This is a genomic window from Mesorhizobium sp. M0045, from assembly GCF_040323385.1.
In the GTDB taxonomy this organism is placed as follows: Bacteria; Pseudomonadota; Alphaproteobacteria; order Rhizobiales; family Rhizobiaceae; genus Mesorhizobium.
Window position 1 is genome coordinate 1 of record NZ_JAMYUY010000001.1, and the last position, 56,309, is coordinate 56,309.

A 56,309-nucleotide genomic window follows, 5' to 3' on the forward strand; every position below is an offset into this window, starting at 1 on the left:
GCTGCGGCGCCGTCACAACCGAAAGGATGACGTTCTGCTCATGCAGCACCTTGTAGTGCTTGAGGCTGTGCATCAGTGCCGTCGGCGCGCTCAGCGGATCGCTGGTCAGGAACACCGCGGTGCCCGACACCAGATGCGGCTTCTTCTTCAGCAGATTGCCGGCGAGGAAATCGAGCGGGATCTCGTTCCGGCGGGTCTTGTCGAACAAATAGCGGCTACCGCGGATCCAGGTCCACATAGTCATCACGATAACTGCGGCGATGGCAAGCGATGCCCAGCCACCTTCAAACACCTTGACTATGTTGGCAGCAAAGAAGCCGGTATCGACGAAGGCGAACACGGCCATCAAGGCGATCGCGACGCCAAGCGGCCATTTCCAGATGCGCGTCATCACAACAAAAAGCAGCACATTCGTCACCAGCATGTTGCCGGTCACCGAAATACCGTAGGCCGAGGCCAGGCGGCTGGATTCGCCGAAGCCGACCACCAGCAACATCACGACCAGCGCCAGCATCAGGTTGATGCGCGGCAGATAGATCTGGCCCGACTGTTTTTCCGACGTGTGCTGGATGACGAAACGCGGCAGCATGTTGAGCTGCACCGCCTGCCTGGTCAGCGAGAAAGCGCCGGAGATCACCGCCTGGCTGGCGATGACGGTCGCCGCCGTCGCCAGCACGACCATCGGAATAAGCGTCCAGCCCTGGTTCATCTCAAAGAAGGGATGGCCGACAACGCCGCCATTTGCCAGCACGAAGGCGCCTTGCCCGACATAGTTGAGCAATAGACAAGGGAACACGATTGCCAGCCAGGCGAGGACGATCGGCTTGCGGCCGAAATGGCCGAGATCGGCATAGAGCGCCTCGGCGCCGGTGACGGCGAGGAAGACCGCACCAACCGTGACGAAGGCGACGTCGGGCGAGTTGACCAGGAATGACACGATGTAATGCGGGCTGATCGCCAGCAGGATTTCCGGATCGGCGATGATGTGGTTAATGCCGGAAAGGCCGATGGCCAGGAACCATAGCGCCGTGACTGGCCCGAACACCAATCCTACGCCGCCGGTGCCGAACCGCTGTACCGCAAACAGGATCGCCAGGATGGCCAGTGTCAGCGGCACCACATAGGGCTGAAATGTCGGCGTGACGACATTCATGCCTTCGACCGCTGATAGGACCGAGATCGCCGGCGTAATGACCGCGTCGCCGAAAAAAAGCGCCGCGCCGACGATGCCGATGCCGAGGATCACCGCCGAGCGCGTCGGAAAACTGTTGCGCGCCAGCGCCATCAGCGACAGCACCCCGCCTTCGCCTCGATTGTCGGCACGGAGCACGAACATGATGTATTTGATGGTGACGGTGATCGTCAGCGACCAGATGATCAGCGAGAGTACGCCCAGGATGTCGCCACGGTTGGCGACATTGCCACCGGCTGATGCATGCAACGCCTCTCGGAATGCATAGATCGGGCTGGTCCCGATATCGCCGTAAACCACGCCGAGCGCGCCCAGCATCAGCACCTTGGTGCTGTGCTGCTCGACCTCAGAATGGCTGGATTGTTCGACAGGTTCTGCCTCGTTACCAGCATTGGTAAGGGCCATGGACGACACTCCGATAAGCGCGCGGTGCTCTACGCTTGCTGCGCTGCAATATCAAGTGCCGTCACGTAATGGCTCCGTCCCGATATTGCGAGTCCTCCACGACTTGGCAGACTCGGTCCCATCGGCAGACTACCTGGAATGTCGCAACGGACACGTTTTAAATAGCCACCTGCGTCCCGATCTCGACGACGCGTCCGGTCGGGATCTGGAAATATTCCGTTGCATCGGCCGCCGAGCGCGCCAGCCCGATGAACAGCTTGTCCTGCCAGACCGGCATGCCGGAATTGGGCGACGCCTTGAGCGAGCGCCGCGACAGGAAGAAGGAGGTCGTCATGATGTCGAACTTCCAGCCCTGCTTGCGGCAGATCGCCAGCGCACGCGGGATGTTGGGCTGCTCCATGTAGCCGAAGGTCAGCGTCACCCGCATGAACAGCTCGTTGACGGTCTCCATCTTCACCCGCTCGCTGTCGGGCACGACCGGCTGCGGCGCCGTCACAACCGAAAGGATGACGTTCTGCTCATGCAGCACCTTGTAGTGCTTGAGGCTGTGCATCAGTGCCGTCGGTGCGCTCAACGGATCGCTGGTCAGGAACACCGCGGTGCCCGACACCAGATGTGGCTTCTTCTTCAGCAGATTGCCGGCAAGGAAATCCAGCGGGATCTCGTTCCGGCGGGTCTTGTCGAACAAATAGCGGGTGCCGCGGATCCATGTGGACATGATCAGCCCCATGCCGCAGGCGACCGTGATCGACACCCACCCACCTTCGAGGATCTTGACGACGTTTGCGAGGAAAAATCCGGTATCGATCGTGCCGAACAGCAGTGTGAGCGCGGCCGCCAGTGCAAGCTGCCATTTCCACCGGAACCGCATCACCACGAACAGCAGGATGGTCGTCATAAGCATTTCGCCAGTCACCGAAATGCCATAGGCGGAAGCTAGCGAACTCGAACTGCCAAAGCCGACCACCAGCAACATCACGCCCAGCGCGACCACCAGATTGACCCGCGGCATGTAGATCTGGCCGGACTGCATCTCGGAAGTATGCTGCACCTCGATACGTGGCAGCAGATTGAGCTGCACCGCCTGACGGGTCAGTGAGAAAGCGCCGGAGATCACCGCCTGACTGGCGATCACCGTCGCTGCCGTGGCCAGCCCAACCATGGGCATTAGCGCCCAATCCGGCAGCATCTGGAAGAATGGATTGGTGGGTTTGCCGCCGTTGGCAAGAACGAACGCCCCTTGTCCGAAATAGTTGAGGAGCAAACAAGGAAACACGACAGCAAACCATGCCAGCACGATCGGCCTGCGCCCGAAATGGCCGAGATCGACATAGAGGGCTTCGGCCCCGGTGACCGCCAGGAACACTGCCCCGACCGTGACGAAAGCGCCGGTGGGCGTATTGGCCAGATAAGCGATCGCGTAATAGGGATTGACCGCCAGCAGGACCGACGGATCGTCAAGCAGATGGTAGACCCCGGCGGCGCCGATGGCCAGGAACCACGCTGCCGTCACCGGCCCGAACACGGCCGCCACCCTGCCGGTGCCGAACCGTTGCACGGCAAAGAGCATTGCCAGGATGACAAGAGTGATCGGAACGACAAAGGTTTCGAGCGTCGGAGCCATCACTTCCAGGCCCTCGACAGCCGAAAGCACGGAGATGGCGGGCGTTATTATCGCGTCGCCGAAAAAAAGCGCCGCGCCGCAAAGTCCGATCCCCAGAATGAACGGGGCTCCCTTTGGATAAGCACTACGCGCAAGCGACATCAGTGACAGCGTGCCGCCCTCGCCCTTGTTGTCGGCTCGGAGCACGAAAGCGACGTATTTTATCGTGACGATGATCGTCAGCGCCCAGACGATAAGCGACAGCACGCCGAGGACGTCGTTGCGCGCTACCGGTCCCGACGACGCGTGCAGCGCTTCCCGAAATGCGTAAATTGGGCTGGTGCCGATATCGCCGTAAACCACGCCCAACGCGCCCAGCATCAGCACCTTGGTGCTGTGCTGCTCGACGGTGGAGTGGCTGGATTGCTCGATGGGTTCTGCCTCGCTACCAGCGTTGGCAAGGGCCATGGACGACACTCCCATAGACGTTCGGTGCTCTATGCCGCGGGGATGGAAAGGGCGCGCTGCCATGCCGGGGACGCAGGGCTATCGGCTCGCCTCTCTCTACCAGCCACAAGCCTTCAGAAACCGCCTGACCGTTCCAGCCATGCCATACTCCAACGCGTCGGCTGTCAACCCATGCCCGATCGACACTTCGGCCAATGCCGGGATGCGCCTGGCCAGTGCCGGCAAATTGCTCACCACAAGGTCGTGCCCGGCATTGACCTGGAGCCCTGCGGCTAGTGCGGCATCCGCCGTCTTTCCCAATTTCTCCAATTCCTTCGCCGCTTTTGCCGAATCGGAATGATAGCTGCCGTATGGACCCGTATAGAGTTCGATCCGGTCGGCGCCGGTGTCGCGAGCGGCTTTCGCGCCATCGGGGTCAGGATCGGAAAACAGCGACACGCGAAAGCCTCCCTTCTTCAGGCGCTTGACAACCGGTGTCAGGAACGCCGCCTCGGCGGCGAAGTTCCAGCCATGATCGGAAGTCGCTTGCGCCGGGTCGTCAGGCACCAGCGTCACCTGCTCGGGCTGATGCCTTTCGACAAGCGCCAGGAACTCCTCGGTCGGATAGCCCTCGATGTTGAATTCCGCATTCGGGAACTCGTCGTCGATCAGCGCCCTGATCTGCGGCAGATCGGAATGCCTGGTGTGCCGCTCGTCGGGTCGCGGGTGCACCGTCAGCCCATGCGCGCCGGCGGCAAGGGCAATGCGTCCGAGCCCGGTCACGCTTGGCCACGGCAGGTCCCGCCGGTTGCGCAGCATGGCGATGGCGTTGAGGTTGACGGAAAGCTTTGCAGGCATTTGCACGGTTCCAGACTGATCTCGGCGCGCATCTATACCGCCTTTAAGGGGAATAGACAGAGGGTTTCAGGTGTTCCAAGGTGAACTAAGAAAATCGAGCGCAAGGAGTTGCCTGTTGAATTTTCTCGATGCCGTGCCGGCGGTCCGCCGCATCGATACCGATCGCGAAGACCTCCTCGCCATCGATGTCGTCGGCCATGTCGCAGCGGCCGACGCCGAAAACCTGTTCGGATTGCTGGAAGCGGCCTACGCGCTGCACTCGAAAATCGACGTGCTGGTGCGCCTGATCGATCATGAGGGTGTCGACTGGACCGATGTGTCGGACGAGACGATCGAACAGGGCATAGCTCATGCAGTGGAGCATATCAGCCGCTGCGCCGCGGTCGGTGAGCCGAACTGGATAGCCGAGGCAAGAGCCTTTCTGCCTACCTCTGTGCCTATCGAACTCCGGCATTTCGAGGCCAAGGACGAGGCCGCCGCTTGGGAATGGCTTGGCGCCAACCCGATCGCCCAGCGCTGATGCGGCCTATCGGACGATCGTCAGCCGTTCGGCCGCGCGCGTGATAGCGGTGTAGAGCCAACGCTGCCGGGTTTCCTTGAACGCCCAGCTTTCGTCGAAAAGCACGATCTCGTTCCACTGCGACCCCTGCGCCTTGTGCACGGTCAGCGCGTAGCCATAGTCGAAATCGTCGAAACGCTTCTTCTGCTGCCAGGGAATGTCGGCGTCCGGATCTTCGAACGCCGCCTTGAGCAGCTTGATCTTGGCGACGCCGCGATCCGGGTCGTCTTCCTCCGGCGAAACCAGAAGATTGATGCCGGGCTTGACCGTCTCGCGCGACGAGGTCATCACCTTCCACAGCGAGCCGTTGAGCAGTCCCTTGGCCGGATCGTTGCGCAGGCAGACCAGCTTGTCGCCGGCTTGCGGATAATCGGCGTTGAACCCCTTCAGCTCGCGCAGCCGCTGGTTATAGCGGCGGCGCGTGCGGTTGGTACCGACCAGCACCTGGTCCGCCTTCAGCACCAGTTCCTGGGTGACGTCTTCCTTGCCGATCACTTGCGCCGCGCCATAGTCGCCGCGCATGAACTCGCGGCCCTCGCGCACGTCGAGCGCCAGCCTGATGATCGGGTTGTCGCGCGCCTGGCGGTGGATTTCGGTGAGCAGAATGTCCGGCTCGTGGTCGGTGAAGAAGCCGCCGCCGGAGATCGGCGGCAACTGGCCGGGATCGCCAAGCACCAGGATCGGCGTGCCGAAGCTCATCAGGTCACGGCCAAGCTGCTCGTCGACCATCGAGCATTCGTCGATGACGACGAGCTTGGCTCGCGAGATCGGGCTCTGCCGGTTGAGCGAAAAGGTCGGCGACATCGAGGTTTTGCCGGTCACCTCGTCCGCTACCGATTCCTCGCCTTTCGGCCGGTAGATCAGCGAATGGATGGTACGGGCATTGACCGCGCCCTTGGAACGCAGCACCTGCGCCGCCTTGCCGGTAAACGCGGCGAACTGCACCTGGCCGTCGACATGCTCGGCGAAATAGCGCGCCAGCGTCGTCTTGCCGGTGCCGGCATAGCCGAACAGCCGGAACAGCTGCGGCTTGCCGGCTTTCAGCCAGCCGGCCACTGCCTTCAGCGCCTCGTCCTGTTGAGGAGAGAATTCCATCAGCGCGACAGACCGGATTCGCGAGGGAAAGACAAGGTGAGTGCCATCACCATCAAATTTCACCGCCGGCAACTGCGCCGCTGCGACAGGATTATCAGTGACGAACAGGAACGTAAAGAGAACAAACCAGGCGACCGCAGCTTACCGAACCCGCCGTGGATCGTTCTCCAGCAGGATCGGCTTGCCATGCGGCGTTGCGTGCGCGGCGCGTTCCCAGGCAGCGGCAATGGTGTCGACGTCTTTCTTGCCGGCAATGCCTTTGGCCGACAGCAGCTTTTCCAGCGCCGCCAGCCAGTGCTCGTAGTAATCGCGACCGTCGCGCGCGGCGCCCGGCCGCTTCACCTCTGCCGACAAAGCATCCGCCCATTCGCTCCACGAAAACAACCCGTTATCGTGCAGTGCTACCGTCATGGCAAAGGCCTCTGCTTGCCACGGCTCGGCAAACACAGGCGCCTCGACACCGGCTGGCGGCATAGCGGCGATTGAGCTCGTCTCACGCCGGCTCAAGGTAGTTCTCCCAGGCATCGATCGAAACGACAAGTGTCGGGTCGGCGCCCTCGCCCCAGATTTCGCTGCCGGTGAAGGCCACCGTATAGACCCATTGCGGGTTTTCACCCTGGCCGTGCGCGTTTGTGTCGGGAAAAACAAAGCCGCCGCGCACAGCCTCGACGACACCTTGCTTGCCGCGTGCATAGCGCGGGAGCCTGGTGTGGCCCGTCGGATGGAAATTCTTCGTACGCACAGTGTCGCCCGCCTTGAACCGCGCCGGCATAGCGACCGGCCGGTCGCAAGGCCCGCCCTTGGCCAGCACCGCCGGAACATCTTTAGCCTTCAGCACCCGTTTGGGTGTCGCTGCCAGGTCGACTGCGTCGCCCGTGGCCAGGTCGCGGTCGCCGACGAAACCATGGCGTTTGAGCAGCACCTCCAGCGCCTTGATCCATATCTGGTAGTAGCTGGAGGCATAATAATCCGCTGGATGCAGCGATTCCCGCGCGTGCCGGCTCTCGTCGATGTTCCAAGCGCCCATGGCGCCGGCGCACAACGTCACGCCCAGCGCCCGCCTTTCCCAATCGGCATGGAAATAGGGTTCGTCCGGTTCTGGCGCGACCGGCCCGAAACCCATCTGGCCGCCGAGATCCTGCGGCCCGTTCATGCCGGCTCCCGCGCCAACGCGGTGCCGATCATGGCATCGCGCGTCACAAGATCGGCGAGCCGTCCCTCATCCCAGCCCTCGGTGCCCCTTGGCTGCATAGGCACCACCAGATAGCGAAGCTCGGCGGTCGAATCCCACACCCGGATTGTTGTCGTCGCCGGCAAGATCAGCCCGAATTCCTCGAGCACGCCGCGCGGATCGATCACTGCGCGCGAACGGTACGGCGGCGCCTTGTACCAGACCGGCGGCAGGCCGAGCACCGACCACGGATAGCAGGAGCATAGCGTGCAGACGACCAGGTTGTGCGTGTCGGCCGTGTTGAAGACCGCCTGCATGTGCTCGCCTTGCCGGCCGGTGTAGCCTAGCGATTCGATTGCCGCCGTCGCGTCACGCTTCAGCCATGCGGCAAAGGCGGGATCAACCCAGGCTTTCGCCACCACCTTTGCGCCGTTGCGCGGCCCGATCTTGGTCTCGTAGGTGTCCACTATGACATCGATCGCCGCCGGATCGATCAGGCCTTTGCGGGTGAGAATCGTCTCCAGCGCGCGCACGCGCGCCGCAAAAGGATCAAGCTCGTTCTCGTGGTGGTGATTATGCGGCATGGCGTCAAATTACGATCGCGGACCCCCGGCCGCAAGCACCACGGCTTGGGCCAGCGCTATTCGGCTGCCGCCTTTTGCGGCACTGGTTCTTCCTCCTCGTCGAACAGTGACGGCTGGTCGACCGCTTCGACCGGCCTCGGCTCGCCTCGGCGCCGCGCCCACAGCCTGACCAGCCAGCCGGAAAAATGCTCCATGTAGACGTAGATGACGGGCGTGACGAACAGCGTCAGTGCCTGCGAGGCGACCAGACCGCCGACCACCGCCACGCCGAGAGGCTGGCGCAGTTCCGCACTGGCGCCGGTGCCGAGCGCGATCGGGATGGTACCCATCAGCGCGGCAAGCGTGGTCATCATGATCGGCCGGAAGCGCATCAGGCAGGCCTTGTGGATGGATTCGACAGGCGACATCCCCTCGCGCCTTAGCTCGAGCGCCACGTCGATCATCATGATGCCGTTCTTCTTGACGATGCCGATCAGCATCAGGATGCCGATCACCGCGATCACCGACAAATCCATCCCCGCCAGCCGCAGTGCCACCAGCGCGCCAAGCACCGCCGAGGGAAGCCCGGTCAGGATGGTAAGCGGATGGATGAAGCTCTCATAGAGCATGCCGAGAACGATATAGATGGTGAGGATCGCGCCGCCGATCAGCAGTCCCTGGTTGGAAAGCGAATCCTGGAAGGTCTTCGCCGTGCCCGAGAACGTGGTCGAGATCGTCGGCGGCATGCCGATCCTTTCCTTCAGCGCATTGATGTGGCTCACGCTGTCGCCGAGGGCTACGCCCTGCGGCAGATTGTAGGAGATGGTCACAGCCGGAAGCTGGCCGAGTTGGTTGACGGTCAGCGCACCAGCGGTCCGATCGACGCGGGCGAACGCGCCGAGCGGCACCAGGCTGCCGCTCGCCGTTCTCACCTTGATGGCCAGCATCCGCTCGGGCGACCACTCGATCTTCGGATCGAGTTCCATGATCACGTCGTAGCTGTCGGCCGAGCCGAAGATGGTCGACACCTGCTGGGTGCCGAAACCGCCATAAAGGCTGGAACGCAGCGTGTCGGTATCGACGCCGAGCGTCGCCGCCTTGTCGCGGTCGATCACCAGCGTCGCCTGAAGCGCATTGTTCTGCAGGTCATTTGTGACGTCGGTGAAGGCGGCATGGTCGGCAGCCATCGCGTCCGTCAGCTTCTGCGCCCAGACGTTCGTCAGGCGGGTATCCAGGCCCTGCACGGCAAGCTGGTAGGCACTCGCCGAAGAACGCGCGCCGAGCCGCAGGTTCTGCACCGGCTGCATGTAGGTTTCGATGCCGGGCACGTTGGCAAGTTGGCGCCGCAGATCCGAAAGCACCTTGTCGATGTTCGGTCGCTGGTCCTTGTCTTTCAGCTGCACAAACAGCTGGCCCTGGTTGAGCGCATTGCTTCCACTGCCCGCCGACCAGCCGACATGCGCGACGTAGGGCGAATGGGTGAAGACATCCGCCACTTGCCCCTGCAGCTTCACCATGGCGTCAAACGAAATATCCTGGCGCGCAATGGTCGTCACTGAGACCTGGCCGATATCCTCCTGCGGGAAAAAGCCCTTCGGCGAGATCTGGATCAGCCACACCGACAGCCCGGCGGTCACGAGGAAGACAAGGAAGACAAGGAAATTGTGGTGCAGGCAGAATGTCAGCAGCCTGTCATAGCCCCGTATGAAGACGTTTTGTCTGTGGTCCCCGCCATGCGCTGCTTTCTGCTCGGCTTTCGATAATGACAGCAGCCGCGAGCACAGCATCGGTGTCAGCGTCAGCGAGACGAACATCGACGCCAGGATGGCGACCGTCACCACCACCGCAAATTCGTTGAAGATGCGCCCGATCACGCCGCCCATCAAAAGCACTGGAATGAACACGGCGACCAGCGAGATCGAGATCGAGATGATGGTGAAGCCGATCTCGCGCGCCCCCTTGAGCGACGCCTCGAGGGCCGAGAGCCCGTCCTCCTCCATATGGCGGAAAATATTTTCCAGCATGACGATGGCATCGTCGACGACAAGGCCGACCGCCAGCGTCAGCCCCATCAATGAGACGTTGTCGATGGAAAAGCCGAACAGGTACATCACACCCAGCGTGGCAATGAGCGAAATTGGCACCGCCACGGCGGGGATGACCGTCGCCGTCACCCGGCGCAGGAACAGGAAGATCACCATCACTACCAGCGCGATGGTGAGCAGCAGCGTGAACTGCACGTCATCCACCGCCTCGCGGATCGACGTCGAGCGGTCGTTGAGCAACTGGATGCTCGCCGCCGCCGGCATCTGACCCTCGAAGGAAGGCAGCATCGCCTTGACGCGGTCGACGACATCGACGGTATTGGCGTCCGGCTGACGCTGCACCGCCATGATGATGGCGCGGGTGCCGTCGTACCAGCTTGCCGTCGTCGTGGTCTCGACCGAATCGATGACGCGGGTCACCTCGCCGAGCCGCACCGGATGGCCGTTCTTGGTTGCGATGATGATGTTGGAGAATCCCGCCGCGTTGGTCAGCTGCGTGTTCGCGGTGATCGTCAGCTGCTGTTTGTTGTTCTTGAGCACGCCGAGCGGCGTGTTGCTGTTGGCCGAGGCAATGGCCGCCTGCAGCTGGTCGATCGAGATGCCGCGAGCGGCGAGCGCCGTCGGATCGATCTGGACGCGTACGGCATATTTTTGCTGGCCGTAAATCGAAACCTGCGCAACGCCATCGATCGTCGACAGCGATGGCGAAATCACATTCTCGGCAAAGGCATCGAGATCGGTCAGCGGAATGGTGTCGCTGACCAGCGACATCAGCAGGATCGGCGCGTCGGCTGGATTGACCTTGCGATAGCTCGGCGGGCTGGTCATCTCCGGCGGCAATTGTCGCTGCGTGCGTGCGATCGCCGCCTGCACGTCGGCGGCGGCGTCGTCTATGTCGCGGTTGAGCACGAACTGAATGGCGATCGAGGTCGAGCCGAGCGAGTTGGTCGTCGAAATCGAATCGATGCCGGCGATGGTGGCAAACTGCTTGATCAGCGGCGTTGCCACCGAGGTCGCCATGGTTTCCGGCGAGGCCCCGGGCAGCGAGGCCGAGACGTTGACCACCGGAAATTCCGCGCTTGGCAGTGCCGCTACCGGCAGGAATTTGTAAGCAAATAGCCCGCCCAGAACCAGAGCGAACGACATGAGCAGCGTTGCGACCGGCCTGCGGATGCAGAATTCGGAAATCATGGCTGTGTTCCGCCCGTCCGGTCAGCCTCGGCGACCTTCGGAGCCGCCTGGTCGCCGGTGCCGGTCGAAGCCTTGCCTTCGCGCACCGCCGCACCGTTCTTCAGCTTGGTCTGGCCTTCGACGACGACACGCTCGCCGCTTTTCAATCCTTGGCTGATCGCGGTGTTGGCGCCTTCTGTCAGCGCGACCTGCACCGGCCGCATTTCAACGGTGTTGTCCGGCTTGATCACATAGACGAACGGTCCCTTCTGGCTGGGCTGGACGGCAACCGTCGGAACCGACGTCATTTGCGGCATAATGCCGGCATCGAGCACGACATTGACATATTGGCCCGGCCACAGCGAAAGATCGGGGTTGGGCACGCTGGCCCGCGTTGCGATCGTGCCGGACGCGGTATCGACGGAGGAATCGACGAAATCCAGCGTTCCCCTGCCGATCGGCTTCGGGTCGCCATCCTTGGTCAGCGTCACCGCGCCTTGCTGCGGCGCGGCCAGCGCTTTGTGCAGTAACGCAAGATCGCTTTCGGGGAGATTGAAATTCACCTGCAACGGGTCGACCTGCGTGATCGTCACCAGCGGGGTCGACGTGCTGCTGCCGTTGCTGGTGGTGACGAGATCACCGACGGCGACGCTGACCGCGCCAAGCCTGCCGGAGATCGGCGCCCTGATCGTGGCGAAGCCAAGTTGGATTTGGTCCGCATCGATCGTTGCCTTGTCGGCGTCGACGGTGCCCGCTGCGGATTTCTGCGCCGCGACAGCCTGATCGTAGGTCTGCTGTGTGCCGGCCTGCCTGGCGACAAGATTTTTGGCCCGCTGAAGATCGGCCGTGGCGCTGGCAAGCAGCGCCTGATCTTTTGCGAGCGTCGCCTGATCACGTGCCAATTGCGCCTTCAACGAGCGATCGTCCAGCGAGAACAGAAGGTCGCCTGCCTTCACCATCTGTCCGTCCTTGACCGCGATTGCGACGATCTGGCTCGAGACCCGTGCGTTGATGCTGACCACGGCAGGAGAGGACACGAAGCCGATGGCATAGCGCCGGACCGGGAAATCGGCCGTCGAGGCGGTGGCGGCAACCACCGAAGTCGAACGCGCGGCGCTTGCCGCTGCAGCGGGTTTGTCCGCCGCCGCCGTCTGCTTCGCCGACAGCAGATGCTGAAGATCGCTCATTGCGCTGGGCGAAAGATAGAGCCACGCCGCGGCAACGCAGGCTGCAGCGATCACCGCAAATACGATCTTTCCGCGCATCGACAAAAGGCCTCTCGATCCGACACGCCGCTATCCGGTGGCCGTAGTCTAGCTCAACTCGCAGCCGATTGCCGCGCTTTTGCCAGATAATAGGGGATGCCGAAGGCGAAAAAGGGCCAAAACCCGTCATTACGAAGATTTAATGTGCAGTGCACAATAAAACGGCAGCTAACGCAGCATCGGCCACAGCGTCGCCGCCAGTGTCACGCCCATGGCGATGTTGAACCATTTGAGCCGCACCGCATCTGCCAGAAAACCGCGCAGCGCCATGCCGAAACCGGCCCAGGTCGAAATGCTCGGCAGCATGACGACGGCGAACGCAGCCGCGATCAGCACCACGGACACAAACGGGCGTTCCGGGTTGGTATAGACGGCCATGGCCGTAATCGCCATCACCCAGGCCTTGGGATTGACCCACTGGAAAGCCGCAGCCTCGATGAAGCGCATCGGCTGGCCCTTCGCCTCGCCTTCGCCGCCGAGCGAGCGCGACATGGCGATCTTCCAGGCGAGATAAAGCAGGTAGAGGCCGCCGGCGATCTTCAACCCGGTATGCAGCACCGGAAAGGCTGTCAACACGGCGCCAAGCCCGAAGCCTACGGCAAGCAACAGCACGAGGAAGCCGAAGCCGATGCCGAGCATGTGTGGCACGGTCTTGACCAAGCCGAAATTCACACCCGAGGCCAGAAGCATGAAATTGTTCGGACCCGGCGTGATCGAGGTCACAAAGGCATAGACCAGCAGAGCAAGGAATGCATCGAAGGTCATGCCGTTTCCCTAAATCAATGCGATCGGTGGCAAAGCGACGAGAGAGAGCCAAGCTGGATGACTACATCCCTTGCGGGCCGCGGTTCATCGCCGCCACCCCGGTGCGGCAGATCTCGACGAGCCCGAGCGGTTTCATGATGGCGATGAACTGATCGAGCTTGGACCCCTTGCCGGTGATCTCGAAGATGAAATGCTCGGTGTTGGCATCGATGACGCTGGCGCGGAATGCATCGGCGAGCCGGAGCGCCTCGACGCGGGCTTCGCCGGTGCCGGCGACCTTGACCAGCGCGAGTTCCCGCTCCAGTGGCCGCTCCTGTCCAAATTCCTGCGACCGCACGGTGAGATCGACGACGCGGTGCACCGGCACGATGCGCTCGAGTTGGTGCTTGATCTGCTCCAGCACGTGCGGCGTGCCGCGCGTCACGATGGTGATGCGCGACAGGTGCTTTTCGTGCTCGGTTTCCGAGACCGTCAGGCTCTCGATGTTGTAGCCACGTCCGGAAAACAGGCCGATGACCCGGGCAAGCACGCCCGGCTCATTGTCGACCAGGACCGAAAGCGTGTGGTTCTCTGGTTTTTCCGTCTCCTTGGCGATGAAATAGGCCGAGCCGGTCGGTTGCAACTGTGCGTTCATGGGGGTGACTTTTCTATCCTCGATGTTTGGTTGTCCAACAGGGACTGAGATACTTTTGCGGCGTTTGCCTACGGCGGCTTTCCATAATTGTTCCAAGAGCAAGCTTCCTAAGCAGAGGCTCCCGTTAGCTTTTGAAGGCGACTGAAGACGCAATATGTTCGACCACATCCCGCAATTCTTGCATTTGCGCTTCATTGCCCATCACAACCAAACGCAAAAAGAGGCCGTCTTTTCCAATGCTAAAGCGCTGGGAGAACTGCTTGACGCTCCCATCCAAGGTGACTGTGCCCTCAAGCAAAATACCCTCCACTCCGGCAAACTTTATTGGCCGGGTTGACCGGATCTCCGCAGCCCTGAAGCTTGACGTAGTCCTAAGCTGGGTTTCAGCCATTTTCTCCAGGCTGTCGGGTGCCACTGGCCCTGCTTGATGAATCACAAGCAAGATCGGTTGCAGATTGCCGGAGTTCAAATCGTTTGGACCAACGGTGAGCAGCACTCCCGCGCCTGCCGGTGTCCCTATGAACCGAAAGGGTTCGACCACCTTGAGTTCAAATGGCAAGACCGAAAGCTGCTCCTCTTCCGATGCCGCAATTCCGGTCTTCACCGAAGCAAAGACAGCCTTGACGATTGAAGGTTCAAGGGAATTTGGTTCCATGACTTGCAGGGTCACTAAGGATGTTTTGTTTCCGCCATACAGAGCCATCCACTTATCAAAATGGCCGTCCAAAGTACTCTGCGTGCCATGTATAAGCGGGACGGATCCCCCTGTATTTATCTTCAGCCACTCGAGAGTATTCGCTTTGATGCCCCCGCTGGAGAATTTTTCATTTATTTTGCCGACATCTGAAAAAAGCGATGACATTTGACCGAACGCCTCTTTGGGTAATTCGGTAACTGCGATCGTTCCCTTTATGTCGTTATTCACAAAACCGGCAAAATCTCCTGCGGGCTCGAAACCTTTCGGGGGAGCTAACGATACAGTCGTTCCTCGCACCCTAAGGACATCCTGGGCTATCGCCTTATTATTGACGGCAAGAACGATCGCAAATGCGCACAGCACACCAAATGTGTTGTGCAACATTAACCAAAATGCCCTTGCTGACTTCGTCATTGTTGTGAACCTGCTTTCAGCAGTTGCGGGCTACACCAGTTCCCTGCCCTTGGCGTCGATCGCGTTGGCCACAGCTTCGTCGGTCGCCTCGTCAGGCAACAGCATCTCGTTATGCGCCTTGCCGGACGGAATCATCGGGAAGCAGTTGGCGAGCGTCGCCACGCGACAGTCGAAGAGGACGGGCTTCTTGACCGCGATCATCTCCTTGATGGCGTCATCGAGCTCGTCCGGCTTGTCGCAGCGAATGCCGTGGCCGCCATAGGCTTCGGCGAGCTTGACGAAATCCGGCATCGCCTCGGTGTAGGAGTGCGACAGCCGGTTGCCGTGCAGCAGCTGCTGCCATTGCCGCACCATGCCCATATACTGGTTGTTGAGGATGAAGATCTTGATCGGCGCCTCGTGCTGCACCGCCGCGCTCATCTCCTGCATCGTCATCTGCACCGAGGCGTCGCCGGCGATATCAATGACCAGCGCATCCGGGTGCGCGATCTGCACGCCGAGTGCCGCCGGCAGGCCGTAGCCCATCGTGCCCAGTCCGCCGGAGGTCATCCAGCGGTTCGGTTTCTCGAAATGATAGTGCTGCGCCGCCCACATCTGGTGCTGGCCGACCTCGGTGGTGATGTAGGTGTCGAGGTCCTTGGTCAGCGCATAGAGCCGCTGGACGGCATATTGCGGCATGATCACCTCGTGGTTCATCTTGTAGGCGAGCGAATCGCGGGCGCGCCATTTGGCAATCTGCTCCCACCACGGGTGAAGCGCTTTCTTGTCGGTCTTGGCGGTTGCCCGCCACAGCCGCACCAGATCCTCCAGCACACGCCCGACATCGCCGATGATCGGCACGTCGGTGTGGACGTTCTTGTTGATCGACGACGGGTCGATGTCGATGTGGATCTTCTTCGAATTCGGCGAAAACGCCGTCAGCCGCCCGGTGATGCGGTCGTCGAAGCGCGCGCCGATGCAGAGCATGACGTCGCAATCGTGCATCGCCATGTTCGCCTCATACGTGCCGTGCATGCCGAGCATGCCCATCCAGTTCTTGCCCGACGCCGGATAGGCGCCGAGGCCCATCAGCGTGGAGGTGATGGGAAAGCCGGTCAGGTCGACCAGCTCGCGCAGCAGATGGCTCGCCTCCGGGCCGGAATTGATGACGCCGCCGCCCGAATAGATGATCGGCTTCCTGGCGCCGGCCATCAGCTCGACCGCCGCCTTGATCTTTTCCAGGTCGCCCTGGACCTTCGGCTGGTAGCTGGTGCGCGGCGCCGTCTGCGGCGGGACATAGGTACCCTTGGCGAACTGAACGTCCTTCGGAATGTCGACGACGACCGGACCGGGGCGCCCTGTCGTTGCCACATGGAAGGCCTCGTGGATCGTTGCCGCGAGCTCGTTGACGTCCTTTACCAGCCAGTTGTGCTTGGTGCAGGGTCGCGTGATGCCGACCGTGTCGCACTCCTGGAACGCATCCGAGCCGATCAGCGAAGTCGGCACCTGGCCGGTCAGGCAGACCAGCGGGATCGAGTCCATCAGCGCGTCCTGCAATGGCGTCACCGCATTGGTGGCGCCCGGCCCCGAGGTCACCAGCATGACGCCGGCCTTGCCGGTCGAGCGCGCATAGCCTTCCGCCGCATGGCCCGCGCCCTGCTCGTGGCGGACGAGGATGTGCTCGACCTCGTCCTGCTGGAAGATTTCATCGTAGATTGGCAGAACCGCGCCGCCCGGATAGCCGAAAACATGCTTGACGCCATTGTCCTTCAGCGCCTGCACCACCATTTCGGCGCCAGTCATTTCAGTTCTTGGCATTTCAGTTCTTGGCATGTCGCGCCGCTCATTCTGTCCACTGCTCATCGGTCTGGTCCCGTACTGTTCGCCATCAGGCGATTGCTCGTCGTTTAGTCGTGTTTCGGGCAATAAAAAAGGCCCCCGAGGGAGCCTGTGTCTTGCGCATGGGAGGTCATCGCCCGGCGGTTACACCGCCTCGCCCACGCGCTTTCCTACGAGAATGAGTGCCTTTTTCATGGTGGCGGACAATAGAATTGCTTTGACGCCGCTGTCAACGGCGAATGTGCACGGGTCGGATCAGGGCTGAACCAATGCGTTTCCAGTAGATGAGGGTGGCTGTGAGCCCGCCATGCGGCTTCAGCGCATAATCCGGTATTTCGCCGGCCAGCGTGAAGCCGAGCTTTTCATAGAGGCCGGAAGCCCCCTCCTCTTTTGCCGTGTCGAGGACCAACAGCGTGCGGCCTTTCTCCACGGCAACGACTTCCGCCGCCTCCATCAGGCGGGTTGCTATGCCCTTGCCGCGGCAATCGAGGCGGGTCATCAGCTTGGCGATCTCGGCCCGGTGCGGCTGGTTGGGAGGGCAGTCGAGCAGCAAGGTGACAGTGCCGACCAGAGCCTCGCCGTTCCAGGCCCCAAGCACCGCCCTGTCGCCTTTGGCGGCCGCCTGAAGGGACTTGCTCCAGAAGGCCGCGGCCATCTCCGGCGCCAGCGGATGCATGAAGCTGACCGAGCCGCCGGCAGCGACTGTCCCGATCAGCAGATCCGCCAGCATTTTTTGCGTTCCGTCAGTATTGCTGAGTGGCCTGATTTCGATCGAACTCATGTGGTTTCCCCTTCGCCGCCCGTCAGTCGAAATGACTGGTCCGCTTCCGCCTCCTGGCCCGGCGGATTTCCGCGATGCGATCGGCGTCTTCCTCTTGCAGATGTCGCCCGCGTTCCAGCAGTTCGAGCGTGTATTCCTCATAGGTCAGGCCTAGCCGCTCGGCTTTGTCCAGCCGCATCAGCATGATCTCGCGGCTCGGCGCTTTCCATGCCTGGGCATGGGCGGTCCGCCAGGCAAGAAAGACATAGGGATCGCCCTTGCCCCAGGGCGGACCGTCATAGTCGTCGAGCGGCGGCCCACCATTGTCGGAGCGTTTCGGACGGCGTGCCTTCACCTCAGCGCCTGGCCAACGCAACCAGATAGTCGGCGGCGTCCGGCCCCGGAGCGTGGAAGACGCAATCTGATGGCGCGCCGAGCGCCAGGCAGTCGCCGGTTTCGAGCTTGTGAACGATGTCGCCCTCGGTGAATTCGAGGCGCCCGGAGATCAGCCATATCTGTTGCCTGATGAAGGCATAGGACGCCGCCGGGAAACTTACCTTGGCGCCGGCCGGCAACTGGACCCGGATCAGTTCGAGCGGCATGTCGGAGACCGGCGAAAGATGCCGCCGCACATAACCCGTAGCCGGATCGCGCCACAGCGGCTGGTCACGTTCGCGAAGCAGGCCACCGCCCTGCAATTCCGCCCTTGCGATCAATGTGGACAGCGTCATGCCGAAGGCGGCCGCGATGCGCACGAGGAGTGCCGCCGTCGGGCTGGTCATGCCGCGCTCGATCGTGCTCAGCATGGCTTTCGAGACATCGGACCGCTCCGCCAATTCAGCCAGGGACCAGCTGCGAGCCACCCTTTCGGTGTGTATCCTTCTGCCGATAGTCGAGGATATATCGTTCGCTATATCATCCATTAATCCAATATATCGAAATTTTTTTGCGAGGCAACGACCGTTTCGTCCAGTTTTCGCAAACTCCTTAATGTCCGCTAAACCATCCGGCCTCATCCCACCTTAACCCCGTTCGCCTAGGCTCATCGCTTGGGAAAAGGGGACCGGCCTGTCCATGCTCGTTGAACGCGAAGCCTCCATTGGGGAACCGACTTTGCTGGAGCGCCGCAGGGCGGAGCAGAACGACAAGCGCATTCTGGGCAATGTCGTGCAATGCGACGGCGCGCGCGCCACCATCAGCGCCTATGCCGACGACATCGAAGGCACGGTCACCGGCCTGTGGAGCGTCGGCAAGATGATCTCGATCAATCTCGGCACATCACGAACCGTCGGCCTTGTCTATGAAATCGGCAAGTCGGATCGTGCCTGGAGCAGCGAGGGCCAGAATCCGATCGAGGTCAGCATCGAATTGATCGGCGAGGTGCGCGACGGTGCCGAACCCGGCGCGAAGCCGATCTTCGACCGTGGCATCACAACCTACCCGCATATCGGCGCCATTGCCCATCGTATCCGCAGCCGCGACCTGCAGGCCGTCTACGATCTTGCCGGTCGTCATTCGATCACCATCGGCACGCTGTCGCAGGACGAGGCCATCGACGCCAATATCGCCATCGACGATACGCTGGCGCGCCATTTCGCCATTGTCGGCACCACTGGGGTCGGCAAATCGACCGCCGTGTCGCTGCTCTTGCGCAAGTCGATCGCCGCCCGGCCCGACCTGCGCGTGCTCATCCTCGATCCCCACAACGAGTTCGCCGCATCGTTGCCCGAACATTGCGTCAGGGTCGATTCGACGACGCTCGACCTGCCCTTCTGGATGTTCAAGCTCGAGGAATTTGCCGAGGTGCTGTTTCGCGGCCGCGAGACGGTCCCGGAAGAGGTCGACGCCTTGCGCGATCTCATCCCCGCGGCCAAGAACCTCTACCGCAATCCGAACTCCGGCAATTACCTACGGCGCAGCACCGACGCGCTGACCGCCGACGCGCCGGTGCCCTATCGCATTGCCGACCTCATCAAGCTGGTCGATGAGCGCATGGGATTGCTGGAAAGCAAGAACGATCGCCCGACCCTCAGGTCACTGAAGGCACGTATCGAATTGGCGGCATCCGATCCGCGCTACCGTTTCATGTTCAACTCGCGCCTGATCGAGGACACCATCCACGAGACGATCGGCAACATTTTCCGCGTGCCGCATCACGGCCGCCCGGTGACCTGCTTCGAAATGGCCGGCATGCCATCCGAGGTGGTCAATTCCGTTTGCTCGGTGCTGGCGCGGCTGGCCTTCGACCTGGCATTGTGGAGCGAAGGCCGCTTGCGGCTGCTCTTCCTGTGCGAGGAAGCGCATCGCTACATGCCGGCCGATCCGCGCCTCGGTTTCGCGCCGACGCGGCACGCGCTGTCGCGCATCGCCAAGGAAGGCCGCAAATATGGCTGTTATCTGGGCGTCGTCACCCAGCGCCCGGGCGAACTCGACCCGACCATCCTGTCGCAGTGCTCGACGTTCTTTGCCATGCGGCTCGCCAACGAGCAGGACCAGGCGATCATCCGCTCGGCAATCGCCGATTCCTCGGCCTCGACGCTGGCGTTCCTGTCTTCCATGGGCCAGCGAGAGGCCATCGCCTTCGGAGAAGGCGTGGCGACGACGATGCGGATGAAGTTCGAAAAACTCTCCGAGGATTTGATCCCACGCACCGCCAAACGCGAGAATGCCTTGCCGTCCGAAACCGGCGACGAGGTCGACCTAGTGGCGATCGTCGAACGGCTGCGCAACATGCCGAAATCACAGCAGGCAATGCCTTTCGCGGAAGTCGTCGATCCGGGCCGGCAGGCCGGCGATTCGGACTATCGCAAGCCGTCGGCCGCACGCACCCAGCGGAACGACGATTTCGACTTGCGATACGGCCTCAAGCCGGCGACCTTCGGGCTGCGTCCGCCAGAATGATCGAGCCGAGCGACTTTTAGGCAGCGCTCGCAGATATCACAGCTGAGCTTCGATGGCTGTCTTGTCTATAATTGACCACACCTGGCCGATTTTCCCTCTCTGAAACTCATAGAATACGTTCTCGGCAAACGAAATTCTTTTCCCGCTCACATCGAGCCCAAGGAACGTTCCCCTTGGCGCGCAGTCGAAGCTTAGCCGGCTCGCTACATAAGGCGGATCGGCAACCAATAGCTGAATGTCGAAGTAAAGGTCCGGAATTTCGTCGAAGTCTCTCACCAACATTTCGAGATAGCCGGACAATCCGAGCTTGCGACCGTTGTGGGTCACTTCATCATGGACAAACCGTCCCAGATTTGGCCAATCCTGCTTGTTTAGACATGCAATATAGCCCCGATAACGATCGGAGAGGTCGGATTTAGTCACGGCAACACCTCTATTTCCGGCAAGCCCCGCAAAGACAGCATCTCAGCTTGACTGGGTGACGTCGGTCTGCGTGCACCGGAAACCCAGAAAACGATACCAGACGGCCAGCATCACGAATTCAATGACGAATTCAGGCGCAGACGCGGTTGCGCCCTTGCCTCTTCGCCTCATAGAGCTGGCGATCGGCGCGGCGATAGAACTCCTCGGCGGTTTCCTTGCGATCCCAGACAGCAAGCCCGACGCTGGTGGTGATTTTCAGTCGGACATTGCCTGTCAGCACCGACATGTTGGCGATCGCCTTGCGGATGCGCTCGGCGAATTTGGATAGCAGCTCGGCATCCATATTGGGCGTGACCACCGCGAACTCCTCGCCGCCGAGGCGCGCCACCACGTCGTGATAGCGTGTCATGTCCTTGAGACAGTTTGCGACCGCCCGCAACACCTCGTCGCCGACATCGTGGCCGTGGCTGTCGTTGACCTGCTTGAAATGGTCGAGGTCGAGGATCATCAGCCCGACTGGTTTCTCGATGCGGCGGAACTCTTCGAGATATTCCTTCAGCGCATCATCGAAGTAGCGCCGGTTCTGCATGCCGGTGAGGCTGTCGGTGAGCGCCGCATGCTCCAGCGTCTCTGAACGCGCGCTGAGCGAAACGGTCATGGCACGCAGCTTGCCTTCTTCCGTCGCCTGCTTTCGGATCAGCGGGTAGATGAAGAAAATGCCGAAGAACAGCGCAGTCGCCAGCAGCACGCCGGTCGCAAACAGCAGCTTGTTGAGATAGATGATTTCATCGAGTTCCGAAGGCGTATTGCTAATGTCGGCGGCCAGGGTTTGCAGGAGCCCATAGGCGTAAAGCGTCACCAGGCCGGCGGCCAGGATCACAAAAATAAAGACAAAAAAGGCTGATTCCGCCTTGTGGAAACGCATCTGCTCCCCGTTGGAAAGTTCCTATCGATCTTATGGCATGCGGGAACTTACGGACAGTTAACCTGGACAACTTCAACGCGAAATGGCCCCTCGGTGTCGACTTTTCAGGTTGCGCTCGAAGGAGGGGGTGAGGGCATCGAGTCGATCCCCTCACCCGGACGCAATCTCTGCCATTCCGGGCCCAATTGGTGCCTGAACCAGGTCGTCTGCCGTTTGGCATATTGCCGCGTCGCGATCTTCGCGCGCTCGATGGCCTCGGGAAAACTGATGGCGCCGGCCAGCGCGGCCTGGAGCTCGCGAACACCGATCGCCTTCATCGCCGGCAGGTCGGGATCGAGGCCGAGCGCCGAAAGCTGCTTCACCTCGTCCAGTGCCCCCTTGTCCAGCATGCGGTCGAAGCGGACATCGATCCGCTCCACCAGCGCCGCTCGCTCCGGCTCGATGACGAAAAAGCGCGCGCTGCTCCTGTCGATCAACGGCCGGCCACGCGCGGCCTGCCATTCCAGGATGGAACGGCCCGATGCGTCGAGCACCTCCAGCGCCCGCACGATGCGCTGACCATCCGTCGGCTTCAGCATCATGCCGGCCGCAGAATCCTCGCGCAACAGGATGCGGTGCAATCTCACTGCGCCCTGTTCCTGGAGTTCGTAGCGCCAGCGATCGCGGATCGACTTCGGAATGTCGGGCATCTCCGACATCCCTTCCGTGAGCGCCCGGAAATAAAGCCCGGTACCGCCGACGAAAATCACTGGCCGCTCCGAGAGCATGCCGTCGTCGATCAGCTTCGTGACATCACGCAACCAGGCGCCGGTGGAATAGGCAGTGGACGGATCGACGTGTCCATAAAGAAAGTGAGGGACGCGGGCGAGTTCGGCAGGACCAGGCCGCGCCGTCAGCACGTCGAGCACCGAATAGCCTTGCATGGAATCGGTGTTGACGATGACACCGCCATTGCGCTCGGCGAGGTCGAGTGCGAGCGCCGACTTGCCGCTGGCGGTCGGCCCGGCTATCAGGATCGCGTTCTTCACGCGGCCTTCGCCCGCCTGTCCGCTGGAATTTTCGATGCCGCTGATCGCCACGCTTCTATCCCATCCCGCCGGCCGCGCATTGACGTCGACGCTAGCGAATATGGCCTCGCGGTCGGTCGGCGCAAGCGCTGTTCGCTGGCTGGCCGAAGGCATCGCCTGCGAGCTCGACTTGCCGGAGACCGCTGACGCTTCCGAAATAACGGCGCGCCTGCATGCCGCGCTTGCTTCCGAACCGATCGACGTGGCCGTCCAGCCAGCTGAGAACAGGCGCAAGAAGATCCTGATCGCCGACATGGATTCGACGATGATCGACCAGGAATGCATCGACGAGCTTGCCGACGAGATCGGCGTCAAGGATCGTGTCGCCGCCATCACCGCGCGATCGATGAACGGCGAGATTGCATTCGAGCCGGCCTTGCGCGAGCGCGTGGCGCTGCTCAAGGGTCTCGATGCCGCAATCATCGACCGCATCATCGACAATCGCCTGACGCTTGCCTCCGGCGGCCGCACGCTCGTCCAGACGATGGCGGCCAGCGGCGCCTGGACGGCGCTGATCTCCGGTGGTTTCGACATCTTCACCACCCGCATCGCAGCATTGCTCGGCTTTCACGAAAATCGCGCCAACCGCCTGATCGAGCAGGATCGCCGCTTCACCGGCTTGGTCGCCGAACCGATCCTCGGCCGCGCCGCCAAGGCCGAAGCCCTTATCGAGATTTCCGCCCGCCTCGGCCTGACACCTGCCGATGCCATTGCCGTCGGCGATGGCGCCAACGATCTCGACATGATCCGTCTTGCCGGCATCGGCGTCGCCTTGCATGCCAAGCCGGCCGTAGCAGCCGAGGCAAAGATCCGCATCGACCACGGCGACCTCACCGCCTTGCTTTATCTGCAGGGTTATCGCCGGGAGGAATTTGTCGAATGACGCCGATCCGCACCGAGCGCCTGATCCTGCGCAACTGGGAAGATCGTGACCGCGAGCTCTTCCATCGCATCAATTCCGACGAGTTGGTCATGGAGTTCTTTCCGTTTCGCCGCGACCGCGCCCAGGCTGACGCCAAGATGGAGGAGTTGCGCGCGGCTATCGATCGCGACGGCTTCGGCTTCGCGGCCGCTGAGATCGCAGCCACAGGTGAATGCATCGGCTTCGTCGGCATAACCCGAACCGATCATTTGCCATTCCTGCCGCCCGGCACGATCGAGATCGGCTGGCGGCTGGCACCCGAATTCTGGGGCCGCTTCTATGTCACCGAAGCAGCCGAAGCCTGGCTCACCTATGGCTTTGAAAGACTTGGCCTCGACGAAATCGTGTCCTTCGCAGTCAAGGATAACAGCCGGTCCATTGCCGTCATGGAGCGCCTGGGCATGATCCCCGACCCCGCCTCCGACTTCGACCATCCAGGTGTTCCGGACAACCACACCTCACTCAGGCGACATGTCTTCTACAGGCTGTCACGCACAGACTGGCAGGCAAGAAAAAGAGCGGCCCGCTAGCCGCCCTTTTCCTTTCAACATCAGAGTGTTGCAGGCTCTTCCGGACTCAATCCATCCGGATTGTCACAAACCTCAGCTCGCCGGTCTTCGACGCCAGCATCAAAAGCGCGTTCTTGCGCCCCTGCTCCTTCAGCGCACCGATCCGGTCCATGACGTCCTTGGGCGTTGCGACCGATTCCTGCGCGATCTCGGTGATCACCTCGCCCGGCTGGATGCCGCGTTCGGCCGCCGCCGAATCCTTGGAGACGTCGGTCACGACGACGCCGGAGACGTCGGCGGCGATGCCGAACTTCGTGCGCGTCTCGTCATTGAGCTCGCCGATCGTCATGCCGAGCACGGAAGCCGTCGAAACCGCAGGCGCCTTGTCGGCGTCGTCCTGGTCGGTGTTGCCGTTTTCACCGCCGCTGGCAAGCTTCTCGCCATCCTCGAGCCGGCCGAGCGTCACCTTGACGGTCTGCTCGACACCCTTGCGCACGATGATCACGTCGACGGCCTTGCCGACCGGGCTCTCCGCCACGACGCGAGGCAGGTCGCGCATTTCATGGATGTCCTTGCCGTCGAACTTGATGATGACGTCGCCGGCCTGGATGGTGCCGTTGTCGACCGGCCCGCCCTTGATGACGCCGGCGACCAGCGCGCCCTTGGCGGTCGCCATGCCCAGGCTCTCGGCAATGTCGTCGGTCACCGGCTGGATGCGCACGCCAAGCCAGCCGCGCCGCGTCTCGCCGAACTGGCGAAGCTGGTCGACGACGCCCGAGGCAAGCTGCGACGGGATCGAGAAGCCGATGCCGATCGAGCCGCCCGACGGCGAGATGATTGCCGTGTTGATGCCGATGACCTCGCCGCTGCTGTTGAACAGCGGTCCACCTGAATTGCCGCGGTTGATCGCGGCATCGGTCTGGATGAAATCATCATAGGGACCGGAATTAATGTCGCGATTGCGCGCCGAGACGATGCCGACCGTCACCGTGCCGCCGAGACCGAACGGATTGCCAATCGCCATTACCCAGTCGCCGACACGCATCTTGTTGGAATCGCCAAACTTCACAGCCGTCAGCTTGTGCCCTTTCGGATCGACCTTCAGCACCGCGACGTCGGTCTTGGTGTCGGTGCCAACCAGCGTCGCCTTGAGCGTCACCCCATCGGAGAAATTCACCTCGATGTCGTCGGCATCGGCAATGACGTGGTTGTTGGTCACCACGATGCCCTGCTCGGCGTCGACCACGAAGCCGGAGCCCAGCGATTGCACCTTTTGCCCGCCGCCGCCCTTGTCGCCGCCACGGTTCTTGAAGAAATCGTCGAAGAAGTCCTGGAAAGGCGAGCCTTCCGGCAGCTGCGGCATCGGCACTGCGCCCGGCCCCTCAGTGCCTTTAACAGTCTGCGACGTCGAGATGTTGACCACGGCGCCAAGCAGGCCGGCGGCGAGATCGGCAACCGAGGGCGGCCCGTCGGCTGCCATCGTCGGCGCCACGAACGAGGGAACGGCAACGGCGCCGACCAGAAGCGCAGCGGCCCCGGCGATGAACGTCCGCCTCGCTGCACGCAGAAGGGTGGTGGATGTCATCGAAAGGCCTCCGGGTGTTCTGAAAAAACCGCTTCGGCAAAAATGCCGGTCCGCGTCATGTTGGCAAGAAATAAGGCACGTTTGCGGCTATGGCTACGGCCAGAGGATAAATCCTCCGTTACGCCGGCGCCCCTGCACCGGCCCTACTGGCCGGTGCCTGGCTGTGCCGCCGGTGCGGCGGGAGCGGCAGGCGGTGGTGCCGCCGGTGCCGCAGGCGTTTCCTTGCTGTTCGGGTCGCGGAAAAAGCGGAAGAACTCGGAATTCGGCGACAGCACCATCGTCGTTCCGGTACTGTTCAGCGCCGTGCCATAGGCATTCATCGACCGATAGAAATCGAAGAAGGCCGGATCGCGCTGATAGGCACCGGCAAACGTGGCGCTGCGTTGGGCTTCACCTTCACCACGCAGGATTTCAGACTCTTTTTGCGCTTCGGCGACGATTTCCACCACTTCGCGGTCGGCGCGAGCCCTGATCCGCTGCGCTGCCTCGTTGCCGCGCGCTCTCAGCCGCTCGGCTTCGGCGAGACGTTCGGCCTTCATGCGGTCGAAGGTCTGCTGCGAAACTTCGGCCGTGAGATCGGTGCGGCGGATGCGGACATCCTCGATCTGCAGGCCAAGCGAGGTGGCATCCGGCCTCAGCTGATCGCGCACCTCGCGCATCATCACGGCGCGCTCTTCCGAGAGCGCCGCCTCGAAGTCTCGCAGGCCATAGACGCGGCGCAAGGCGGCGTCGAGACGCGTCCTCAGCCGGGCCTCGGCCAGTTCGATCTGGCCGGAGACCGCGGCGCGGAACACACGCGGGTCCGAGATACGATAGGCGATAAAGGCATCGACCTCATAGAACTTGCCGCCCGAAACCTGGACGCGGATGTTGTCGAGGTCGAAGCGCAGCACCCTGTTTTCGATCAGCTGCACGGTGTCGGCATCGAAGAAAGAGAATGGCGCCTTGAAATAGATGCCCGGCTGGTTCTTGACGTCGACGATTTCGCCGAACCTGAGCACCAGCGCCTGCTGGCGCGCATTGACGACGAAGACCGACGAATAGAGCAGGAACAGGATGACCGCGGCGATGACCGCAATGACGGGAAGACGGTTGGCCATCACTGGTTTCCTCCGGTGGCCGGTGCCGGCGCCTTCTGCTGCAATGCCGGCAGCGGCAGGTAGGGAACCACCCCTTGCCCGTTGCCCTGCTCGACGATGACCTTGCTCGAATCCTTCAGCACCCTCTCCATCGTCTCCAGGTAGAGCCGCTTGCGCGTCACTTCCGGCGCCTTTGCATATTCGTCATAGACCGAGATGAAGCGCTGCGCCTCGCCTTCGGCCTCCTGCACGACCCGGTTCTTGTAGGCGGCCGCGTCTTCCCGGATCTGTGCGGCCGCACCGCGCGCCTGGCCGAGCTTCTGATTGGAATACTGATTGGCCTGCTCGACGAACTTGTCCTCGTCCTGTTCGGCCCGCTGCACCTCGTCGAACGCGTCTGCCACCTCGCGCGGCGGCGCGGCGTCCTCGATCGAAATTGCGTTGACGTTGAGGCCGGCCTTGTAGCCGTCCAGCGTCGTCTGGATGATCTCACGCACCGACGCCGCAATGCCTTGCCGGTCGTCGCGGAAAATGTCCTGCGCCGGGCGCCGGCCGACCGCTTCGCGCATCGCGCTTTCGGCGACCTGCTGCAGCATGCCGTCCGGGTCGGACACGTCGAACAGATAGGCCTTAGGGTCGGAGACCTGATAGGCCACAGAGAACTGCACGTTGACGATGTTCTGGTCGCCGGAAAGCATCAGGCCATTGCCGCTGGAACTGCCGCCGCCGATGCTGACAAGCTGCTCGGCGATGTTGGCGGTCTCGACCGTTTCAATGGGCCACCAATGGAAATGCAGGCCAGGCTGCGAGAGCTCCGCCTTCGGCTTGCCAAACCTGAGCTCGACCGCAACTTCGTCGGGCTGCACGGTGTAGACCGCCTTGAACGCCCATAGCACCACCAGAGCCGCGGCAATCAGCCCGAACACGGCCGGGCTCGCGCCACCGCCGCCCGGCAGCGCGCGCCGCAACCTGTCCTGCCCGCGCCGGATGATGTCCTCGAGATCGGGAGGCGAGCCTTGTGGGCCGCTGGGTCCCTTGGGTCCCTGACCCCAAGGCCCCTGATTGTTGCCGCCGCCCCACGGGCCGCCGCCGCCGCTCTTGTCGTTCCAGGGCATGAATGTCCTTTCGCTTGGAATTCCCTCAAGCGCCGGCTCACCGGCGCAAAATCCAATATTATTCTTCTATAGGGATGCAACGGCACGCTTTCAACGCGATCGGCTGCCGCCACTGTCCGCCTTTTGGGTCCATTTAGACCTGTCGCGACCCTTTGTCGTCTTCAATGCACGTCGCGGCGCCGCTCGTAAACCGAATAGCGTGTCGCATGGCTGTCCTTTTCGCCAGCCGCCACGTCTTGCGAGCGGACGATCCGCCACAGCGCCGGATCGATCGGCGGGAAATGGGCATCGCCGTCGACCGCGGCCAGAACATGGGTCACGTGCAGCCGATCAGCCAACGGCAGCGCCTGAGCGTAGATCTCCCCGCCGCCGATGACGCAGATCTCGTCGGCGCCGGCCATGCAGCGCCCGCGCACCGTCGCCAGCGCGATCGCGTCCTCGATCGAGTGCGCGACTTCGACGCCCTCGGCGCGCCATGCCCTGTCTCGTGTCACCACGATGTTGAGCCTGCCCGGCAATGGCCGGCCGATGCCTTCATAGGTCTTGCGACCCATGACGATGGGCTTGCCCATCGTATCGGCCTTGAACCGCTTGAGATCGGTGGAAAGCCGCCACGGCAACCCACCCTCGCGCCCGATCACGCCGTTCTCGGCGATGGCGACATAAATCGCGAGATCCATCAGCCGCCGTTCCCGCCATCGGATGGCTCCAGCAGCAATATGTCGATGTCGTGCTCGGGGTAGAAGTTCTGCGCCTTCATCTCGAACGTGGTCGGTCCGATCTTCCTGACGTTTTCGCCGCAAAACGAGACCAGGTTCTTCGGATCGCCCTTGTCGACGGTCAGCTTGAACGTACCGATGTTCCCCGAGGCCCAGTTGCCGCCCGTGGTCAGGATATAGGCGATGCGGTTCTCGAAATATTTGGGGTAGCCGTCGGGATCGTCCTTGGCTGCCTTGCGCACGGCATTCTCGAAGGCATCGTCCATGCAGTAGCGTGTCTTGTAGGCGGCATACTGGCCCTGGAACTGGCCGTCATAGAAGAAGCTGACCGAGGAGGTGCCGCCGACGCTCGGCTTGTAGCGATGCGAGACATGGACCGCCCTGTTGGCCGGAAAGGTCGAGCGCCACCAATAGGTCGAGCGCAATTGCCAGAACGGCGTATAGACGGTCTTCATGCCCGAACCGTCGTCGGCGGTGTCCTCGATGATGATGCCGCGATTGACCCAGTCGTCGGTGACCGCTTGCGGCAGCTTTGCCAGCGCTGCCTTGGCCGCATCGCCGAACGGATAGAACGGTACGCCCTGCGCCTTCAGGTCAGCGCCGATGTCGATGCCGAGCGCGAACACCTTCTGCTCGAGCTGCGGCTTTGCCGGCACCCCGTCGATCGTCACTTCGAAGCCGAGGAAATTGTCGCTCTGCGCCTCCGGAATTGCCGGTATTTCTTCGGGGTCGCCTTCGATGTCGGGCATCGGAAAGGCGACGATCGCATTGACATCCTTGTCGGTGTTGTTGCGGAAGACGTAGTCGACCGTCACCTTTTCCGGCGAGATGTAGAGATCCTCGCTTTCCATCGCCACCGCATCGCTGCGCGAAAGGATCAGCCCACCAGTGTCGAGTTCGGCGACCGAATCATTGGCGAGCGCAGGCGTAGCCGAGAGCGCCAAGGCTGCGGTCAGGACGTAACGGAACATGGAGACTCCCCGGCGAGAATGCCAACATGACTCTAGCTGTTCAATGTGGCGTTTCAAAGCCTTTCGGCAAATGCGCCGGCGCCTGCCGGCATGTCGTGTCGGTCTAGACACACCGGTTCCGATCGGGCAGGAGTTGGCCCATGCGCAAGCTTCTCGTCATCGGCATCGGCGCCGGCAATCCGGAGCACATGACGGTCCAGGCCATCAACGGCCTCAATCGGGCCGACGTGCTGTTCATTCCCGACAAGGGCGCCAAGAAGAGCGATCTCGCCGAATTGCGCCGCCAGATCTGCGACCGCTTCGTCACTAATCCGAACTCGCGCCGTGTCGAATTCGAGGTGCCGGTGCGCGCCGAACCGGCGCCTTCCTACCGCTCGACCGTCGACGACTGGCACGAAGCGATCGCCGTGATCTACGAAGGCCTGATCCGCGACGAACTCCCCGAAGATGGCTGCGGCGCCTTCCTGATCTGGGGCGATCCATCGCTCTACGACAGCGCGCTGCGCATCCTGGATCGCGTGCGCCTCAGAGGCAATATCGCGTTCGAGCTGGAGGTCATCCCTGGCATCACCGCCATCCAGGCACTCGCCGCCAGCCACAAAATGGCATTGAACCGAATCGGCGACGCCGTTTTGATCACCACCGGCCGCCGGCTCACCGAGGAAGGTCTGCCCGAAAACGCCGGCAGCACCATCGTCATGCTGGACGGCAAATGCGCCTTCAACACGCTGGACGACAAGGACGTCACCGTCCACTGGGGCGCCTACCTCGGCACCCCCGACGAGATCGTCATCTCGGGCCGGATTGGCGACGTCGGCGACAAGATCGTGAGCACCCGTGAGGAGGCCCGCCGGAAAAAAGGCTGGATCATGGACACCTATCTGCTGCGCAAGCCGGGCGAGCCGGAGGATTAGCAGGGATCGAGCGCGGCATGAATTCCGCCGAGTTCACGCAGCGTCGATCTCGGCCTGCAGCGCCTCCATATGCGCCGCCGCTGCTGAAGACGCAGCCCGCTCGATCGCGCGGAAGCGGCTGACCACAGCAAGCCCGACCGACGTCAACTGAGCGCCACCGCCTTTTTTGCCGCCCGTTTGTGCCGCAACCAGCGGCTTGCCGAACACCCGGTTCATGTCTTCGACCAGATCCCAGGCGTGCTTGTAGGACATCTCCATGCCGCGCGCCGCGGCCGAAATCGAGCCGAAGGCGGCGATCTGTTCCAGAAGCTCGATCTTGCCCGGCCCGATGCGGCCATCTGGATCGAGATTTATCCGCAAACTCAGCGACGGCATTTGCTCCTCCGCGGTCACGCTACTCTACAAGTTCTGCAGCGATACCGCTATTCCCAAACGATATAGCGAATCATCGGCCGATCACCCATCCGCCTCGGCCGGCAAGCCGGTCCCGGTATTCGCCCGGTCGAAGCTCACTGTCTTGACCACGGCGAAGACCTGTCGACCAAGCCGGAGCCCCAGCGTCTGCCGCGACTTTTCGGTGATGCGGGCAAGCACGGTTGCGCCATTGCAGTCGAGACCAATCTCGACCGTAGGCCCTTCGCCCGGCTCTATCGCCACGATCGTGCCCGGCAATATGTTGAGCGCGCTGAGGCCAACCGGCTGCTCGGTGGCGATCATCACGTCGCGGGCTCGGATGCGGACGCGCACCGGCGCACCGACCGGCGTTGCCAGAAGCGGCACCCGGATCTCGCCCGCCAATGAGCCTAGCACCGTCATGCCAAAGGCTTCGTCGTGGCGCAGAACCGCGGTATCCAGCACGGCACCGCCCTCGCCGCGCTCTTCGGCCGGCAATAGATCCAGACGCTGCATGATCGCTCCGGTCGGACCGGAAGCAGCGACCTTGCCTTGCATCAGCACCACGACGTCACTCGCCAACCGCGCCACTTCGGCGATCGAGTGGCTGACATAGACGATCGGAATTTTCGTCTCGTCGCGTAGCCGCTCGATATAAGGCAAGATCTCGGCCTTGCGCGCCTCGTCGAGCGACGCCAGCGGCTCGTCCATCAGCAGCAATTTCGGACTGGCAAGCAGCGCCCGGCCGATTGCCACGCGCTGCTTCTCGCCACCGGAGAGTTTTGCCGGCCGCCGGTCGAGCAGATGACCGATGCCGAGCAGTTCGACCACGCCATCGATATCCGCGTAGCGCTCGGCAGCCGGCGTGAACCAACGGCCATAGCGCAGATTGCTCGCCACGCTCATATGCGGAAACAGCCGCGCATCCTGGAACACCATGCCGATCCGCCGTTTGTGTTTCGGCACGAACAGGCCGGCGTCGCTATCGACCAGCACGCGGCCCTCGGCCGCGATACGGCCTTTGTCGGGGCGGATCAGCCCGGCAATCAAATTGATGAGCGTCGTCTTTCCGGAGCCGGAAGGCCCGAACAGCGCAGTCAGCCGCCCGGCGCTCTCGAAGCGGGCATTGACGGCGAAACCGCCAAGCCGGTGGCTGATGTCGACCTGAACCGTCATTCGATGTCCATCCGCCGGCCGACACGCCGCGCCAGCACTTCCGAGGCCACGAGTGCCGCCATCGATATGACGATCGAGATCAGCGTCAGCCTGAGCGCGCCGGCGTCGCCGCCGGGAACCTGCGTGAAAGTATAGATCGCCGACGGCAGCGTCTGCGTCTCGTTCGGGATGTTGGAGACGAAGGTGATCGTCGCGCCGAATTCGCCCATCGCCTTGGCGAAGGAGAGGATCGCACCGGCGATCAGGCCGGGCAGGATAAGCGGCAGGGTGATCGTGCCGAATACCCATAGCGGATTGGCGCCAAGCGTGCCGGCGGCCGCCTCGATTTTGCGGTCGACGGCCTCAATAGACAGCCGGATCGCCCGCACCATCAGCGGAAAACCCATTACCCCGCAGGCGAGCGCGGCGCCCGTCCAGCGAAAGGAAAAAACGATGCCGAAATGCTCGGCCAGGAAAGCCCCGGCCGGACCGCGCTTGCCGAAAGTCAAAAGCAGCAAATAGCCAGTCACCACCGGCGGCAGGATCAGCGGCAGATGCACCAGACCATTGAGCAGCGTCTTGCCCCAGAACTGGCCGCGGGCGAGCACAAGGGCGATTGCTACGCCCGGCGGCAGGCTGGCGATCATCGCCACGGTCGCCGCCTTGATCGACAGCCGGACCGCGTTCCATTCGTCGGGAGTAAGATCCAGCAGCCAGTTCATACGTCAGCGCGTTGCCCTAATTGCTCGGCGCGAGCACGGTAAAACCTTGCCCCTTGAAGAGTTCGCCAGCCTTGGCGGATTGCAGGCATTTTAGGAATGCCGGGGTATCCTTCCCCTTCGAATCCGCAAGCTGGGCGACTGGATAGATGATCGGCGGATGGGTACCCGCGGGGAAAGTGCCGACCACTTTCACGCCAGGCTCCGCATGCGCATCCGTGGCGTAGACGATGCCGAGTGCTGCCTCGCCGGTCGATACCAGCTTTAGAGCGGCGCGGACATTCTCGGCCTGCGCCACCTTGCCTTCGACGGAAGACCAGACACCGAGCGATTCGAGGGCTGCCTTGCCGTATTTGCCGGCCGGCACCGCCTTGACATCGCCCATGGCAAGTTTGCCGTCACCGACGAGCCCGGCAAGAGCGAACCCCTTTTCAATCCTGGTCTCGACCTTGGAATCCCGCGGCGCGACCAGCACGATCTGGTTACCGAGCAGTTTCACTTCGGTTTCGGGCTTGGTCAGCTTCCTGTCGGAAAGATATTTCATCCAGTCGAGATCGGCCGAGACGAACACGTCTGCCGGCGCGCCGCTTTCGATCTGCCTGGCCAGCGCCGAGCTCGCCGCGTAGGAAATGGTTGCCACCTCGCCGACGTCGGCCTCGCAGGCCTTGTTGACGGCGTCGAGCCCTTCCTTGAGGCTCGCCGCAGCAAACACGACCACCTTGTCATCGGCATAGGCCGCCGGCACCACGACCATCAGCATGGCGGCGAGACCGACTTTGGCAATCGTCGTCGAACCCTTGCGCGTCAGCATGAAACTCTCCTCGTCCCGGATCGCCCGAAGCCGCTATCGATATATCCATGTGAACATAACAATGAAAGGCTCTTTACCGGCGACGGTCTTCTGGGCTGAGGTTTTCCTGGCCTGCGATAATCTTCGTTGGATACAGCGGTATCGAGGCCGAAGGAAATATTGCATAAAAACAGCGACCAGGGATTGCGTCAGGTCGACGTCGGCCGATCAAGTTGAATGCTGACAACGCCCAAGAGCGGAGCCGCAGTAGGCAATTTCGATATGGACGGTCAGCTATGGTGCTAGACCGCGATCGGTGCCTTGATCGTCGCGTCGGCGAAATAGTTGTCGAGCCGGAAATCCTCGAAGCGGAAAGCAAAGAGATCCTTCACCTCGGGGTTTATCCATAGCGTCGGCAACGCCTTGGGTGTGCGCCGCAATTGCTCGCGCGCCTGCTCGAAATGGTTCGAGTAAAGATGCGCATCGCCGAGCGTGTGGATGAAATCGCCGGGTTTCAATCCGGTCACCTGCGCCACCATCAGCGTCAGCAACGCATAGGAAGCGATGTTGAACGGCACACCGAGAAAAATATCACCCGAACGCTGATAGAGCTGGCAGGAAAGCTTGCCTTCCGAAACATAGAACTGGAACAGGCAGTGGCAGGGCGGCAACGCCATGGCCTCCACCTCGGCCGGGTTCCACGCCGAAACGATCAGCCGCCGCGAATTAGGATTTTTGCGTATCTCCTTCAGAAGATTCGCAATCTGGTCGATGGAGCCGCCATGGCCGTCCGGCCACGACCGCCACTGTTTGCCATAGACCGGGCCAAGATCGCCGTTCTCGTCGGCCCACTCATCCCAGATCGAGACGCCGTGATCGTTGAGATATTTGATGTTGGTGTCGCCGGCCAGGAACCACAAAAGCTCGTGGACAATCGACTTCAGGTGCAGCTTCTTGGTGGTGGTGACCGGAAAGCCGCGGGCCAGGTCGAAGCGCATCTGGTAGCCGAATACCGAGCGCGTTCCGGTGCCGGTACGGTCGCCGCGATCAGCGCCGTTTTCCAGCACATGCTTCAGAAGGTCGAGATACTGGCGCATCGGCTCCGGTCCGATTCGGGTTGTCAGCCATCATAGCCGAATGACCGTCGGCCGAACACAGCAAAGCGAGACGATTCCAGCAGAAGGCTCACCAGCATCAGCGGCGAGGTTGCTCAGAGCGAGCCGAGCATGCCCAGATCCCTGGCGACAAGGTAGTAGAACGTCACCCGGCTCTTGCTGTTGTCGGCCGCCATCGCCTTGCAGGCCTTTTCGATAGCCGCATCTGCCTTGGCGCCGTCGGTGACGCCGAGCTTGCCGGCGACCCAGCTGTTCCTGACGCGCTTCAGTTCCTCCGGGTCGGTGCAGGACACCAGCGAGGAATCGCGGTTCCTGAGCGCGATGCCCAGATGTTTGACGATCTTGGCGACCGCGTCGGCATCCGCCGCCGCATCATATTTCTTTACGTCTGCAAGATAATCGGCCATCGAATTTCCCCTCGTCGGCGCCACGGGATCCGGTTGATGAGGATTGTGGCGCGCTGCCGCAAGTATGCGCTAGGTCTCCTCACCGCCACAAAGCTTCGGTTGAGACCGGCTGCAAGTCAACCCTTCATGATCCACTTTGGTACGGACGAAAGTGGCATTCCGGCCTTTCATTTTCCACCGCCAGTCCCTATATTCGCTTCGTCGGCTCGACCGACTATGGCGATAAACAGGCGATGAAATAAGCCGTTCGGACCCGGGGGCGGTACCCGGCGCCTCCACCAAAAACCGCTGCTCAGGAGCGGCTTTTGCTGGGGGCGAAATAGGATCGACGAAGGTGTAAAGATCGTACTTTTGCCCGGCATTGTACCACCGTTATCGGGCTAAACTTATAGTTGCCAACGACAACTATGCGGAAGCACGTCTCGCCGCGTAAGCGGTGCGATAGCTTCAATTCAAGCCCTAGTGGTTCGCACTTCTAGGCGGGGTTCGGAGGTACCTGGCAACAGAAACCTCCATTTCTCCCTTTTTTGATATGCGCAGCTGCAGCTTGGCCGGCGGCTTTTTTCGTGCGCCCTGACAGACCCAAGGCGCCGCGGCCTTTATACCAATCCCTGGCTGACCGCATCGATCGCACCGGCGAATGTTTCATCAACGTCTCGGGCTGAGCGTCTCAGGCTGAGGCGAAAGCCCAAGGGCTTCCCATGATCGGAACCTCCGATGGCAGCATTCGTATCTTCCCGTTTCCCTTCTCTCATGCCTTTGCGGGACAAGGCCTCAGTTTCTCGCCGCGTGTGGTCATGCCCGGCGAGCTACCTGATGGAGACAAGATGAACCAGGAAACCACACCAAAACACGAACGCATCCTGATCGTTGGCGGCAGCTCCGGCATGGGGCTTTCGCTGGCCGAACAGGGGCTTGCCGCCGGCGCTAAGGTTACGATCGTCGGCCGCTCCCAGGACCGGTTGTCGGCCGCACGGCGGCGCTTGCCTCACCCGGAAAGGCTGAGGACGATCGCAGCCGACGTCACAAGTGAGGACGAGGTCCGACGCCTGTTCCAGGATGTCGGTACGCTCGACCACATCGTCTCGACCGCCGCCGACGTCACCGGCGTCTATGTAGCGCTTCCCGACATGGACATCTCGTTGGCGCGGAAAGTGATGGATTCCAAGGTCGTCGGACCGCTTCTTCTTGCCAAACATGGCGCGCCTCGTCTGACGCCCAGGGGATCGATCACGCTGACCTCGGGCATCGCCGCCTATCGTCCGGCGGCGAAAGGCTCGGTGGTGGCAGCCGTTAATGGGGCCCTCGGCTCACTCGCCTACGCTCTTGCCGTCGAACTGGCGCCGATCCGCATCAACGTCGTCTCGCCGGGCTGGGTCGACACGCCGATTTGGGATGCCGTCGCCGGCAGCGGAAAGACGGCTGCGCTGGACGGCATGGCAAAGCGCCTGCTCGTCGGCCGGATCGGGCAGGCAGCCGACATTGCCCAGGCCATCACGTCCCTGATGCATAACGGCTTCATCACCGGAACGGTGCTTCATGTCGATGGTGGCCAGCGGCTGGTCTAGCCATGGCCAAATTTCGCGAACCATTGCGAGGAACAGCCGCAGCACCGGCGCTTGAATGCGCCGGTGGCGCCATACCATGGTGACCGGCGTCACCGGGCTGCTTCCGACCCAAGGCAACACGACGATATTGGCGTCGGCCGCGGAAGCCACGAGACGCGGAACCAGCGCGCATCCAAGACCGGCTGCAACAAGGCCCCGTATCGCACCCATGCTGGCGAACTCGCCGACGAGTTTTGGACAGTCAGGCAATGTTGCGGCAAACGTTTCGTCGAACATCCGCCTATAGACGCAACCGGGCTGGGTGACGAGGAAGGCCTCGTCAGCCAGGTCGTCGGACCTTATGGCAGAATATCCGGCCAACCGGTGATTTGCCGGCATTATGACGACGAGCTCTTCCTCGGCTATCTGTTCGCTTCGCAGCTCCGGCGCCGCCGCCGGGACGGCTCCGAAATGGAACGATACGTCCAGCGCGCCGCTTGTCACGCCGGCACGCAACCCACTGCTATCGTTCGCCCTGAGGTCCAGTTCCACATCGGGATGACGCCGATGGAATTCCCCCAGCAAAGCCGGCAAGCGTGTCGAGCAAAGCGTCTCCAGGCCGCCGACCGTCAGACGACCGGCAACCGTACCGCTCGCGTCGGCGACAGCGGAACGGGCTTCGTCCGCAAGGTCGAGGAGATCGTTTGCGTAGTCCAGCAGGCGCTGTCCTGCCGCCGTCAGCTTCAAGCCACGCCGTGACCTGTCGAACAGCGACGTGCCCAGATCGGCTTCCAGCGCCTGGATCTGTTCGGTCACGCTCGATTGGGCAAGATGAACCCGCTCGGAGGCGCGCGTGATGTTCAAGGTGGTGGCGACCGCCACGAAGGTCTTGAGATGTCGAAGCTGCATGTCTTGACCCGTCATATAGGCATAGGCTGCTTTGAACCGGGACCGCAAATGTGAAAAAGCCGGGAACATCGCCCGGCCTTTTTGTCTCGACAGGTGAAGCTTACTCCGCTGGCGCTTCCGCAACGTCCCGGCTGCGGCCGAGCGTTATCTTGGCCAGTGTGAAGGAGATCGCCGCGCACAGCGTGATGCCCGCCACCATCGGCAGCGGCGTGCCGTCGAAAAACACGCCGGCGACGCCCATGGCGACCGCGCCGATGGCGAAGTGCAGCGTGCCCATCAGCGCCGAAGCGGTGCCGGCGATCTCGCCATGCTCTTCCATGGCCAGCACCGACGTTGTCGGGATGACCAGGCCGAGAAAGCCGTAGCCTATGAACAGCAGCGCCGCCATTACGTCGAGCCGGTCGACACCCGATGCCATCACCGCAAACAGCACCACCATCGTCGTCGCATAGCCGGTCACCGCGACGCGCACCACGCGCTGCAGCCCGAACCGCTCCGACAGCAACCCGGTCAGCTGCGACATGCCGATGAAGGCAACCGCATTGATCGAGAAGAACACGCTGTAAACCGAAGGCGACAGGCCATAATGGTCGATCAGGATGAAGGACGAGCTCGACAGATAGACGAAGAAGCTCGCAATGCCGAAGCCGGCGATGGCCGTCAGGCCAAGGAAGTTGCGGTCGCCCATCAGGAAGCGGTAGCCGGAAAGTGCCGTCCCGAAGGACGAACCGGCGCGCTCTTCGACCGGCCGCGTCTCCTTGAGAGAGGTCGCCAGCAGGATGGTCGCGAGCACGGCCGCGCCCGTCACCGTCCAGAACACGGCGCGCCAGCCGAAGTTCTCGATGATCTGGCTACCGGTCAGCGGCGCCAGGATCGGCGACACCGAAAACACCAGCATCAGCAGCGACATCAACTTGGCGGCCTCGGTGCCGGTATGCAGGTCGCGAACGATCGCGCGCGGCACTGCCATGCCGGCGCTGGCGCCGAGCCCTTGCAGGAAACGGAAGGCGATCAGCCATTCGATCGAGGGAGCCAGCGCCGAGCCGACGCCGCCGACCATGAACAGCGCCAGGCCGCCGTAGAGCGGCAGCTTGCGGCCGACCATGTCGGAGATCGGTCCGACGACGATCTGGCCGAAGCCCATGGAAAGAAAGAAGATCAGCAGGCTCATCTGCACCGCGGCAGTGCCGGCATGCAGATCCTCGCCTATTGACGGCAGGGCCGGAAGATACATGTCGATGGCAAACGGGCCGATCGCGGACAATAGGCCGAGCACGACCGCAATGCGGAGGAATTTGGCGTTCATGATAGCAGGCTCTTTCGAATTCTGGTTGCCGCCGAGGACCGGCGCGTAACCCTAGGACGTTCCATCCCATGGAGTTCCGACTCTTCTGCGGAACGAAACTCCCTTCGTGCAGTCCACAAATTTAGACAGGCTTGTCTAATTCGTCAACCACCTCTATATAGTTTTGCATGAAGGCCAACGTTTCTCCTGACATTTTCCCGCCACGGGGCCATGAGGCCAAGCGGATGTCGATTGTCGATGCCGCCACCTCGGTCTTCTGCCGCGAAAGCTTCGCCGGTGCCAATATCGACATGATTGCCGCCGAGGCCGGCGTCTCCCGCCAGACCATCTACAATCATCACGGCGACAAGGAAAAACTCTTCGTTGCCATCGTCCGCGACCTCACCGAACGTTGCAACGCCGGCATCTTTGCCACGATTTCCACTTTTCCCGATCAGCCGAAGAATCTCGAGGCCGACCTCATCGCTTTTGCTGTGCGGATGAATCACAACTGCATCTGCAACCGCGACGGCAAATTCCTGCGCAAGCTGATCCAGACCGAGGGCGGGCGCTATCCCGAGTTGTTCGCCGAATGGCGCGAAGAAGGACCGGGCAGGACATGGCCGGCGATCGCCGCCCGCTTCGCCCGCCTCGCTCATGCCGGCTTCCTTGATATCGATGATCCCGACGTCGCAGCGCGCCAGTTCATGGCGCTTGCCAATGCCGAGTTGCAGACGACGTTCATGCTCGGCGGCACACCGACCGAGGACGAGGTGGTGCAGTCGGCGACAAATGGCGTGCGCACCTTCCTGCGCGCCTTCGGCAAGCGGCAGCCTGTGGCTGGTAAACACGGCGCGCTCGCCAGCGCTTGACGATCAAAGCCGTTTGACGATCAAATCGTCGCCGATGGGCTTCGCTTCCGCACGCAGGCGATCTATATCCGGTTTACGCCGCGCTCAAGCTTGATTACAGCTATCAGGACGATTCAACGGAACCCGACAGCCACATGGCCGACGACCACATCCGCTACGACATTCTGGCCCAGGAGGCGTTGCGCGGCGTCATGCGCAAAGTCCTGGCCGAGGTCGCGCGCACCGGTCTCCCGGGCAACCATCACTTCTTCATCACCTTTCTCACCGGCGCGCCGGGTGTGCGCGTATCGTCGCGGCTGCGCGAGCGCTATCCCGAACAGATGACCATCGTCATCCAGTTCCAGTATTGGGACCTGAAGGTGAGCGACACCGGCTTCGAAGTCGGGTTGTCGTTTTCCGACGTGCCGGAGAAACTGGAAATCCCGTTCTCGGCAGTGCGCGGCTTTTACGATCCATCCGTCAACTTCGAGCTCGAATTCGACGTCAAGACCGATACCCCGGCGGAACAGGAGACAAAGGCCAAGCCTGCTCCCGAGCCGCTGGCCATCGTCGCCGAGAAAAAGCCTGAGACGAAGAAGAAAAACTCTGAGGTGGAAAAGAAGCCTGCCGCGGCCGACGCCGGTGCCAAGGGCGCCGACGTGGTGTCGCTCGACGCCTTCCGCAAGAAATGACTCGGTGGGCGGCGTGACATGGCCGAGATCGTCAATCTCCGTCAGGCACGCAAGCAGAAGGCGCGAACCGAGAAGGAGCGCCTGGCCGAGCAGAACCGGGCGCTGCATGGCCGTTCCAAAACCAGCCGGGATCGCGACCGTCTGGTCGCCGGCAAGGCCGATAAATTCGTCGCCGGCCATCGCCGCGAAAAATCGGGCGATTCGGACAAATCCGATGCTTGAATGTGAATAGGATCGTCGCGTGAGCCCGGTCGAAAAGCGCTCGGTCACGATTCGCGGCCACCGCACCAGCTATTCGCTCGAAAAGCCTTTTTACGACGACCTGATCGCCATTGCGGCCGTGCGAAAACTGACGCTCGCCGCGCTTGTCGCCGAAATCGACGAGAGCCGTCCGCGCGATGCGAACCTCTCCTCGGCGCTCAGGCTCTATGTGCTGGATTGGGCCAAGCGCGGCAAGTTTTAGCCTTCAGGCAACGCTATCCTGTTTCCTGCGCCGGATACGGAAGCCAAGCAAAGCCGAGCGGTCGCGTTCTTCGGCCTGTTTCTTCGATCTGACGCGCATCAGGTCCTTCCAGCCGACATAGCCCACCAGCCGGGCATTTTCTCGCGTGACGACCGGCAAATGGGACACGTTCGCCATCAGCAGCTTGTCGGAGAGGCCCTCGAGATACTCATCCGGATAGGCCAGCGTGACCTTGCTGCCGGCCAGCAGTTCGCCAAGCGTTGTCGTGCGGTGCTTGCCGGCGCGTCTCCAGTGCAGGATCGCCGGCGGGTCGATGACGCCGAGCACGTGGCCCTCTTCATCGACGACCGGAAAGCTCGGATGCCGTGTCTCGGGCGCCGTCAGGAACGCTGCCGCGCCGTGTAGCGTCATTGTCGCCGGCACACTCTCGACCTCGCTGGTCATCACCTCGCGCACCCTGGTCAGGGCGAACGGATCGACACGGTATTCGCGAACCATGTGATGCCCTCGCCGTGCGATTTTTTCGGTGAGGATCGAACACTTCATCAACAGCACGGTCACCGCATGCGCAGTGGCAGTTGCCGCGATCAGCGGCACCAGGACATGGGTGTTGCCGGTCAGTTCGACCGCAAAAAAGGTGGCGGTCAGCGGCGCACGCATGGTGCCGCCCATCGTCGCCGCTAGCGCCAGCAGCGCCCAGAAGCCCGGATCGGCGGCCGGCAGGAAGCCGGCGAGGACCGCGCCCATGAATTCAGCCAGATCCAGGCGCAGGAAGCCGGCCTGACACCACGCCAGCATCAGGCCCTGCTTGCAATCAAAGGGTTTCCCGGCGGAGGGCCGGTGACTATTGGCGACCTCGCGGAGCGCCTGCGCATCCGCCATCACAGCGCAGTGGAATTGGTCAACCGTCTTTGCGAAGCCGGGCTCGTCGCGAGGGACCACGACGAGGAGGACCACCGCCGCGTGCTGCTGCGGCTGACCGAGCGCGCCGACGACAGTCTCGCCGATCTGTCAGCCGCTCATCTCGACGAACTCGGGCGGATCGAGCCGATGCTGAAGCGCTTGCTTGCTGGACGCGACATATAAGGGATGCGCCGTCACCCGCCATTCAGCGATTTTAGCAGATCGTCGATCGACGAGGGATCGAACTTGAGCTTTGGCGGGGGCTGCACTGGCGATGGCACGTTATTTGTGGCCGGTGGCGCCCGTTCCGCTCGCTCCGCCGCGGCCTTGCGTTCGGCGTCGAGCCTTGCCTTCTCTTCCGAGGCGATCCGCAACGCCTCTTCCGCCCTCTGGCGTTGCTGTTCTTCGGCCTGCGCTGCTTCCTCGGCAGCCTGTTGCGCCGCCTTGGCTTTGGCTTCGGCATCCGCTTTGGCCTTTGCAGCCGCCTCGGCTTTCGCCCTCGCCTCGGCTTCGGCCTTCGCCGCTGCATCCGCCTTCGCCTTGGCTTCGGCCTGCGCCCTGGCCTCCGCTTCGGCTTGGGCCTGCGCCTCAGCTTCGGCCTTTGCCCTGGCGTCCGCTTCAGCCTTCGCCTTGGCTTCAGCCTGCGCCCTCGCCTCCGCTTCGGCTTGGGCCTGAGCCTCGGCTTCGGCCTTTGCCCTGGCGTCGGCCTCAGCCTTCAGCCGCGCCGCTTCCTCCTCCCGCTTGCGCCGTTCCGCCGCCGCTCTTTCACGCTCGGTTTGCAGGGCAGCGTAGTAGCGCACCTCACGCCGCAGCCTTTGTTTCTCGAGCAGTGCGGCTTGCATGGCTTCGACTCGCTGCTGCTCCTTTTCCAGCGCACGCTGGGTCAGGAACTGGGCCAGCGGCTCGCTGTCGAACTGCCGTTTGGTGGCGCCGAACGGACCGTCGACGCTGAAATTCAAAATCGGTTCGGAGCCGACCAGCGCCTCATCGCCGGGTCGATAGGCGATCTCGCCCTTGGCATCGACGGTGCTGGTGTTCAGATCGGCGGTGATGTCGGCGGACAGCGTCGCGCCCGGGCTTTCCAATTTGACCGGCGGCGCCCTCAGCGTGCCGCCGGCGATGGTGAAGGCAATATCGGTGTCCTGCGCCGGAAAACTGCCCGCCGCGGCGATCTGCGGCACAAAACCGGCAGTCTTCGACGCGTCGATATCGCGCCCGATCGCGTCGGCCTTGGCAATAAATGCGCCAAAGGCATCGGGATTAAAGCCGGCAATAGTCATACCCTTCAGCGTCGCCGTGCCGGAACCGGACAGCGCCGCGACCATCGCGTCGACCGATTTGCCGCTGGTCGAAAGCGCCGTCGAGAAATCGCCGCTTCCGCTGATGCCGGCCTCCGGCAGCACAGCTGTCAAATCGGAGCCGGCGAGTTTCATCTGACCGGAGAAAAGCCCGGTGCCGTCATTGTTCTTGAGCTCGAACAGGCCACTCAACTCGCCCCCGAGGAATTTTGCCTTGAGGTCGGAAACACGGATGCCCTCCTGGTCGAGCTGCAGCGAAAGCGCAGCGTCATAGGCGGTGGCAAGCGGGCCGGCGGTAAGCGACGCCGCCGTCAGATCGAGATCGGCGGTAAATGGCAGACTGGATTTTTGGCTGAACGGTGCCGTCGGCCAGGTCCTGTCATTGACAAGGAAAGCGTGGTCGCCGAACAGCATCACCGCCATCGGATCGAGGTCCAGCTCGTCCAGCGACAGCGCGCCGGCAAGATGCGGCAGCCCCTCTTTGATGTCGATATTTACGTCACCGGAAACCGCCGCTTCGTTGACGGCGCCGCTGAGCCCGCTCAGCACCAGGAGACCATTGCCGTAGTCGGCATCGGCAGCAAGCGACGTCGACATGCCGGTCTCCATGCCGGGCAGGCCGACGCCGGTCGTCATCAGCCATGGCGAGATGTCGGCCGTTTCAAGGCTGACCTTGCCCTTGGCGGCCGCGCCCTGAGGCGTGTCGGCAATTGTCCCGTCGAAACCAGCTTTGAAGTCATTGCCGGCCAGGCTGAATCGTGTCGCCAGGCCGCCGCCAAGCGTGCCTTTGGCCGAGACGTCGGTGGTCGCCTCGCCGAGCATGCCGAGCGGCAGCGCCGGCAGACCGTAAAGCGCCAGAAGCGCGGTGGCGTCGGCGTTCCTTGCGTTGAAGGTCAGCGTCACCGGCGCTTCGAGAGGCCGGTCGAGCGCCCCTTTGCCGGACAACGACGCCGAAAAGGCCGAGCCACCGGCCTTGCCCTGTGCGCTCATGGCCAGTCCGGTCGTACCATCGCCATTGTCTGCGGCACTCGTGACCGCGTCGATACGCGCATCCTGGAACAGCTCGGGATAGGCAGCAGCGCGCTCCGCCAGCCACTTCAGAACCGCATTGTCTGGATAATGCTGGACGGCGACGTCGATCAGCGGCTTGAGGTCGACGGCGACCACCGAGGCGTCGAGCTTGCCGGTCGGGCTCGCCGGGAAATCCTTGATCCGGCCGGTGGCGCTGATCGAGGCGCCGGCAAGTCCGCCGACCGACAGGCGGTCGATCTCAAGCAGCCCCTCACGCAATCTAAGTGAAGTATCGACGCTATCGGCGGTCAAGCCGCCGGCGCTGACCGGCCCGGCCTTGATCTGGAAATCGAGGTCGCGATCGGAAAAGCGGTTGGCGCCCTTGTCGCTGACGAAGATCGAGGCGAAGGCAGCGAGCCCATCGACGTCGAGTTCGCCACCTTCGAGTTGCATCAGCACCGATGGACGGGTTTCGTCGGGCTGGTTGGAATCGATGCGGCCGGAGAACTTCGCCTTGCCGAGGATGAGTTCGAGATCGCTGAAGGCCTGGTGTTTTTCGCTCAAATCCACCTTGGCCTTGAAGCCGGCGGCCGGCAAACGGCGGATCGCCTCGTCGACGTCCTTCGACAGCCAGGCGGCAAAGCCGGAGGGCTGCGCCACCGCCAGAAGCAGCGATCCGGTGAAACCGAAATGGTCCTCGACGCTGACCATGCCATTGGCTTCCAGCTTGGCGCGACCGGGCAGCGTGGCGGCCAGCGATTTTACCGCCCAGCCGCCTTCGGCCGGCTCGGCGGACAGATGCACGTCGCGAACCGTGGTGTCGCCTGCGACCACCGCCGGCAGTTTCACCTCGACCGTGCCCGGTATGGTCGGCTTCGGCAGATCGAGCAGCGCCTGCTCGAGCGCCGCCACCCGTTCGGACAGCGTCAATCCGGCCCCGGCCGCCGCCCCTACGGCCTCGTCGAACTGCACCTGCGCGCCATTGGCCTCGATAGAGAAATGCGGCTTCAGCCCAAGGTCGACCGCAGCCTTGCCGTCGGCGTTGTAGGGATTGTCGAGCGGCCCGGTCTCGAAGCGGAATTCGTCGACGCCGAGCTTCTGGTGGTCGAGCGAAAACTTGCCGTTCAGCCTGAAGCCCGGGTCCGGTTTGCCGGCGCTGACCTTCAGCGCCTCGCCGCCGGTGCCGCGCGGCCGCGCCGCGGTCCGGTCTGCGCCCGATATCTTGAACTGGCCCGAATAGACGGCGGCGCCCTCGACGAGGCCCACATTGCCGTCGGTCTCGATGACCAGCGGATAGGCATCCGGATCGGCCTTGAGCCTGAGCCGCATTTGCCCGTCCGGTTCGGCCTTGCCGGTCGAAGCGGCGATCGTGGTCCGCAACCCGTCCAGCAACAGTGAGCCGTCCAGCCGCCAGGGGCCGGCCAGCGACTTGGCTGAGATCGTTGAGTTGATCTCGGAAATAAGATGGCTGCGCCCGCCGGCGGCGTGGCTGAGCGCGATCTGTCCTTCCGTCACCGTCAGCTTCTCGATGGAAATCTGACCGGGATCGAAGGGCGAGGATGGCCGTATCGTCCAGTCGACCGTGCCGTCGGCGGCGATGTCGATCGTCGCCTTCGGCCGCACCAGCCGCATGTCGAAGATCAGCACCTCGCCGCGCAGGAATGGCGCGAGTTCTGCATCCATCGAAAAGGTTTCGACGGTCATTGCCGGCTGTCCGTTGGGGCCACCGGCAACGGCGACATTCGAGAAGGTCACCGAGGGAAACGGCAGCAGCCTCGCCGTCGCATCGCCTTGCACGGTCACCTTGCGGCCGAGGACGGCACTCGCCTCGCGCTCGAAATCGGCACGGTAACCCGTCCAGTCGACAAAGTACGGCACCACCAGCGCCGCACACAGCACCAGCACAAGAAGCCCACCGAAGATCACGAACAGGCGTGCGAGCATCAGCTCCTGGATAGTTTTGGTTGAAAGTCAGTGGCACTCTACCCGCATCAGCGTGTCGATAAAGAGGCAAATGGGGGCACGGCAGCGGCCTGAAGATCAGTCCTTTCCAGGCAATATCTTGCCGGGGTTCATTATATTCAGCGGGTCGAGCGCCTGCTTGATCGTGCGCATGATGTCGACGCCATGGCCGAGTTCATGCCGCAGGAAGCCGATCTTGCCTTGCCCTATGCCATGCTCGCCGGTGCAGGTGCCGTCCATGGCGATGGCGCGCATGTTGAGCCGCGCCACGAATTTTTCCGCCAGCGCGATCTCCTTCGGATCGTCCGCGTCCATCAGCACCAGCACATGGAAATTGCCGTCGCCGGCATGGCCGACGATCGGCGCGATCAGGCCCATCTCGGTGATATCCGCCTCGGTCTCGGTGACACATTCGGCAAAGCGCGAGATCGGCACGCAGACATCGGTCGAGAGGCCCTTGGCACCCGGCCGCAGCGTCAGCGACGACCAGTAGGCATCGTGCCTGGCCTTCCACAATTTCGTCCGCTCTTCGGCGACGCTGGTCCACAGGAACGGGCCGCCGCCATTTTCCTCGGCGATCATGCCGAAGGTTTCGGCCTGCTCGGCGACGCCGGCATCGCTGCCGTGGAACTCGACGAACAGGCACGGACTCTCGGGATAATCAAGCTTCGAATAGGTCTTCATCGCCCGCATCTGCAGCGCGTTGACCAATTCGATGCGCGCCACCGGAATGCCCATCTGGATGGTCGCGATCACCGCATTGCACGCGGCCTCGACACTGGGGAACGGGCAGACGCCGCCCGAAATCGCCTGCGGAATGCCCTGCAGCTTCAACGTCAGCTGGGTGATGATGCCGAGCGTGCCTTCCGAGCCGATCAGCAGCCGTGTCAGATCGTAGCCGGCCGAGCTTTTCTTGGCGCGCTTGCCGGTCGTCACTGCCTCGCCGTCGGCCATCACCGCAGTCAGCGACAGCACGTTTTCGCGCATCGTGCCGTAGCGCACGGCGTTGGTGCCCGACGCCCGCGTCGCCGCCATGCCGCCGAGCGAAGCGTTGGCACCCGGGTCGATCGGAAAGAACAGGCCGGTGTCGCGCAGATGCCGGTTGAGGTCCTCGCGCGTCACGCCGGGCTCGACGGTGCAATCGAGGTCCTGCGGATTGACTGCAATGATGCGGCTCATGCGTGACGTATCGAGCGAGATGCCGCCGCCCGGCGCATTGGTGTGGCCTTCCAGCGAAGAGCCTACGCCGAAGGCGATCACCGGCACGCGATGGGCCGCGCAGGCGCGCACGATCTCCTGCACCTCCTGCGTGGTCTCGGCAAAGGCGACGCCGTCCGGCGCCTGCGTCGGAATATAGGTCGTGGTGTGCGCGTGCTGGGCGCGGATCGCCTGGCCGGTCTGGAATCGCTCGCCGAGCCGCTGTTTGAGGATGCCGAGCACGGCGGCGATGCCTTCTTCGTTGCGCTCGACCGGATTGAGGTCGCTTAGAGCCATCGATTCCTCCGCGAATGGACCAGCGTCCACCCTTGTTCTGCATCTACGGATGCGTAGTCTCACCAACCACGCTCTGTCCAGTCCACGCTCATCCCGGCATGACGAGAAGGAAGTTTCCGATGCCCATCCCCGCCCCTTTCGTCTCTCGCGCCATGGACATCGAGGAGGCCTGGATCGACTACAACGGCCATCTCAACATGGCCTATTACAACGTGCTGTTCGACCGGTGCTCCGACGAAGCCTTCGAGGTGATGGGGATGGGGCCGGACTATGTAAGGGAACGGCGGCTGACCATCTACACCGCGGAAGTCCATGTCTGCTACGTCCAGGAATTGCACCTCGACCACAAGGTCACAGTCTCGTTCCAGTTGCTGGACTATGACGAGAAGCGGCTGAGGGCCTACCAGGAAATCCGCCATCTCGACGGCTGGCTCGCCGCCACCTCCGAAACGCTGTCGCTGCATGTCGACATGGCTGGCCCGAAGGTCGCGCCCTTCCCCGCTGACGTCCTGGCCAGGGTGGAAGCGATGCGCGCCGCCCATGCCGCCCTGCCGATGCCGGAGCGCGCCGGCCGCTCGATCGGTATTCGTCGTAAGCCGGCTTGAACCGCAGTCCGACCGCCGTTAACCTTACTGAGGTTTTAACGTGAACAAGCCGAATCGAGACGTTGAACGACTCAGCGCGGCGTTGGAAAACCATCCGCATCGAATTGCGATACGGGCGGCGGAGCAGCAGCGGTTCGGGGAACGTGCATGAAAACCGACATCAAGGTCGAGGCGGACAGGCTGGCGGCTGATCCACGTATCACCGACTATGATTTCTGGCGCTCGCTGAAGAACCTCAACAACGAGATCTTCCACATCGCCAACAACAACGAGCCGATTCCCTTCGCCATGATCCGCTGGCGCGCCATCCTGAAGCAGGCGCGGATCAAACGCGGCCACGCCTGAACGGTGCGGGAAAAAACAGACCGGCCGTCCGGTTTGCATTTCTGGAACGTTTGCGCTGCCCCTCATCCGGCTGCCGCCACCGTCTCCGCGTATAGTGACGGGGAAAAGGGGCTGGCCGCAGCCTCAGCGCTCTTTCAGCAACGCTGGCAATTGGCGAAACCATTGGTGACAACGTCCGAGAAGTGCCCGGCAGGGCGATGAAGGGGCGGCGCGACGTTTCGAGTTAAGCGGACGACGTGCTGACGAACGACCCCAAGCATCAAGGCTGGCGCTTCACCGCCCCCAGCGGCGAGCGCGGCATCAACGGCGACGACTGGATGATCGCCGTGTTGGTCATCGCATGGGGAATGATCCGGTCGATCACTCGCTCGAGCTCGGCCACCGAGGCGACATGCGCCAGCGCGATGAAGCAGTCCTCACCGGTGACCCGGTCGCATTGGGCGATTTCCGGCAGGTCGCGGATGATTTCGGCCACGACGGCGAGTTGCCCCGGCACCGGCCTGATGCGCAGCCATGCCGACAGCTTCATGCCGAGCGCGGCCGGATTGATACGCACCGTGTAGGCGTCGATCACACCGCTTTCCTGCAGCCGCTTGATGCGCTCGGCCACGCTCGGCGCCGACAGGCCGACCGATCGCGCCAGTTCGGCGGTGCTGGTGCGCGCGTCCTTTTCCAGCAGGCGCAGGATTTTCAGATCCGCCGGGTCCAGATCGGTATTTTCATTTCGAAGGCGTTTCAGCGGACAACTCCTTGCTTTCGGAAAGCAAATAGCCGCAATGACCGGCCATCATCCATATCAATGGCAAAAATCGCCTGCGATACTGATCCCATGGAAGATCGGACGCAAGCCCCAGCAGCAAGTCCGGCACTCGCCGGCCCCGCCTTTACCTTGGCAAACGCGGTCCCGCCGCATCTCTGGTTCGGCGTCAGCGCCGTGTTCCACTATCTCGGACCGGCCTTCGCAGTGCTGCTGTTCCCGCATGTCGGCGTGCTCGGCATGGCTTGGCTGCGCATCGCCACCGCGGCACTCGTCTTTGCCCCGTTGACCCGGCCATGGGCGGTCTTCGCCCGCGCCGATCGCTCGACGCGGTTGTTGCTTGTGGCTTTCGGCGTCTGCCTTGGCGTGATGAATTGCTCGTTTTACCTGGCGCTCGACCGGCTGCCGATCTCGCTGGTGGCGGCGATCGAATTCGTCGGCACTATCGGCGTTGCGCTTGTTGGCCTCAGAAGCCCGCGCAATCTCGCCGCCCTCGCAATCGCTGTCGCCGGCACCCTGTTGCTGATCGACGTCAAATGGTCGAGCGATCCCGTCGGCCTGTTCTGGGCCTTCCTCAACGGCACGCTGTTCGTTGGCTACATCGTGCTCGGCCACCGCGTCGCGCGCGGCGGTGCCGGCGATGGCATCGTCGGGCTGGGTGCCGCCATGGCGGTCGCCCTTCTCGTCGTTCTGCCGATCGGTTTCGCCGATGCTCTGCCGGCTTTCTCGGCGCCGCCCCTGCTGCTTGCGGCGGTCGGCGTCGGCATCTGCTCGTCGGTCATTCCCTATATATGCGACCAGCTTGCCATGTCGCGGCTGCCGCGCTCCAGCTTCGCGCTGATGCTGTCTTTGCTGCCGGTCACCGCGACGTTGATCGGCGTCATCGTGCTGCGGCAGGTGCCGAGCCTCACCGACTGCGTTGGCATCGCGCTGGTGGTGGCCGGCGTCGGCTTTCACAAACCGGCGCCGGCGCCCACCTGATCAGGCCAGCTTCTCCTTGAGGAAGGCGATCGTCCGGCCCCAGGCGAGGTCAGCCGCCTTCTTGTCGTAGCGGGCCGCCGACGTGTCGTTGTTGAAGGCATGGTTGGCGCCTTCATAGACATAGACCGAGTATTCGACATGAGCCGCGTCGAGTGCCTTCTTGAAGGCATCGATGCCGGCATTGGTGCGGGTGTCGAGGCCGGCATAATGCAGCATGAGCGCGGCCTTGATCTTCGGCACGTCCTCGGCCTTTGGCTGCATGCCGTAATAGGCGACGGCGGCTGCGAGGTCCGGCGCGTTGACGGCCAGCATGTTCACCGTGCCGCCGCCCCAGCAGAAGCCGACGGCGCCGACCTTGCCGTTGCCGTCCTTGTAGCCTTTGAGGTAGGCGACCGTTGCCACGGCATTGGCGGCGACCTGTGCTGGATCGAGCTGGGAAAACAGGTCACGTGCCCTGTTTTCGTCGTCCGGCGTGCCGCCGAGCGGTGTCATGAAGTCCGGCGCAAGCGCCACGAACCCTTCCAGCGCAACGCGCCGCGCCACGTCGCGAATATGCGGGTTGAGACCCCTGTTCTCATGCACGACGATGACGGTACCAAGCTTGCCGGTCTGGTCTCCCGGCCTGACCAGATAGCCCTTCATCTCGCCGCCGCTGCCGGGATAGCTGATGTCCTCGCCTTTCACACGCGGATCGTCTTCCGCCACGATTGCCGCCTGGGCCGAGTTCGCCGCCAGCAGCGGCGCGATCGCGGCAGCTGCCGCACCCGATCCGGCAAGCCTGGTCAATTGCTCCATGAAGCGCCGCCGGTCGAGCGTCAGATGCGTGTATTCGTCATAGGCATCGATCATCGCCTGGGTAATGACAGGCTTGGCGGCAGTGGGTCCGGCAGGTGTTGTCATGGCGCGCTCCTCGTGGGCCCCCGCGGCAACATAGAGCCGAAGCTTGCCTGGTCCAGTCACGGCTGAGTGAGGCTGCCAAAAGTCCCTGCACGACGACCGTGATGCCCGGCGCCGCACTGTCGTTAAATTATGGTCCTTTGTGGCAATGCTAAATGCACGCACCACAATGTAAAAAGAAGTTACCGGGCTATGCCTCATTCGGGCCATCTGGCGAACGAGAATGGCCATTTGGCGGGAAAAGAATGCGTGATTGAGACGAAGGAATACGCCCCATGACCTTTCCCTCCCCGCTTCTGGCAAGTGGGTTCGCCCTCGCCGCCATGGCTTTGCTGGCGCTGCGGTTCACTGCCTTCCCCGCCTTCAAACGATCGTTGATCAAGATCCGCGTCAACCGGCACCCGCCCGCAAACACCAAAGCCTGAGGAAAGATCATGGACGTTCAGGACATCATCAACACCGTCTCCCAGAAATCCGGTCTCAACCAGGCTTTGACGGAAAAGATCGCCGGCACGATTTTCTCGGTGCTTGAACACGAGGCGGAAGGCACGACCCTGTCCAGCTTCTTTGCCAAAATCCCGGGAGCCGACGCCCTGGCCAAGCAATATGATGTCATGGCTCCCGGCGGGGCTTCCGGTGGTGGCCTACTGTCCTCGCTGGAGGGCGCGCTCGGCGGCGCTCTCGGCGAAAAGACCGGCGCGCTGATCAACGGCGTCGCCATACTCAAGGCATCGGGCCTTACGCTCGCACAAATCAGTCAGGCCGGCACGATGCTGGTCCAGCAGGCCGAGGCAGCAGCCGGCCCGCAGCTAACCAATGAGGTCCTTGCATCGGTACCCGATCTGAAAGGACATCTCGGGCTCTGAAGGAACTTCTCTATTTCGGCAGCGTATAGGCCATCACATAATCGCCCGGCTTGGTGCCGACCGAGCCGTGGCCGCCGGCAACGATGACGACGAACTGGCGTCCGTCGGCTACCGTGTAGGTCATGGGTGTCGACTGCCCGCCGGCAGGCAGCCGCGCCTGCCAGAGCTGTTTGCCGGTCGTCAGGTCATAGGCGCGCACATAGTCGTCGACCGCCGCGCCGAGGAAGGCGACGCCGCCGGCAGTGATCATCGGCCCGCCAATGCCGGGCACGCCGACCTTGAACGGCAGCGGCAGCGGCGTCATGTCGTAGACGGTGCCGTTGCGATGCTTGTAGACGATCTTGCCGGTCCGAAGGTCGGCACCCGCCACATAGCCCCAGGGCGGCGCCTGGCAGGGAATGCCGAGCGGCGACAGGAACGGCTTCAATATCACTGCGTAAGGCGCACCCTCATTGCGGTTCAGGCCTTGTTCGCTGCCCTTGGTGTCACCGGGCGGCGGCACGTCGGCGCGCGGCACCAGTTTGGAGATGAACGCCAGGTATGTCGGCATGCCGAACATCACCTGCCGGACCGGATCGACTGCCACACCGCCCCAGTTGAAGGTGCCGAAATTTCCGGGATAGATCAGCGAGCCCTGCAGCGATGGCGGGGTATAGCGGCCCTCATAACGCAGCTTCCGGAGCTCGATCCGGCAGGCCAGCTGGTCGAACATGGTAATGCCCCACATGTCGGCGCCGGTCAGCGGTTTCGGACTGAAGCTCAGGTCCGAGAACGGCTGCGTCGGCGAGGTATGGTCGCCCTCGATCGCGCCGCCGGGTGCTGGCACTTCCTTGACCGGAACGATCGGCTCGCCGCTGCGCCGGTCGAGCACATAGAGGTCGCCCTGCTTGGTCGGCCCGACCAGCGCCGGCACCACGCCATTTTCCGTGGTGATGTCGACCAGCGTCGGCTGCGCCGGCACGTCCATGTCCCAGAGGTCGTGATGCACGGTCTGCCGCACCCAGCGCAACTGTCCGCTGTTGAGATCGAGCGCGGTGATCGACGAGGAGAATTTCTCGTCATTGGCGCTGCGCCCGGCGCCGAGCTGGTCCGGCGTCTTGTTGCCGAGCGGCACATAAAGCAGGCCGAGCTTTTCGTCGGCGCTTGCCGTCGACCACATGTTGGGCGAGTTGTTGGTGTAGGTCTGGCCCGGCGGCAGCGGCGTCGTCTGGTCCGGATTGCCGGAATCCCAGTTCCACAACAGCGCGCCTGTGTCGGCATCGTAGGCACGGATGACACCGGACGGCTCCTGCGTCGAATAATTGTCGTTGACCGCGCCACCGACGATGATCTTGTTGGCGACGATCAGCGGCGCCGAGGTCGAATAATAATAGCCCGGCTTCGGATAGGGCATGTTGGCGAGCAGGTTCAGCGTGCCACCCTCGGCAAATGTGGGGCAGACCTGGCCATTCACCGCATCGAGGGCGATCAGCCGAGCGTCGGACGTCGGCAGGTAGATGCGTGTGGCGCAGGGCTGGCCGGCGGCGATCTTGGCGTCGGCATAATAGGACACGCCGCGGCAGGTCTGGTGCTGGCGGTCCTTGTTTAGCTTGACCTGGGGATCGAAGCGCCATTTCTCCTTGCCGCTCGCGGCATCGATGGCGATGGCGAAGTTATGCGGTGTGCAGATGTAGAGCGTGTCGGCAATCTTCAGCGGCGTCACCTGATAAGTCGTCTCGCCGATGTCGTCGGGCCCTTTCACGTCGCCGGTTTGATAGGTCCAGGCCGGCTGCAGATTGGCGACGTTTTCCGGGGTGATCTGGTCGAGCGGCGAATAGCGCTGGCCATAGGGCGTACGGCCGTAATAGTGCCATTCGCCGGGCGGCACATTGCCGCCGAGATCGGCCGTCGGCGTCACCTTGTCAGTGTTGAGTTCACCCGTAATATCCTTTGGATCGACCGTCATCGAATAACCGGCGACGGCAAGCGATGCCAGCACGGCGAGGATAAGCGGTGCGCGTCCGTCGGGACCGGTAAGCCCGCGCCGCGCCCATGGCGTCAGCAGCCATAGCGCGACAAGCACGATGATGCCGCCGCGCGGGCCGAGCTCCCACCAGTCGAAGCCGATCTCCCAGACCGCCCAGGCGAGCGTGCCGAGCACGATCGCCGCGTAGAGCCACAGCGCGGTGGATCTGCGCCTGTAGAGCAGCCAGGCCGCGACAAGGAAAGCTAGACCGGCGATGACGTAATACCAGCTGCCGCCCAGCGTCACGAGCCAGATGCCGCCGCCGCCAAGCGCCAGGCCGATGAGGAAAAGGATCAGGGAGGTGATGACCACAGCCAAGACGGTGCTCCTTCGACTGGTGCGCTCCGCGACGCGTCCATGGGCAACCCGGCATTGCGCTCCTGCCCCGAGCACAACTTTCTCCGGCCCGCCTCCCCTGTCAAGCAAGCTCGGCGTTTTGCGGCGCCAGCCCGTCGCAAGCCCGGCGTTTTGGTTAGCAGACCCATTCAGATTGTGAGTCTACCGACTGGACAGAGAACAAAACGGAGACGCTTCTGGCCTTTCGCTGCCGAATCACTACATTCGGGGAGAGATGTCCGGCTTTTCGGAAGACATGCCCTTTTTTGACGAACCGAACGCGCGGCCTGTGGCCCCGTCGGGCATTGCCGCGCGCGCCATGGCTGCCCGCAGCAACCAGAACAACGCGCCCGATTATCTCAACGGCCTCAACCCCGAGCAGCGGCTGGCGGTGGAAACCACCGAAGGCCCGGTGCTGGTGCTGGCAGGCGCCGGCACCGGCAAGACGCGGGTGCTCACCACCCGCATCGCCCACATCCTTGCCACCGGCAAGGCCTTCCCTTCGCAGATCCTCGCCGTCACCTTCACCAACAAGGCGGCGCGCGAGATGAAGCAGCGCATCGGCCTGTTGATCGGCGAAGGCAATGTCGAGGGCATGCCGTGGCTCGGCACCTTCCATTCGATCGGCGTCAAACTGCTGCGCCGGCACGCCGAGCTGGCCGGGCTCAAATCCGACTTCACCATTCTCGACACCGACGACGTGGTGCGCCTGATCAAGCAGCTGATCCAGGCCGAAGGGCTGGACGACAAGCGCTGGCCTGCCAAGCAGTTCGCTCAGATGATCGACGGCTGGAAGAACAAGGGCCTCGGTCCCGCCGACATCCCCGAGGGCGATGCCCGTGCCTTCGCCAACGGCAAGGGCCGCGAGCTCTACAAGGCCTATCAGGAACGGCTGCAAACGCTGAACGCTTGCGACTTCGGCGATCTATTGTGCCACCCGATCCGCATCTTCCGCGCCAATCCGGACGTGCTGAAGGAATACCACAAGCGCTTCCGCTACATCCTCGTTGACGAATATCAGGACACCAACACCGCGCAATACATGTGGCTGCGGCTGCTGGCGCAGCGGCCGGCCGGGCCGCAACCACCACGAAGTGGCTCTCCGGGTGGTCGCGTTCCAAGTCTTTCCGGAGTTCCGGATAGAACGGAGGCGGGTAGCTATAGACCGGCAGCTTCGAAGGGTGAATCGGGAATTCCGGCCGAAGGCCGCAAGGACGACCGTCCGTCCGAGCCTTCGCGAGGCCCACGCGGAGGGCCCGCGCCGGCAGGCGCGGAACAGCCCGTGAGCGATAGCAAAGTTAATATCTGCTGCGTCGGCGACGACGACCAGTCGATCTATGGCTGGCGCGGCGCCGAGGTCGACAACATCCTGCGCTTCGACAAGGATTTTCCCGGCGCCACCATCATCAGGCTGGAGCGCAACTACCGCTCGACCGCGCACATCCTCGGCACCGCCTCCCACCTCATCGCCCACAACGAGGGCCGTTTCGGCAAGACGCTGTTCACCGAAAAGATCGCCGAGGACGACGAGAAGGTGCATGTCCACGCCGCCTGGGATTCCGAGGAGGAGGCCCGCGCCGTCGGCGAGACGATCGAGGCCTACCAGCGCCAGAGGCACAACTTGAACGACATGGCGATTCTCGTCCGCGCCTCCTTCCAGATGCGCGAATTCGAGGACCGCTTCGTCACGCTCGGCCTCAATTACCGCGTCATCGGCGGCCCGCGCTTTTATGAGCGGCTCGAGATCCGCGATGCGCTGGCCTTCTTCCGCGTCGTCGCGCAAGGCGCCGACGACCTCGCTTTCGAGCGCATCGTCAACGTGCCGAAGCGCGGCTTGGGCGAGGCCACCATCCGCCAGATCCATGATACCGCACGCGCGCTGCGCATCCCGATGCTGGAGGCAGCGGCAAAACTCGCCGAGAGCGACGAGCT

The 56,309-nt window shown here is 62.7% G+C and carries 53 protein-coding genes, 1 other RNA gene and 2 pseudogenes (1 of these 56 running past the window's edge); 18 read left to right on the plus strand and 38 right to left on the minus strand.

The window, feature by feature from the left end; genetic code table 11:
* The 3 genes from NKJ72_RS00005 to NKJ72_RS00015 all read right to left on the minus strand — a co-directional run.
* A partial coding sequence (locus NKJ72_RS00005) for a potassium transporter Kup (RefSeq protein WP_352475307.1) occupies positions 1-1,597 on the minus strand: 1,597 nt, incomplete at its 3' end.
* A gap of 157 nt (positions 1,598-1,754) precedes the next feature.
* Positions 1,755-3,668 (minus strand): potassium transporter Kup, encoded by a 1,914-nt coding sequence (locus NKJ72_RS00010; protein WP_352475308.1) that lies wholly within the window; start codon positions 3,666-3,668, stop codon positions 1,755-1,757.
* Positions 3,669-3,764: 96 nt separating this feature from the next.
* Positions 3,765-4,505, minus strand: a complete 741-nt coding sequence (locus tag NKJ72_RS00015; RefSeq protein ID WP_352475309.1) for a pyridoxine 5'-phosphate synthase — start codon at positions 4,503-4,505, stop codon at positions 3,765-3,767.
* A 115-nt stretch (positions 4,506-4,620) separates the two neighbouring features.
* On the opposite strand from NKJ72_RS00015, the gene NKJ72_RS00020 reads away from it, so the two are divergent.
* Positions 4,621-5,025: a SpoIIAA family protein gene (locus NKJ72_RS00020; RefSeq protein WP_352475310.1), complete on the plus strand. Its 405-nt coding sequence runs from the start codon at positions 4,621-4,623 to the stop codon at positions 5,023-5,025.
* 6 nt (positions 5,026-5,031) lie between these two features.
* Here NKJ72_RS00020 and NKJ72_RS00025 read toward each other — a convergent pair whose 3' ends face one another.
* From NKJ72_RS00025 to NKJ72_RS00085, 13 genes are all read right to left on the minus strand, one after another.
* A complete protein-coding gene (locus tag NKJ72_RS00025) occupies positions 5,032-6,159 on the minus strand; it encodes an ATP-dependent DNA helicase (RefSeq protein WP_023720791.1) in 1,128 nt (375 codons plus the stop codon).
* 141 nt (positions 6,160-6,300) lie between these two features.
* Complete coding sequence (locus tag NKJ72_RS00030) at positions 6,301-6,633, minus strand: nitrile hydratase accessory protein (RefSeq protein ID WP_254819096.1); 333 nt, start codon at positions 6,631-6,633, stop codon at positions 6,301-6,303.
* A gap of 19 nt (positions 6,634-6,652) precedes the next feature.
* The gene (nthB, locus tag NKJ72_RS00035) at positions 6,653-7,312 is read right to left on the minus strand and encodes a nitrile hydratase subunit beta (RefSeq protein WP_352475311.1); all 660 of its coding nucleotides are present in this window, start codon (positions 7,310-7,312) and stop codon (positions 6,653-6,655) included.
* Complete coding sequence (gene nthA / locus NKJ72_RS00040) at positions 7,309-7,914, minus strand: nitrile hydratase subunit alpha (protein WP_352475312.1); 606 nt, start codon at positions 7,912-7,914, stop codon at positions 7,309-7,311. Before nthA ends, nthB begins: the two co-directional genes overlap by 4 nt.
* A 56-nt stretch (positions 7,915-7,970) precedes the next feature.
* Positions 7,971-11,129 (minus strand): efflux RND transporter permease subunit, encoded by a 3,159-nt coding sequence (locus tag NKJ72_RS00045; RefSeq protein ID WP_352475313.1) that lies wholly within the window; start codon positions 11,127-11,129, stop codon positions 7,971-7,973.
* Complete coding sequence (locus NKJ72_RS00050) at positions 11,126-12,373, minus strand: efflux RND transporter periplasmic adaptor subunit (RefSeq protein ID WP_352475314.1); 1,248 nt, start codon at positions 12,371-12,373, stop codon at positions 11,126-11,128. Before NKJ72_RS00050 ends, NKJ72_RS00045 begins: the two co-directional genes overlap by 4 nt.
* Positions 12,374-12,541: 168 nt before the next feature.
* Positions 12,542-13,138, minus strand: a complete 597-nt coding sequence (locus NKJ72_RS00055) for a LysE family translocator (RefSeq protein WP_352475315.1) — start codon at positions 13,136-13,138, stop codon at positions 12,542-12,544.
* A gap of 61 nt (positions 13,139-13,199) precedes the next feature.
* Complete coding sequence (gene ilvN / locus NKJ72_RS00060; protein WP_023676680.1) at positions 13,200-13,772, minus strand: acetolactate synthase small subunit; 573 nt, start codon at positions 13,770-13,772, stop codon at positions 13,200-13,202.
* 124 nt (positions 13,773-13,896) lie between these two features.
* On the minus strand, positions 13,897-14,883 hold the full coding sequence (locus NKJ72_RS00065) for a hypothetical protein (protein WP_352475316.1): 987 nt from the start codon (positions 14,881-14,883) through the stop codon (positions 13,897-13,899).
* A 30-nt stretch (positions 14,884-14,913) separates the two neighbouring features.
* Positions 14,914-16,665: an acetolactate synthase 3 large subunit gene (locus tag NKJ72_RS00070; protein ID WP_352475317.1), complete on the minus strand. Its 1,752-nt coding sequence runs from the start codon at positions 16,663-16,665 to the stop codon at positions 14,914-14,916.
* A 265-nt stretch (positions 16,666-16,930) separates the two neighbouring features.
* Complete coding sequence (locus NKJ72_RS00075) at positions 16,931-17,482, minus strand: GNAT family N-acetyltransferase (RefSeq protein ID WP_352475318.1); 552 nt, start codon at positions 17,480-17,482, stop codon at positions 16,931-16,933.
* Positions 17,483-17,504: 22 nt separating this feature from the next.
* Entirely contained in the window at positions 17,505-17,816 is a 312-nt protein-coding gene (locus NKJ72_RS00080; protein ID WP_352475319.1) for a hypothetical protein, read from the minus strand.
* Position 17,817: 1 nt separating this feature from the next.
* Positions 17,818-18,384 carry a helix-turn-helix domain-containing protein gene (locus NKJ72_RS00085; protein WP_352475320.1) on the minus strand — a complete coding sequence of 189 codons (567 nt, stop codon included), beginning with the start codon at positions 18,382-18,384 and terminating at the stop codon, positions 17,818-17,820.
* A gap of 151 nt (positions 18,385-18,535) precedes the next feature.
* Here NKJ72_RS00085 and NKJ72_RS00090 point away from each other — a divergent pair, with 151 nt between their 5' ends.
* Complete coding sequence (locus NKJ72_RS00090) at positions 18,536-20,362, plus strand: ATP-binding protein (protein ID WP_352475321.1); 1,827 nt, start codon at positions 18,536-18,538, stop codon at positions 20,360-20,362.
* Positions 20,363-20,398: 36 nt separating this feature from the next.
* Here the strand turns inward: NKJ72_RS00090 and NKJ72_RS00095 are convergent, their stop codons facing one another.
* The 3 genes from NKJ72_RS00095 to miaA form a co-directional block, all read right to left on the minus strand.
* Entirely contained in the window at positions 20,399-20,785 is a 387-nt protein-coding gene (locus NKJ72_RS00095; RefSeq protein WP_352475322.1) for an ester cyclase, read from the minus strand.
* A 130-nt stretch (positions 20,786-20,915) separates the two neighbouring features.
* The gene (locus NKJ72_RS00100; protein WP_254818928.1) at positions 20,916-21,710 is read right to left on the minus strand and encodes a GGDEF domain-containing protein; all 795 of its coding nucleotides are present in this window, start codon (positions 21,708-21,710) and stop codon (positions 20,916-20,918) included.
* A 104-nt stretch (positions 21,711-21,814) separates the two neighbouring features.
* Entirely contained in the window at positions 21,815-22,783 is a 969-nt protein-coding gene (gene miaA / locus NKJ72_RS00105) for a tRNA (adenosine(37)-N6)-dimethylallyltransferase MiaA (RefSeq protein ID WP_352475720.1), read from the minus strand.
* On the opposite strand from miaA, the gene serB reads away from it, so the two are divergent.
* Both serB and NKJ72_RS00115 read left to right on the plus strand, forming a co-directional pair.
* A complete protein-coding gene (serB, locus tag NKJ72_RS00110) occupies positions 22,773-23,660 on the plus strand; it encodes a phosphoserine phosphatase SerB (RefSeq protein WP_352475323.1) in 888 nt (295 codons plus the stop codon). The two genes, miaA and serB, sit on opposite strands and share 11 nt — an antisense overlap.
* The gene (locus NKJ72_RS00115; protein ID WP_352475324.1) at positions 23,657-24,229 is read left to right on the plus strand and encodes a GNAT family N-acetyltransferase; all 573 of its coding nucleotides are present in this window, start codon (positions 23,657-23,659) and stop codon (positions 24,227-24,229) included. Before serB ends, NKJ72_RS00115 begins: the two co-directional genes overlap by 4 nt.
* Positions 24,230-24,275: 46 nt before the next feature.
* Here the strand turns inward: NKJ72_RS00115 and NKJ72_RS00120 are convergent, their stop codons facing one another.
* The 5 genes from NKJ72_RS00120 to NKJ72_RS00140 all read right to left on the minus strand — a co-directional run bounded on the left by NKJ72_RS00120 (position 24,276) and on the right by NKJ72_RS00140 (position 29,677).
* On the minus strand, positions 24,276-25,793 hold the full coding sequence (locus NKJ72_RS00120) for a DegQ family serine endoprotease (protein ID WP_254818931.1): 1,518 nt from the start codon (positions 25,791-25,793) through the stop codon (positions 24,276-24,278).
* A 143-nt stretch (positions 25,794-25,936) separates the two neighbouring features.
* Entirely contained in the window at positions 25,937-26,893 is a 957-nt protein-coding gene (gene hflC, locus NKJ72_RS00125; protein ID WP_352475325.1) for a protease modulator HflC, read from the minus strand.
* Positions 26,893-27,987: an FtsH protease activity modulator HflK gene (hflK, locus tag NKJ72_RS00130; RefSeq protein ID WP_023676693.1), complete on the minus strand. Its 1,095-nt coding sequence runs from the start codon at positions 27,985-27,987 to the stop codon at positions 26,893-26,895. Before hflK ends, hflC begins: the two co-directional genes overlap by 1 nt.
* Positions 27,988-28,148: 161 nt before the next feature.
* Complete coding sequence (locus NKJ72_RS00135; protein ID WP_352475326.1) at positions 28,149-28,667, minus strand: dihydrofolate reductase; 519 nt, start codon at positions 28,665-28,667, stop codon at positions 28,149-28,151.
* Positions 28,667-29,677, minus strand: coding sequence for a DUF4424 domain-containing protein (locus NKJ72_RS00140; protein ID WP_352475327.1), 1,011 nt, complete (start codon positions 29,675-29,677; stop codon positions 28,667-28,669). The genes NKJ72_RS00135 and NKJ72_RS00140 overlap by 1 nt, the downstream gene beginning before the upstream one ends.
* A 140-nt stretch (positions 29,678-29,817) precedes the next feature.
* Between NKJ72_RS00140 and cobF the strand changes: the two genes are divergently transcribed.
* Positions 29,818-30,591 (plus strand): precorrin-6A synthase (deacetylating), encoded by a 774-nt coding sequence (gene cobF / locus NKJ72_RS00145; RefSeq protein WP_352475328.1) that lies wholly within the window; start codon positions 29,818-29,820, stop codon positions 30,589-30,591.
* A gap of 33 nt (positions 30,592-30,624) precedes the next feature.
* Here the strand turns inward: cobF and NKJ72_RS00150 are convergent, their stop codons facing one another.
* The 6 genes from NKJ72_RS00150 to NKJ72_RS00175 form a co-directional block, all read right to left on the minus strand.
* Positions 30,625-30,966, minus strand: a complete 342-nt coding sequence (locus tag NKJ72_RS00150) for a winged helix-turn-helix domain-containing protein (protein ID WP_023676697.1) — start codon at positions 30,964-30,966, stop codon at positions 30,625-30,627.
* A gap of 81 nt (positions 30,967-31,047) precedes the next feature.
* Positions 31,048-32,160 (minus strand): molybdenum ABC transporter ATP-binding protein, encoded by a 1,113-nt coding sequence (gene modC / locus NKJ72_RS00155; RefSeq protein ID WP_352475329.1) that lies wholly within the window; start codon positions 32,158-32,160, stop codon positions 31,048-31,050.
* Positions 32,157-32,861 carry a molybdate ABC transporter permease subunit gene (modB, locus tag NKJ72_RS00160; protein WP_352475330.1) on the minus strand — a complete coding sequence of 235 codons (705 nt, stop codon included), beginning with the start codon at positions 32,859-32,861 and terminating at the stop codon, positions 32,157-32,159. Before modB ends, modC begins: the two co-directional genes overlap by 4 nt.
* A 16-nt stretch (positions 32,862-32,877) precedes the next feature.
* Positions 32,878-33,669 carry a molybdate ABC transporter substrate-binding protein gene (gene modA / locus NKJ72_RS00165; RefSeq protein WP_502895632.1) on the minus strand — a complete coding sequence of 264 codons (792 nt, stop codon included), beginning with the start codon at positions 33,667-33,669 and terminating at the stop codon, positions 32,878-32,880.
* Between the two features lie 281 nt (positions 33,670-33,950).
* Positions 33,951-34,745 carry a thymidylate synthase gene (locus tag NKJ72_RS00170; RefSeq protein WP_352475331.1) on the minus strand — a complete coding sequence of 265 codons (795 nt, stop codon included), beginning with the start codon at positions 34,743-34,745 and terminating at the stop codon, positions 33,951-33,953.
* 113 nt (positions 34,746-34,858) lie between these two features.
* Positions 34,859-35,170, minus strand: a complete 312-nt coding sequence (locus NKJ72_RS00175) for a DUF2853 family protein (protein ID WP_254818940.1) — start codon at positions 35,168-35,170, stop codon at positions 34,859-34,861.
* 161 nt (positions 35,171-35,331) lie between these two features.
* Between NKJ72_RS00175 and ssrA the strand changes: the two genes are divergently transcribed.
* Positions 35,332-35,687: a transfer-messenger RNA gene (ssrA, locus tag NKJ72_RS00180) on the plus strand.
* 310 nt (positions 35,688-35,997) lie between these two features.
* A complete protein-coding gene (locus tag NKJ72_RS00185; protein WP_352475332.1) occupies positions 35,998-36,738 on the plus strand; it encodes an SDR family oxidoreductase in 741 nt (246 codons plus the stop codon).
* A 72-nt stretch (positions 36,739-36,810) separates the two neighbouring features.
* Here NKJ72_RS00185 and NKJ72_RS00190 read toward each other — a convergent pair.
* Together NKJ72_RS00190 and NKJ72_RS00195 are read right to left on the minus strand one after the other, a co-directional pair.
* Positions 36,811-37,695, minus strand: a pseudogene (locus tag NKJ72_RS00190) (LysR family transcriptional regulator); the annotation flags it as partial.
* Between the two features lie 31 nt (positions 37,696-37,726).
* Positions 37,727-38,932, minus strand: a complete 1,206-nt coding sequence (locus tag NKJ72_RS00195; RefSeq protein ID WP_023676705.1) for a multidrug effflux MFS transporter — start codon at positions 38,930-38,932, stop codon at positions 37,727-37,729.
* Positions 38,933-39,099: 167 nt separating this feature from the next.
* Between NKJ72_RS00195 and NKJ72_RS00200 the strand changes: the two genes are divergently transcribed.
* The 4 genes from NKJ72_RS00200 (at position 39,100) to NKJ72_RS00215 (ending at position 40,917) form a co-directional block, all read left to right on the plus strand.
* Entirely contained in the window at positions 39,100-39,783 is a 684-nt protein-coding gene (locus NKJ72_RS00200) for a TetR/AcrR family transcriptional regulator (RefSeq protein ID WP_352475333.1), read from the plus strand.
* 134 nt (positions 39,784-39,917) lie between these two features.
* Positions 39,918-40,454, plus strand: a complete 537-nt coding sequence (locus NKJ72_RS00205; protein ID WP_352475334.1) for an SspB family protein — start codon at positions 39,918-39,920, stop codon at positions 40,452-40,454.
* Between the two features lie 18 nt (positions 40,455-40,472).
* Positions 40,473-40,676: a DUF4169 family protein gene (locus NKJ72_RS00210; protein WP_352475335.1), complete on the plus strand. Its 204-nt coding sequence runs from the start codon at positions 40,473-40,475 to the stop codon at positions 40,674-40,676.
* 19 nt (positions 40,677-40,695) lie between these two features.
* A complete protein-coding gene (locus tag NKJ72_RS00215) occupies positions 40,696-40,917 on the plus strand; it encodes a ribbon-helix-helix domain-containing protein (protein ID WP_254818946.1) in 222 nt (73 codons plus the stop codon).
* A 3-nt stretch (positions 40,918-40,920) separates the two neighbouring features.
* On the opposite strand, the pseudogene NKJ72_RS00220 reads toward NKJ72_RS00215, so the two are convergent.
* Positions 40,921-41,664 (minus strand): annotated as a pseudogene (locus NKJ72_RS00220) (CBS domain-containing protein); the annotation flags it as partial.
* Here NKJ72_RS00220 and NKJ72_RS00225 point away from each other — a divergent pair.
* A complete protein-coding gene (locus NKJ72_RS00225; protein ID WP_502901818.1) occupies positions 41,626-42,003 on the plus strand; it encodes a MarR family winged helix-turn-helix transcriptional regulator in 378 nt (125 codons plus the stop codon). The pseudogene NKJ72_RS00220 and the gene NKJ72_RS00225 overlap by 39 nt on opposite strands.
* Before the next feature lie 11 nt (positions 42,004-42,014).
* Here NKJ72_RS00225 and NKJ72_RS00230 read toward each other — a convergent pair whose 3' ends face one another.
* Both NKJ72_RS00230 and NKJ72_RS00235 read right to left on the minus strand, forming a co-directional pair.
* A complete protein-coding gene (locus NKJ72_RS00230; RefSeq protein ID WP_352475336.1) occupies positions 42,015-46,073 on the minus strand; it encodes an AsmA family protein in 4,059 nt (1,352 codons plus the stop codon).
* Between the two features lie 96 nt (positions 46,074-46,169).
* Positions 46,170-47,585 (minus strand): FAD-binding oxidoreductase, encoded by a 1,416-nt coding sequence (locus NKJ72_RS00235; protein WP_352475337.1) that lies wholly within the window; start codon positions 47,583-47,585, stop codon positions 46,170-46,172.
* Between the two features lie 119 nt (positions 47,586-47,704).
* Here NKJ72_RS00235 and NKJ72_RS00240 point away from each other — a divergent pair, with 119 nt between their 5' ends.
* Positions 47,705-48,190, plus strand: coding sequence for a thioesterase family protein (locus NKJ72_RS00240; protein WP_352475338.1), 486 nt, complete (start codon positions 47,705-47,707; stop codon positions 48,188-48,190).
* Positions 48,191-48,337: 147 nt separating this feature from the next.
* A complete protein-coding gene (locus NKJ72_RS00245) occupies positions 48,338-48,535 on the plus strand; it encodes a hypothetical protein (protein ID WP_352466944.1) in 198 nt (65 codons plus the stop codon).
* 259 nt (positions 48,536-48,794) lie between these two features.
* Here NKJ72_RS00245 and NKJ72_RS00250 read toward each other — a convergent pair whose 3' ends face one another.
* Positions 48,795-49,274 carry an Lrp/AsnC family transcriptional regulator gene (locus NKJ72_RS00250; protein ID WP_352475722.1) on the minus strand — a complete coding sequence of 160 codons (480 nt, stop codon included), beginning with the start codon at positions 49,272-49,274 and terminating at the stop codon, positions 48,795-48,797.
* Positions 49,275-49,364: 90 nt separating this feature from the next.
* On the opposite strand from NKJ72_RS00250, the gene NKJ72_RS00255 reads away from it, so the two are divergent.
* The gene (locus NKJ72_RS00255) at positions 49,365-50,273 is read left to right on the plus strand and encodes an EamA family transporter (protein WP_352475339.1); all 909 of its coding nucleotides are present in this window, start codon (positions 49,365-49,367) and stop codon (positions 50,271-50,273) included.
* Here NKJ72_RS00255 and NKJ72_RS00260 read toward each other — a convergent pair whose 3' ends face one another.
* The gene (locus NKJ72_RS00260) at positions 50,274-51,173 is read right to left on the minus strand and encodes a dienelactone hydrolase family protein (RefSeq protein ID WP_352475340.1); all 900 of its coding nucleotides are present in this window, start codon (positions 51,171-51,173) and stop codon (positions 50,274-50,276) included.
* Between the two features lie 272 nt (positions 51,174-51,445).
* Between NKJ72_RS00260 and NKJ72_RS00265 the strand changes: the two genes are divergently transcribed.
* Positions 51,446-51,595, plus strand: coding sequence for a hypothetical protein (locus tag NKJ72_RS00265; RefSeq protein ID WP_352475341.1), 150 nt, complete (start codon positions 51,446-51,448; stop codon positions 51,593-51,595).
* A 9-nt stretch (positions 51,596-51,604) separates the two neighbouring features.
* On the plus strand, positions 51,605-52,036 hold the full coding sequence (locus tag NKJ72_RS00270; protein WP_352475342.1) for a hypothetical protein: 432 nt from the start codon (positions 51,605-51,607) through the stop codon (positions 52,034-52,036).
* A gap of 10 nt (positions 52,037-52,046) precedes the next feature.
* Here the strand turns inward: NKJ72_RS00270 and NKJ72_RS00275 are convergent, their stop codons facing one another.
* Entirely contained in the window at positions 52,047-54,359 is a 2,313-nt protein-coding gene (locus tag NKJ72_RS00275) for a glucose/quinate/shikimate family membrane-bound PQQ-dependent dehydrogenase (protein ID WP_352475343.1), read from the minus strand.
* Positions 54,360-54,612: 253 nt separating this feature from the next.
* Between NKJ72_RS00275 and NKJ72_RS00280 the strand changes: the two genes are divergently transcribed.
* On the plus strand, positions 54,613-56,309 hold the 5' portion of the coding sequence (locus NKJ72_RS00280) for an ATP-dependent helicase (protein ID WP_352475344.1). 1,069 nt of this gene lie beyond the right edge of the window; 1,697 of the gene's 2,766 nt are visible here — the first part of the coding sequence; its start codon is at positions 54,613-54,615; the stop codon falls past the right edge of the window.

What these genes read in the sequence shown, in the direction of transcription:
- modB (WP_352475330.1), bottom strand. Translation starts at nt 32,861, where the DNA reads ATGAACTGGCTGCTGGATCTTACTCCCGACGAATGGAACGCGGTCCGG.
- hflK (WP_023676693.1), bottom strand. Translation starts at nt 27,987, where the DNA reads ATGCCCTGGAACGACAAGAGCGGCGGCGGCGGCCCGTGGGGCGGCGGC.
- modA (WP_502895632.1), bottom strand. Translation starts at nt 33,669, where the DNA reads ATGCTGACGCGCAAGGGTTCGACGACGATTGCCAAAGTCGGTCTCGCC.
- NKJ72_RS00025 (WP_023720791.1), bottom strand. Translation starts at nt 6,159, where the DNA reads ATGGAATTCTCTCCTCAACAGGACGAGGCGCTGAAGGCAGTGGCCGGC.
- NKJ72_RS00070 (WP_352475317.1), bottom strand. Translation starts at nt 16,665, where the DNA reads ATGACTGGCGCCGAAATGGTGGTGCAGGCGCTGAAGGACAATGGCGTC.
- NKJ72_RS00245 (WP_352466944.1), top strand. Translation starts at nt 48,338, where the DNA reads ATGAAAACCGACATCAAGGTCGAGGCGGACAGGCTGGCGGCTGATCCA.
- NKJ72_RS00230 (WP_352475336.1), bottom strand. Translation starts at nt 46,073, where the DNA reads ATGCTCGCACGCCTGTTCGTGATCTTCGGTGGGCTTCTTGTGCTGGTG.
- hflC (WP_352475325.1), bottom strand. Translation starts at nt 26,893, where the DNA reads ATGGCCAACCGTCTTCCCGTCATTGCGGTCATCGCCGCGGTCATCCTG.
- NKJ72_RS00200 (WP_352475333.1), top strand. Translation starts at nt 39,100, where the DNA reads ATGAAGGCCAACGTTTCTCCTGACATTTTCCCGCCACGGGGCCATGAG.
- NKJ72_RS00015 (WP_352475309.1), bottom strand. Translation starts at nt 4,505, where the DNA reads ATGCCTGCAAAGCTTTCCGTCAACCTCAACGCCATCGCCATGCTGCGC.
- nthA (WP_352475312.1), bottom strand. Translation starts at nt 7,914, where the DNA reads ATGCCGCATAATCACCACCACGAGAACGAGCTTGATCCTTTTGCGGCG.
- NKJ72_RS00100 (WP_254818928.1), bottom strand. Translation starts at nt 21,710, where the DNA reads ATGCGTTTCCACAAGGCGGAATCAGCCTTTTTTGTCTTTATTTTTGTG.
- NKJ72_RS00175 (WP_254818940.1), bottom strand. Translation starts at nt 35,170, where the DNA reads ATGGCCGATTATCTTGCAGACGTAAAGAAATATGATGCGGCGGCGGAT.
- NKJ72_RS00120 (WP_254818931.1), bottom strand. Translation starts at nt 25,793, where the DNA reads ATGACATCCACCACCCTTCTGCGTGCAGCGAGGCGGACGTTCATCGCC.
- NKJ72_RS00055 (WP_352475315.1), bottom strand. Translation starts at nt 13,138, where the DNA reads ATGACCTTCGATGCATTCCTTGCTCTGCTGGTCTATGCCTTTGTGACC.
- serB (WP_352475323.1), top strand. Translation starts at nt 22,773, where the DNA reads ATGCCGCTGATCGCCACGCTTCTATCCCATCCCGCCGGCCGCGCATTG.
- ilvN (WP_023676680.1), bottom strand. Translation starts at nt 13,772, where the DNA reads ATGAACGCACAGTTGCAACCGACCGGCTCGGCCTATTTCATCGCCAAG.
- NKJ72_RS00050 (WP_352475314.1), bottom strand. Translation starts at nt 12,373, where the DNA reads ATGCGCGGAAAGATCGTATTTGCGGTGATCGCTGCAGCCTGCGTTGCC.
- NKJ72_RS00270 (WP_352475342.1), top strand. Translation starts at nt 51,605, where the DNA reads ATGGACGTTCAGGACATCATCAACACCGTCTCCCAGAAATCCGGTCTC.
- NKJ72_RS00195 (WP_023676705.1), bottom strand. Translation starts at nt 38,932, where the DNA reads ATGAACGCCAAATTCCTCCGCATTGCGGTCGTGCTCGGCCTATTGTCC.
- NKJ72_RS00075 (WP_352475318.1), bottom strand. Translation starts at nt 17,482, where the DNA reads ATGAGTTCGATCGAAATCAGGCCACTCAGCAATACTGACGGAACGCAA.
- NKJ72_RS00090 (WP_352475321.1), top strand. Translation starts at nt 18,536, where the DNA reads ATGCTCGTTGAACGCGAAGCCTCCATTGGGGAACCGACTTTGCTGGAG.
- NKJ72_RS00260 (WP_352475340.1), bottom strand. Translation starts at nt 51,173, where the DNA reads ATGACAACACCTGCCGGACCCACTGCCGCCAAGCCTGTCATTACCCAG.
- NKJ72_RS00065 (WP_352475316.1), bottom strand. Translation starts at nt 14,883, where the DNA reads ATGACGAAGTCAGCAAGGGCATTTTGGTTAATGTTGCACAACACATTT.
- NKJ72_RS00140 (WP_352475327.1), bottom strand. Translation starts at nt 29,677, where the DNA reads ATGTTCCGTTACGTCCTGACCGCAGCCTTGGCGCTCTCGGCTACGCCT.
- NKJ72_RS00135 (WP_352475326.1), bottom strand. Translation starts at nt 28,667, where the DNA reads ATGGATCTCGCGATTTATGTCGCCATCGCCGAGAACGGCGTGATCGGG.
- NKJ72_RS00265 (WP_352475341.1), top strand. Translation starts at nt 51,446, where the DNA reads ATGACCTTTCCCTCCCCGCTTCTGGCAAGTGGGTTCGCCCTCGCCGCC.
- cobF (WP_352475328.1), top strand. Translation starts at nt 29,818, where the DNA reads ATGCGCAAGCTTCTCGTCATCGGCATCGGCGCCGGCAATCCGGAGCAC.
- NKJ72_RS00235 (WP_352475337.1), bottom strand. Translation starts at nt 47,585, where the DNA reads ATGGCTCTAAGCGACCTCAATCCGGTCGAGCGCAACGAAGAAGGCATC.
- NKJ72_RS00205 (WP_352475334.1), top strand. Translation starts at nt 39,918, where the DNA reads ATGGCCGACGACCACATCCGCTACGACATTCTGGCCCAGGAGGCGTTG.
- NKJ72_RS00085 (WP_352475320.1), bottom strand. Translation starts at nt 18,384, where the DNA reads ATGGATGATATAGCGAACGATATATCCTCGACTATCGGCAGAAGGATA.
- NKJ72_RS00240 (WP_352475338.1), top strand. Translation starts at nt 47,705, where the DNA reads ATGCCCATCCCCGCCCCTTTCGTCTCTCGCGCCATGGACATCGAGGAG.
- NKJ72_RS00010 (WP_352475308.1), bottom strand. Translation starts at nt 3,668, where the DNA reads ATGGCCCTTGCCAACGCTGGTAGCGAGGCAGAACCCATCGAGCAATCC.
- NKJ72_RS00210 (WP_352475335.1), top strand. Translation starts at nt 40,473, where the DNA reads ATGGCCGAGATCGTCAATCTCCGTCAGGCACGCAAGCAGAAGGCGCGA.
- nthB (WP_352475311.1), bottom strand. Translation starts at nt 7,312, where the DNA reads ATGAACGGGCCGCAGGATCTCGGCGGCCAGATGGGTTTCGGGCCGGTC.
- NKJ72_RS00115 (WP_352475324.1), top strand. Translation starts at nt 23,657, where the DNA reads ATGACGCCGATCCGCACCGAGCGCCTGATCCTGCGCAACTGGGAAGAT.
- NKJ72_RS00185 (WP_352475332.1), top strand. Translation starts at nt 35,998, where the DNA reads ATGAACCAGGAAACCACACCAAAACACGAACGCATCCTGATCGTTGGC.
- modC (WP_352475329.1), bottom strand. Translation starts at nt 32,160, where the DNA reads ATGACGGTTCAGGTCGACATCAGCCACCGGCTTGGCGGTTTCGCCGTC.
- NKJ72_RS00150 (WP_023676697.1), bottom strand. Translation starts at nt 30,966, where the DNA reads ATGCCGTCGCTGAGTTTGCGGATAAATCTCGATCCAGATGGCCGCATC.
- NKJ72_RS00030 (WP_254819096.1), bottom strand. Translation starts at nt 6,633, where the DNA reads ATGCCGCCAGCCGGTGTCGAGGCGCCTGTGTTTGCCGAGCCGTGGCAA.
- NKJ72_RS00255 (WP_352475339.1), top strand. Translation starts at nt 49,365, where the DNA reads ATGGAAGATCGGACGCAAGCCCCAGCAGCAAGTCCGGCACTCGCCGGC.
- NKJ72_RS00045 (WP_352475313.1), bottom strand. Translation starts at nt 11,129, where the DNA reads ATGATTTCCGAATTCTGCATCCGCAGGCCGGTCGCAACGCTGCTCATG.
- NKJ72_RS00170 (WP_352475331.1), bottom strand. Translation starts at nt 34,745, where the DNA reads ATGCGCCAGTATCTCGACCTTCTGAAGCATGTGCTGGAAAACGGCGCT.